This is a genomic window from Aquimarina sp. U1-2, assembly GCF_017897595.1.
In the GTDB taxonomy this organism is placed as follows: Bacteria; Bacteroidota; Bacteroidia; order Flavobacteriales; family Flavobacteriaceae; genus Aquimarina.
This window is the reverse complement of record NZ_JAGKIK010000008.1, coordinates 1-57,671: the sequence shown is the minus strand read 5'-3', so window position 1 is coordinate 57,671 and position 57,671 is coordinate 1. Positions and strand designations below refer to the sequence as shown.

The 57,671-nt window shown below is 35.2% G+C and carries 30 protein-coding genes (1 of these 30 running past the window's edge); 29 read left to right on the top strand and 1 reads right to left on the bottom strand.

Annotated elements, in window-relative coordinates:
- The 23 genes from ccsA to J8281_RS11580 all read left to right on the top strand — a co-directional run.
- Nucleotides 1–1,373, top strand: partial view of a cytochrome c biogenesis protein gene (gene ccsA, locus J8281_RS11690; RefSeq protein ID WP_210197814.1) — the end only. Its footprint begins 1,783 nt before the window's first position; the window shows 1,373 of its 3,156 coding nt (coding positions 1,784–3,156); its start codon lies beyond the left edge, outside the window; the stop codon is at nt 1,371–1,373.
- 877 nt (nt 1,374–2,250) lie between these two features.
- A complete protein-coding gene (locus J8281_RS11685; protein ID WP_210197813.1) occupies nt 2,251–5,685 on the top strand; it encodes a hypothetical protein in 3,435 nt (1,144 codons plus the stop codon).
- Nucleotides 5,686–5,724: 39 nt separating this feature from the next.
- Entirely contained in the window at nt 5,725–6,276 is a 552-nt protein-coding gene (locus J8281_RS11680; protein WP_210197812.1) for an OmpH family outer membrane protein, read from the top strand.
- Complete coding sequence (locus J8281_RS11675) at nt 6,254–6,877, top strand: hypothetical protein (protein ID WP_210197811.1); 624 nt, start codon at nt 6,254–6,256, stop codon at nt 6,875–6,877. Before J8281_RS11680 ends, J8281_RS11675 begins: the two co-directional genes overlap by 23 nt.
- Before the next feature lie 8 nt (nt 6,878–6,885).
- Complete coding sequence (locus tag J8281_RS11670; RefSeq protein WP_210197810.1) at nt 6,886–12,591, top strand: hypothetical protein; 5,706 nt, start codon at nt 6,886–6,888, stop codon at nt 12,589–12,591.
- Nucleotides 12,578–13,306: a hypothetical protein gene (locus J8281_RS11665; protein ID WP_210197809.1), complete on the top strand. Its 729-nt coding sequence runs from the start codon at nt 12,578–12,580 to the stop codon at nt 13,304–13,306. Before J8281_RS11670 ends, J8281_RS11665 begins: the two co-directional genes overlap by 14 nt.
- Nucleotides 13,307–13,395: 89 nt before the next feature.
- The gene (locus J8281_RS11660) at nt 13,396–18,474 is read left to right on the top strand and encodes a hypothetical protein (RefSeq protein WP_210197808.1); all 5,079 of its coding nucleotides are present in this window, start codon (nt 13,396–13,398) and stop codon (nt 18,472–18,474) included.
- A 17-nt stretch (nt 18,475–18,491) separates the two neighbouring features.
- The gene (locus tag J8281_RS11655; protein ID WP_210197807.1) at nt 18,492–18,893 is read left to right on the top strand and encodes a hypothetical protein; all 402 of its coding nucleotides are present in this window, start codon (nt 18,492–18,494) and stop codon (nt 18,891–18,893) included.
- Between the two features lie 26 nt (nt 18,894–18,919).
- Nucleotides 18,920–29,794, top strand: a complete 10,875-nt coding sequence (locus J8281_RS11650) for an RHS repeat-associated core domain-containing protein (RefSeq protein WP_210197806.1) — start codon at nt 18,920–18,922, stop codon at nt 29,792–29,794.
- 3 nt (nt 29,795–29,797) lie between these two features.
- Nucleotides 29,798–30,235 (top strand): hypothetical protein, encoded by a 438-nt coding sequence (locus J8281_RS11645; RefSeq protein WP_210197805.1) that lies wholly within the window; start codon nt 29,798–29,800, stop codon nt 30,233–30,235.
- Nucleotides 30,236–31,127: 892 nt separating this feature from the next.
- Nucleotides 31,128–32,063, top strand: a complete 936-nt coding sequence (locus J8281_RS11640) for a hypothetical protein (RefSeq protein ID WP_210197804.1) — start codon at nt 31,128–31,130, stop codon at nt 32,061–32,063.
- The gene (locus J8281_RS11635; RefSeq protein WP_210197803.1) at nt 32,053–32,886 is read left to right on the top strand and encodes a toxin-antitoxin system YwqK family antitoxin; all 834 of its coding nucleotides are present in this window, start codon (nt 32,053–32,055) and stop codon (nt 32,884–32,886) included. The genes J8281_RS11640 and J8281_RS11635 overlap by 11 nt, the downstream gene beginning before the upstream one ends.
- Nucleotides 32,883–34,103: a polymer-forming cytoskeletal protein gene (locus tag J8281_RS11630; protein WP_210197802.1), complete on the top strand. Its 1,221-nt coding sequence runs from the start codon at nt 32,883–32,885 to the stop codon at nt 34,101–34,103. Before J8281_RS11635 ends, J8281_RS11630 begins: the two co-directional genes overlap by 4 nt.
- Complete coding sequence (locus tag J8281_RS11625; RefSeq protein WP_210197801.1) at nt 34,081–34,422, top strand: type II secretion system protein; 342 nt, start codon at nt 34,081–34,083, stop codon at nt 34,420–34,422. The genes J8281_RS11630 and J8281_RS11625 overlap by 23 nt, the downstream gene beginning before the upstream one ends.
- The gene (locus J8281_RS11620; protein WP_210197800.1) at nt 34,409–34,903 is read left to right on the top strand and encodes a type II secretion system protein J; all 495 of its coding nucleotides are present in this window, start codon (nt 34,409–34,411) and stop codon (nt 34,901–34,903) included. Before J8281_RS11625 ends, J8281_RS11620 begins: the two co-directional genes overlap by 14 nt.
- Nucleotides 34,893–36,026 (top strand): type II secretion system F family protein, encoded by a 1,134-nt coding sequence (locus tag J8281_RS11615; RefSeq protein WP_210197799.1) that lies wholly within the window; start codon nt 34,893–34,895, stop codon nt 36,024–36,026. Before J8281_RS11620 ends, J8281_RS11615 begins: the two co-directional genes overlap by 11 nt.
- 9 nt (nt 36,027–36,035) lie before the next feature.
- Nucleotides 36,036–36,458 (top strand): type II secretion system protein, encoded by a 423-nt coding sequence (locus J8281_RS11610; RefSeq protein WP_210197798.1) that lies wholly within the window; start codon nt 36,036–36,038, stop codon nt 36,456–36,458.
- A 481-nt stretch (nt 36,459–36,939) separates the two neighbouring features.
- Entirely contained in the window at nt 36,940–38,358 is a 1,419-nt protein-coding gene (locus J8281_RS11605; RefSeq protein WP_210197797.1) for a GspE/PulE family protein, read from the top strand.
- A 2-nt stretch (nt 38,359–38,360) separates the two neighbouring features.
- A complete protein-coding gene (locus J8281_RS11600; RefSeq protein WP_246849100.1) occupies nt 38,361–40,259 on the top strand; it encodes a type II secretion system protein GspD in 1,899 nt (632 codons plus the stop codon).
- Nucleotides 40,259–41,446 carry a PilN domain-containing protein gene (locus J8281_RS11595; RefSeq protein ID WP_210197796.1) on the top strand — a complete coding sequence of 396 codons (1,188 nt, stop codon included), beginning with the start codon at nt 40,259–40,261 and terminating at the stop codon, nt 41,444–41,446. The genes J8281_RS11600 and J8281_RS11595 overlap by 1 nt, the downstream gene beginning before the upstream one ends.
- Nucleotides 41,446–41,970 (top strand): hypothetical protein, encoded by a 525-nt coding sequence (locus J8281_RS11590; protein WP_210197795.1) that lies wholly within the window; start codon nt 41,446–41,448, stop codon nt 41,968–41,970. The genes J8281_RS11595 and J8281_RS11590 overlap by 1 nt, the downstream gene beginning before the upstream one ends.
- Nucleotides 41,954–42,916 (top strand): hypothetical protein, encoded by a 963-nt coding sequence (locus tag J8281_RS11585; protein WP_210197794.1) that lies wholly within the window; start codon nt 41,954–41,956, stop codon nt 42,914–42,916. Before J8281_RS11590 ends, J8281_RS11585 begins: the two co-directional genes overlap by 17 nt.
- A gap of 16 nt (nt 42,917–42,932) precedes the next feature.
- The gene (locus tag J8281_RS11580; RefSeq protein ID WP_210197793.1) at nt 42,933–43,445 is read left to right on the top strand and encodes a hypothetical protein; all 513 of its coding nucleotides are present in this window, start codon (nt 42,933–42,935) and stop codon (nt 43,443–43,445) included.
- A gap of 263 nt (nt 43,446–43,708) precedes the next feature.
- On the opposite strand, the gene J8281_RS11575 is transcribed toward J8281_RS11580, so the two are convergent.
- The gene (locus J8281_RS11575; RefSeq protein WP_210197792.1) at nt 43,709–44,254 is read right to left on the bottom strand and encodes a hypothetical protein; all 546 of its coding nucleotides are present in this window, start codon (nt 44,252–44,254) and stop codon (nt 43,709–43,711) included.
- A gap of 474 nt (nt 44,255–44,728) precedes the next feature.
- Between J8281_RS11575 and J8281_RS11570 the strand changes: the two genes are divergently transcribed.
- The 6 genes from J8281_RS11570 to J8281_RS11545 all read left to right on the top strand — a co-directional run.
- The gene (locus J8281_RS11570) at nt 44,729–46,558 is read left to right on the top strand and encodes an AraC family transcriptional regulator (RefSeq protein WP_210197791.1); all 1,830 of its coding nucleotides are present in this window, start codon (nt 44,729–44,731) and stop codon (nt 46,556–46,558) included.
- 518 nt (nt 46,559–47,076) lie between these two features.
- Complete coding sequence (locus J8281_RS11565) at nt 47,077–47,316, top strand: hypothetical protein (protein ID WP_210197790.1); 240 nt, start codon at nt 47,077–47,079, stop codon at nt 47,314–47,316.
- A 529-nt stretch (nt 47,317–47,845) separates the two neighbouring features.
- Nucleotides 47,846–48,337 carry a hypothetical protein gene (locus J8281_RS11560; RefSeq protein ID WP_210197789.1) on the top strand — a complete coding sequence of 164 codons (492 nt, stop codon included), beginning with the start codon at nt 47,846–47,848 and terminating at the stop codon, nt 48,335–48,337.
- Nucleotides 48,338–48,672: 335 nt separating this feature from the next.
- Nucleotides 48,673–48,936 (top strand): HTH domain-containing protein, encoded by a 264-nt coding sequence (locus J8281_RS11555; RefSeq protein WP_210197788.1) that lies wholly within the window; start codon nt 48,673–48,675, stop codon nt 48,934–48,936.
- A gap of 563 nt (nt 48,937–49,499) precedes the next feature.
- Nucleotides 49,500–54,350: a hypothetical protein gene (locus J8281_RS11550; RefSeq protein ID WP_210197787.1), complete on the top strand. Its 4,851-nt coding sequence runs from the start codon at nt 49,500–49,502 to the stop codon at nt 54,348–54,350.
- Nucleotides 54,351–54,376: 26 nt separating this feature from the next.
- On the top strand, nt 54,377–57,671 hold a 3,295-nt coding region (locus J8281_RS11545; RefSeq protein WP_246849099.1), incomplete at its 3' end, for a DUF6443 domain-containing protein.

Below are 57,671 nucleotides of genomic sequence, written 5' to 3'. Positions count from 1 at the left end.
AAACTGAAAGAAGAGTATCGTTAATTGATCTTGTAGAGCCAGACGGATCTTACAAGCTAGCACCGTATTTAGAGCGAGCGAGCAGTACCAACACACCATCTAGTTTTGAAAAAGATTTTTTGAAAACGCATGAGAAATTTTACTTACTTAATCAAGCATTAGGAGGGGGGATACTGAAGATTTTTCCTGTACCCGGTGATGAAGGAAACAAATGGGTTGCCACTCCAGAACTAAATGAATTTAAATTTAGCGGTATGGATTCTGTATACACACGCCAGATTATTCCTATTTATCGTCAGTCGCTTAAAGATGCCAGAAAAACCGGAGATTATAGTAAGCCAGATCAATATGTAGAAAGTATTAAAAGCTTTCAGAAAAAATTTGGAAGTGAAGTATTACCTACAGAAAAGAAAATCAAAGCAGAAATAGCATTAAATAAATATGACATTTTTAGAACACTGTATCGATATTATTTGCTGATCGGATTGTTGCTAATGATTTTTGTGATTTTTAGAATATTTAAAGATTCAAAAATAATTAGAGCATTAATCTATGGTACAATCGGTTTGGTCATTGTATTGTTTCTAGCACATACGGCAGGATTAATTACACGATGGTATGTGTCTGGCCATGCACCTTGGAGCGATGCGTATGAATCTATGATCTATGTTGCCTGGGCTACAGTGGCATTAGGTTTAGCTTTTGGAAAAAAAAGTAATCTTACTATTGCAGCAACCGCGTTTGTGGCAGCTATTATATTATTTTTTGCACACGAAAACTGGACCGATCCGGCTATTGCTAATTTACAACCTGTTTTGGACTCGTATTGGGTACTTATTCACGTGTCTATTATTGTAGGTAGTTATGGTCCTTTCTTTGTAGGTGCGATTTTAGGGATTTTGGCGTTACTATTAATAATTTTAACTACCAAATCTAATAAAAAGAGAATGGATCTTAATATTAAAGAAATTACCATAATAAATGAAATGGCGCTTACTATAGGTTTGGTTATGCTTACCATAGGTAATTTTTTAGGTGGCATGTGGGCCAACGAAAGCTGGGGTCGTTACTGGGGTTGGGATCCTAAAGAAACTTGGGCATTGGTAAGTATAATGGTGTATGCATTTGTGATACATATGCGAATGGTGCCAGGCTTACGAAGTAGATGGTGGTATAACTTAGCCTCTGTAATAGCTATTTACAGTGTACTCATGACCTACTTTGGAGTGAATTTTTATTTAAAAGGGTTACATTCTTATGCTAGTGGTGATAAAGTGATTACGCCCAATGCAGTGTATTATTCTATTGCTTTTTTAGTACTTTTAGGAACGCTATCATACTGGCGATATAGTATCCATTACAAAAAGAGATAGAAACGCATTCATTTTCAGTTTTTCTATTTTAAATCATTGTTGTTCGATAAAAAAGTTGATACGCTCTGAAAATCGCTATTACCATTAAGAATTTATGAGTTTATAGAAAAGACACCTTAATTTTCTAAAATTTAGACAACTTATTTTGAAACTGAATCGCCTTTACTTCAGAAACCATAATAGACAAGTATTTACAAATAAGTCTTTGTTCTATCTTCTAGCAGCGTAGCGGTCTATTTTCTTTAACCGAACAATACTGATTTTAAATTATCTACTTCGTAGTAATTCTACAAATATCATACTGGCCATATATAATAAACGGCAGAGTATTCTATTCTTATTTTTATTAACATACGAATATCCGTAATTCAACCTAAACGGTTTGCGTCAAGCTGAATACTGAAACGAGCCTGTGCTGAACTCATTTCAGTATTCAGGATGACTTCTCAGTTAAATTTTAGATATAAAAACAGATAATCAAATTAATATTTTTATAAGTTTACGTTAAATTTTAAAATTAAAAATTTAACATAAACTCCTGAAATCTATATCTCTGATAAATAGAGGTTTAATAGTATCCAAATCGCGATAGTGTCAATTTAACATTTTTATTGAGTCAAAATAGTTTAAATGATAAATATATTAATTATGTTTGTGCCCTAGTTAAATTAACTTAATCTTATGTTAATTTAACATAGCAGCCCCTAGATTACTATTTTCTTATTCTTACTTCAATTCCTAAGGATTCAAGCTTGATTTGATTCCTAGATTATTACTGTTTTGGCAAATAAAACATATGCTAATTTTTGCAGTATCTATTTTCATGAAGATACCAAAAAACAGCATGAAGACCAAACCAATTATTAAGTAAACCTAGATGGAGTATCTTAAACCAAAAGAGAATGGGTTATTTTCACTCGCCCGTACTTTATTAATCATAGTGGCATTTTTTACCAGCGTTGTTTCAATTGCTCAAATTTCTCAAAATGAACGTCAGGCATTAATTGATTTCTATACTGCAACAAACGGTACTAATTGGAAGAATACACAAGAAGGAAACCAACCATGGCAAATCGATGATCCTAATTCACTAGTTACAGATTGGTACGGAGTAGAAGTAAGAGACGGTAGGGTTACCAAGCTAGCCTTGAATAAAAACAATCTTACAGGATCGCTGCCATCATCGATTGGTGTATTAGACAGAATGATTCAATTAGTACTTAGTAGTAATAAAATAGGAGGAGATTTACCCAATAGTTTAGTTCAACTTACAGAGCTTCGAAGTCTTCATATAAGTAAAAATGAGTTTACAGGACCGTTACCTATTCAAAAGATAGTAAATGCTACCAAAATATCTCATTTATATTTTGATGGTAATAATTTTTCAGGACCCATTCCGCCAGAAATAGTTCAATTATCGAATCTAAGTTTTGCCAATTTTAGTTACAATCAATTATCGGGAAGCATTCCTTTAGAAATTACACAATTACCAAAATTAGCTTCGCTTTATCTTTCAGGAAATGAACTTAGTGGTACTATTCCTTCAGCATTTGGTCAAATGACAAAACTGTCGAGATTATCGTTAGGTGAAAATAATCTAACAGGAACAATACCTGCAGAACTTGGTAATTTAACTACGCTAGGATCATTATCCTTAAGCGGCAATGAACTTACTGGTACTATACCGCCAGAACTAGGTCAATTAACAAATTTATTTGCGCTAAGTTTTAATGGAAATCAACTGACAGGTAATATCCCTCCAGAGTTTGGACAGTTGATAAATATTGTGCGTCTTTATTTTCATGGAAATCAACTGACCGGTACTATTCCCTCAGAATTAGGACAACTTGTAAAACTTGAAAACTTACAACTTGGTGATAACCAATTCACAGGAAGCATTCCTTCGTCATTCGGTAATTTATCGAATTTGAAGTCGCTGAGTATAAGAAATAATCGACTTAGTGGAAATATTCCATCCGAATTAGGACAAATAACTACTCTAGAACATCTACATCTTCACAATAATGACTTTTCTGGACCTATACCTTCTTCATTAACTCAGTTAGTAAATTTGAAGGCGTTATATTTATACTCAAACAATCTTTCAGGCATCATACCTCAAGGTTTTAGTTCGATGCCCAACCTTAAAAATTTCGGAATTTCAGGAAATAAATTTGTGTTTTCAGATTTTGAAGCTGATTTTACTGCATTAAATACCAATATATCTAGTTTCACCTATAATCAACAACAAAAAACTGATGCTGAAAAGAATTTAAATGTCTCGATTGGAGGAAGTATTACATTAACTTCAGATGCTTTCAATAGTCCGAACAATTCCTATCAATGGTATAAAAATAATTCAGCAATATCAGGAGCAACCAATAAAGACTTTGTAATCTCAGACATCACTGAAGCTGAAGCAGGTAGCTACAAGATATTAGTTACTAATTCGATCATCGATAGACTAAGAATTTATCGAAATAATATACATCTAACAGTATCTGAAGCTGTGGATGGATGTGTGGTATCTGATTCTGAAAAACAAGCGCTTATTGATTTGTATAATGCAACGGGTGGAGCGAATTGGGCGAATAATACGAATTGGTTGACCGATGCTCCGGTATGTGATTGGTTTGGAGTAAATGTTGATGATCTGGGCGTTGTTAATCTTAATTTGGCTAGAAATAATTTAGTGGGGCAACTTCCTTCGTCAATACAGAATTTAAGTAATTTAAAATTTTTGTATTTAAATAATAATGCTATTAATGGTCAGCTTCCTGAGAGCATAGGGCTTCTTAGTAAACTAAAAGTACTTTACTTAAGTAAAAATAATGTAGAAGGTAACTTTCCTAATCAACTATTTAATCTGAACAATTTGTCTGAATTGAGATTGGATATTAACCAATTTACCGGAAATATACCCGATAGTGGTTGGAATAACCTCGTAAACTTACAGCGGTTAAATTTATACCAAAACAATTTTGTAGGTGCAATACCAAGGGAATTTGGTCTGTTAACAAAAATGAGAGATTTAAATGTTGCGAGTAATCAATTAAATGGTACAATTCCAAATGAACTATCGTTATTAACGAACCTTGAATATTTGGCGTTAAGTAACAATGAAATGCTATCAGGAGAAATTCCAGATGCTTTCGGCGAGTTAATAAATTTGGAAAACTTCTACATTTCTGAAACGAGTGTAAAGGGGGGGATACCGACTAGTTTGGGTAATCTATCAAAATTAGAGGTGATTTGGCTACATCAAACTGGACTTAAAGGAAAAATTCCTCAGCAATGGAGTTTGTTACCCAACTTAAAGGATTTCCGAATACAAGATAGCAATTTTGTCTTTTCAGATTTTGAATCAGAATTTTCGCTATACCTCTCAAAATTAGGGTCAAATTTTAGTTATCAGACTCAATTGAAAGTTGATGAAGCAAATAACCTCTCTGTTGAACAGGGTAACTCAATCACTCTTACCAGTACTACACTAACCAGTGCAAACAATGCTTACCAATGGTATAAGGATGGTGTTGCCATTGTAGATGCTACCAATAAAGAGTATGTGATTGAAAATGCGTCAGATGCTGATGCCGGGGTTTATAATTTTACCGCTACGAATAGTGTAGTAACCGGTTTAACTCTCGAGCGTAATCCTATTACCTTATCGGTAACATCTGCTGGTAATGAGCTAAACATCACTATAAATACTAAAGAACTGCCAACTACGAATTTTGATTTGGTTTCTGGTGACATTTCGGTATCAGATTTAGTAAGTGGTAGTCCCGATAGTGAGACTTCCATCAACCTAGGAGTAGATGATGGAGGCGATAGAATAGTACAGGTTAATGTAAAACCTTCTGAAGGAGCCTCTCCTTTATATTTACGATTTACAGCCAATAGTAACGGAATATCAAATGTGCAGGTTCAAAATGACAACAATTGGTTGGATTTTTCTCCAGAATTCTATCAGATTGATGAAAACACTATCTATTTCTTCAATAAAAAGAAAGTTCAGACCATACCATTTACCTTGAATTTGATCAACGGGGTGCAATATGATTTTGATTCAGGTCCGTTAATGTTAACCGTAAAAGATGGCATAGACCTTACTGGTGCTACGCTTCAAATAAGCATTCCTAGCTATGAGGGACCTCCAAATCTTGAAATTGTTCAACCAAGTACAAGGATTAACGGGTTTGAGGTAGAAAGAGATTTCTGGGATGCTGGTTCTTACAAATTTGTCTTGACCATTCAAGAAAAAACATTCAAAGGTAATTTTATTGTTGCTGGATTTCAAGGCGAAGAGTAAAAGTTAACATCAATCAACATCAACATAATTGTAAGCAACGTGAAGATCATTAATACAGCACATTTTCTCATAACCATTGTAGTGCTTTTGCTTTTGGGATATCTCATTTTTCAACAAAAGCAAACTAAAAGAATTGCTGTAGTAAATGCGCAAGTAGTACTAGAAAAATATGATGGTTTTAAAGAAGCTCAAGATCTATATGAGACTGAAACCAAAGAAATGAATGAAATATTCGAGAAACAAAAAAAGTTGTACGAATCTAAGTCTAATGAACTAAAGATTATTTCTGAGCGATTATCTAACAATGAGCGTAAAGTTAAAGAAGGAGAATTAGAAATACTTAAAGCAAAAATCGTTCAATTAGGAAAATCAATTGAAGAAAAGGCGAAAACCAAAGAAGAAGATCTGTTACAGGGTGTATATAATAAGGTAAACGATTTCGTCGAAAGATATGCCAAAGCAAATGATCTCGACTTAATAGAAGGAACTACAGCCTCAGGAAATATAATGTATGCATCTGATGCAATTAATATAACCAATGATATAATTAACGGATTAAATAAAGAGTATGTTGAAGGGGTTAAAGAGTAGTGTGCTGTTACTATTGATAATACTGTCAGGATGCTCTTCTTCTGTTACCACAGAAAAAGAATTTCTCAAATGGTTGGGAGATGCGAACAATGGTTTTGTGAAAAAAAATAGTGCCAATGGATTTTTGTTGGCTATGAAATATTTGCCAGCCGAGTACTTAGCACTAAACGAAATGGGAAAAGATGAGAAAACAGAGGGTACATATTTTGAAGAATATGTTGCTAAATTCAAGAATTCAAGAACATTTTTATTAACCATTAGTAATGAAAATGCTAATGTAGATGCAAGTAATTATAATGTTGCTAATCTTAGGGAATATAATCAAAGGATAAAGGATTTGAGCTTCGCCATCAAAAAATCATTAGTTCTAAAAACGAGTTCAGGAAAAAAATATGAACCTGTCTTAACGACAATGGAAAATCTTTATGAGATCGCGAATAAAAAAGCAATTTATATGGTTTTTACTGATGATCAAAAGGAAATAGTAAACTCAGATCGACTTGATATTGTATTTCATGATGAGTTTTTAGATACAGGGATCAACCATTTTGTATTTCAGAAAGAAAAAATAGACAATCTACCAAATTTAAATTTTAATTAAGAATACTTATGATTTCAATAAGCAAAAGAAACATTAAAGTCATCACCTATTTTTTATTGTGTGATATGTTAATTGGGATTTTTATACCATCTGTAGGTTCATTATATGCGTTAACCTCGGGACCGAGTTCGCCTGAGTTTTCAAGTTTTGAGCCTGTAGCTACAACAAACTTGGTAGATCCACTTTCAGGCAATTTTACGTATAACTTACCTGTTATTCAAATTCCCGGTCCCGATGGAGGTGGGTATGCCATGTCACTTTCGTACCACAGTGGTGCTTCTTCTGAGGAAGAATCTTCGTGGGTAGGCCATGGTTGGACCCTCAATCCGGGAGCGATTAATAAAAGCGTTCGAGGTTACCCTGATGAATATAATAACTCACAAATAGATGTTTATAACAAAACACGTCCTAACTGGACTATGACGGGTATTAAAAAGACCAATTTAGAATTTTTTAGTAAATCACCAGATGAAGGAGGTAGTGGAGGTAAATCAGGGAAAAGAAATCCTCAAAGCACTTCAGAATCTGGTTCTGTATACGATAAAAGAGAATTTGGTTTAAGTTTTAGTAAATACATTCGTTATAATAATTACCAGGGCATAGGAAAAACAGTTTCTATTGGTTTGTCAAAAGGATTTGGTAGTCTTTCTATGAACCGTTCTGCTACAGGGGTAACCTTTGATGCATCGATTAATCCACTTTCTTTACTAAGTAAGGTAGCGTCAAAATCGAAAAAGAAAAAGGAAAAGAAGGCAAAGAAACATGATCCTATCGAGAAGGAAAACAAACAAAGAAAAGAACAAAAAGATAAAAAAGTAGTTTTTAAATTTAATACGAGTTTGAAGGGTTTAATCCCTAAACCTGGTTCCTATTTCGGGCTACGAACTTTTACCGATGTTGGTCAATCTGTGACATTAACCAAAGTAAAAGGAATTAATGTGAATTTAAGTTATGGAGGCGAAGTAAATCCAGCTGTAGCTCCTGTTGGTGTAGAACAAGGATATTTGGGATCTTTTAGTCTCAACCATTCAGAGCCTTTTCAGCGTTTAACCGCTTCTGGGTACATGATGGGATCTTCGACAAGTAACAGGTCTGACCACTTTACCGAAAAAGCACAACCTTTTGATAGAAGAGATTTTTTTATTGGTATTCCTTTTAGCAGCCCCGATAATTATTCTTTATCCGGAGAAGGATTATCTGGAGGATTTAGGCCATTTGCCGATGGTCCAAGGGCATTCTCTAATAATGAAACAGAAGAGAATAGAGTAAATACCTACGGAGTTGGTATCGAAGGAATGATAGGAACCAATGTCGGGGTAGGCGTTAACTTGTCTTTTGGAAGTAACACTTCGAGAATGAAATCTAGAGCAGATTTAGGCGGCGCTAACTTTAGTAATATTAAGTATCGTTTTTACGGTGATTTAGGAGGCAAAATTGCATATGCTAATAATGAAATTCCATATGTAAGATTGAAAGCAAGCACAGATTTTCCTGGAATAAAACAAGTAAGTAAAACTGTTAATGAAGCTGCTGCTTTTTATGATGCAACCTTAGACACTCAAATAAATACTTCGTCACATATAGAAAAATTAAATGACGGAGGTTTCAATATTCATAACGAGACAGGGTTACAGTATAGTTATTCAGAACCTGTTATGGTACGAAATACAACAAGTCTTTCTTTTGGAATTGATCCCAATGCTGATCGAATTGAAAATAACTATCTTGCCTATGCAGATAGTTATCTAGGAGATGATTATTTGGTTGACATTACCAAGCAAGATAGAGTTACAGGGGAGGTTAGAGCAGAAGCATATGAGAATACATCGTTATTAAAATTAATTACTACCCCAGATTATATAGACCTGGGTGATCCAGGTCCGGATGATAGCGATTTTGGAGGATGGACATCTTTTGAATATCATAAGAAATATGGAGAGAATAGTGAAACCAATAAATGGTATCGCTGGAGAATACCTTATACTGGCTTATTGTATAGTAAAAACTCAACTTCTGACATAAAAGATGATACTGGATATGTAAATACAGGAGAAAAAGAAATATCGTATTTGAAAAAAGTTGAAACTAAGACTCATGTTGCTTATTTTGTGACAAATACATCAAATGCGGTTAGGTTTGGAGTTACAGGTGCAGGCTCATCTTATTTAGAGGGTTCACAAAACGGGAGATTAGATGGTTTGGGAGCCCCAGATTTAACAACTTTAGATCCTGCCTCTAAGAATAAAGCAGCAAAAGGAATAGATGAACTAGAATATTTAGAAAAAATAGTATTGTTCTCTAAAGCAAGACCTGAAATTCCTTTACAAGTTACCAACTTTCAGTACGATTATTCGTTGGTACAAAACCTTCCTAATAACACTAATGGAAAATATCCTGATAATAATGAAGACGCCACCAATAGTGGTAAACTTACTCTAAAAAAAGTGTGGTCTGAGTTTGAAGGGGTAGTCGATGCTAGAATTAGTTCATACAAGTTTGGATATCAGTATACTAATACTCATAATACTAGTGTTAACTATTCTATTTCTGCTCAAAATCCTGATTACGAACCGCATATCCTCGACGGTTGGGGGAATAATCAATTTAATATCAATGGGCATCCTAATAGCGCCGAAAATAGACATTTGAATTTAATTACATGGCCTTATCAAGGAGATATCTCACCACGATTTTTTGATCCAGCTGCATGGCAACTTAAACAGATAGTATTGCCATCTGGAGGTGAAATTTTGGTAGAATATGAGAGTAAAGATTATTTATACGTACAAGATAGAGATGTGATGGCTCTTGTGAGCTTAACAAATGCTGAAAATACATATACCGATCCTACATATACTTTAAATCTATCAGACATAGGTGGATATTCTGATGGTCTTTGCGAAAAAATAACAGCGCATTTTTTAAATGATTCAAAGGATGATATTCGAAAAAGAATTTATTTTAAATTATTATATGCTCTTGAAAATAATGAAGCTAGTCTTACAAACTGTAAATCTGAGTACATTACTGGATACGCCAAAGTAAAAGATGTCGTATGTGATGGAGAATCAGTTTCGATCACCTTAAAAGGAATTCCAGAAGGTAGTGCTCAAAACGAAGTAGGAGTAGGTTTCACACGAAGCCCAAAAGTAGACAACAACTACAGATTAACGCCGCGTCAAGCTTGTTATGACTATTATGTAACCCAACGCTGGGGAAAATATACAGCGGGATGCGAAGGAGATTTTGAAAGAAAATATGAAGATGCTATTGAAAGACGTTTGCTTAATGCTGCAGGCGACATTGGATCTCCAGATCTAGAGTTGGCAATCAACTCACTAAAATATGCACAAAGAGGGATGAATGCACTTGGAGACGAGGATGTAGATGCGTCGTTCCCTGAAAAACAAGACGTTTGCTTACGACTTAACCCTAAACTCTCTTTTCTTAAAATCCCAATGAATAAAGCCAAGAGAGGTGGTGGAGTACGAGTGAAAAAAGTAATGATGTATGACAAAGGAATTGAATCCGGTGACGAAGCCATCTACGGACAACAATATCGTTACGAATTAGAGAATGGTTTATCTAGTGGGGTTGCTACCAATGAACCCCAAGAAATGAGAGAAGAAAATCCATTAGTAGCATTTATGCCAAAGAAAAGTCAATCCTGGTTGAATAGGCTGGTTGTAGGAAAAGATAAAGAGCAATCTGAGGGGCCTATCGGAGAATCATTATTGGCAGCACCATCTGTAAGTCACTCTAGGGTAGTAGTAGAGAATATTCATACGGGAGATACGGGAACCGGTTATACTGTGCATGAGTTTTACACCTGTAAAGATTATCCTTATGATAAACTTTATGACTATCAATTGGTTGACGGAGCTGATAGAAAGTTCGATTTTGCTACCGGAAAGCCAGAAAGAGGAGTCGCCTATTCATTGTTACAGGATAATGTAGAAAATGATAAACTAAACTTACCTACTGCTTATTTTAGTTATGGTTTCGATAAATCATGGGCATCTCAAGGATTTAGATTTGTGCAAAACAGTATGCATGGGGTTCCTAAATCAGTACGAACTTATGGAGGTACATATGCTTCGGGTAATACGAGTTATATATCTTCTGGTCAGGATTTCTATTACTATGAACCCGGAGAAAAAGTAAGACTATTTAATTCTTTTAATGGGCAAAGTGCCGGAACCTATGTTTGGGATGTACCAGGTAAAGAAATGGATATTACTCAAGAAGGATATAGAATAGAAAACAAAGGACTAGATTTCAATTTTGAAATCGACGTTAGTGTTGGATTGACAATATTTCCTCCAATATTTGTTACCTTTTCATTAGTCTTTAGTTATAATGAACAATACTTAACAAAATATGCCACTTCAAAAGTTATAAAATATCCGGTTATTCAAAAAAAGACGGTTTCTTATACCGATAACATCGCGTCAACCACAGAAAATTTAGCATTTGATTATGCAACGGGAAGACCAATTCTAACCAAAACTTATGATGCCTATCATGGTATAGCATTAGTAAATTCTGATCAAAAACACGACGGATCTATTTATAATTTTAATATCCCGGCGCATTGGAATTATAATGGTATGGGTCAAAAATCCAGAGCTATTAATAATACCAATCAGCTTACAGCAAGTGCAGGTCAATTTGTTACGTACGGTACCGATGCGAATCCAATAAATGATGATGGAACCTGGAACGTGAAATCTGATAAGGTGATTTCTGCCGGCGCTAATACCTACAGTACTTTAGCAAATGTTTCGTCATGGATCAATAATCAAAGCGTAAACGATATTTACGGATCTCTAGGAAATTCAAATGTTTTTAGAATGCATGAAAGTTATGCTTTCAAAGGAAATGTAAAAAAGTCTTCTGATCGTGATACAGATACGGGCAAAATTTATGAAGGCGGAGTTGTAGAAAATTTTACTCCATTTAATTATAATGCAAATAGTCAAGATGAGAGATGGGTGAAATTAAACGAAGTAACAAAGTATTCACCTAATGGATCTGTTTTGGAAGAAAAAGATGTGCTTGGTATTTATAGTGCTTCAAAATATGGGTATAACTTCACCTTACCAACCATGGTAGCCAAAAATTCATCCTATGATGAAATGTATTTTGAACATTTTGAAGATAAAACCGGAGTAGAAACGAATTTGGCGAGTGGAATTGCGCATTCAGGACAATATTCAAAACAAATAAGTACGGGTGAGAGTATTGTCAAAAATGTAGTGGCTGGAGATCTATTATCTACCACAGGCGGATGGCTTAAATTCTGGACAAAGTCAGTAGATGATTTGATAAACCCTCAAGTGAATGTAAATGGAAATATAGTTGTTCCAGAACTCATGGCAAAAACAGGAGCGTGGACCTTGTATAGAGTGTTTATAACTCCTGGTTCATTTATTTCAGGTCAACAGGTTTCAATGAATTTAAGTTTTGAAAATCCGCAAGTATATATTGATGATATAAAACTTAACCCAAAAGAAGCACAAACCACTTGTTATGTGTATGATATAAAATCTCTCCGATTATTGACATTATTCGATGATCAGCATTTTGGATTGTTTTATCAATACAACGGTGAGGGGCAATTGGTGCGAAAATTAATTGAAACAGAAAAAGGATTGAAGATAATTACAGAAACTCAATACAATTTACCTAAAGAAGATCGTGATAGAATTTAACATAAAAATAATAGTTGCAATAGTCATTTGCTCCTTTCATTTGGGATACGCTCAAAATGAAAAGAATAACTGCAAAAATGATATTCTGGCATATCTAGATAGTATGGAAAGGATGTTGTCGCCAAAAGAAAATCAGGTGTATTATATGAAATATAGCACTAAAACAGATTTTCATGATTCACAAAATATACCTTCATCGGCAACTACTTCAGAAATGTTGCTTTCTGAAAATAAAATCCTATTAGATGATGAGAACATGAAGATATTTGGCGACAACACAGATGTTTTTGTTGTACTACCTAAAATCGGTAAAATATACTGGAATAACTCTGATCCTAGGTTGTTTTTAGAAAGTAATTCACAAAAAAAATTCCTAGAAATCGAAAGAACACTTTTGTCTACTGCAATACAAATTAACTGTAGTACCAAAAAGGAAACACAGTACATTTCAATCGTACCTAGTGAAGGTTTTAAAACTAAATCTGGACTTAAAAGACAAGTATTGAAATATAATCTCGCATCTAAACAAATCATAAGTGTAGAAAATCTTTTTACCGATAAAAGTAAGATTAAAAAGCAAGTAGTGCTTTATGAAGTTATTGATTACAAGAGTAATAAGCGTGTAAAAAAACCTTTGGAATATATTTTTGATAGAACAGCGTTAAAAGTAGCTTACAAGAATTTTGAAATAATAGATAACAGGAAAATTAAATGATGATTTTGTAAAAATAAACGATTATTTCTCATAGAGATATAAGCTTTACTATATAAAATCTATCGGACAACTTTAAAATAAAATCACTGATGAAAATCAATTGGTCACTTACAAAAATCATCTTTCTTTTTTGCCTAACCCTAAGTAGCTTATTTGCTCAGGATAAAGGGATATATCTCGACAATACTATGATAAGTATTCCGGCGTCAGGAGAATCTTCGACAGGTACTTTAAATTTCATTACACCATGTTCTGACTTTAACGTTAATTCGGGTAAAGTATGGGTTAAAATTGATATGGGTGAAAACTATGAATTGGGATATGATAATTTTGGTGTCCCATTCGAAATTACCATGGATCTAGATATTAAATTAGATACGAATTCTTCTCGTTTTGATCCCGAAATATCTTTTACAGTAGCATTGAACAATAATAAACCAGAAAGTGTTGTTTTTCTTGATCTTAGTCAGTATATCGATAATGATAATAATGCAAGTGGTTTATCATACCTGGGATATCGAATAAATACTGTCGAGGCAACCCTACGAAATATTAGTAATACATCTGTAACTTTTGATGCATCTACAGCATTAAATGTAACGTTAAATTACGAAGTGGCTTATGGCATTGACGTAAGCTCAAATGTAGTAACAAATCTATCTGCAACACCCATTACTAATTCAAAATCTTATATTTTTAGTTGGGACGACAGTTGCGATGCTCCGGGATATGAGTTTCAGATCATCAGATTATATAATACAGATCCATCAACTTCAAATAACCAACAGATAATAACTACTGCTATAGACTGGGAGAAAGCTTTGTCTCTTCATATCGATAGCTCAACTACATCTATAGATCTTACTATGGCAGAAGGTCAGGGCTACTATGCCTGGCGGGTAAGGCCTATAGGTACTTTATATAAAAACGGAATTGGAAATAGTAAGAACTGGGGAAGTTGGAATGCTTTGGATTACACGCAATGTAACTCCTGTACTTTTACACCTGATACAAATTCGACTCAAGTTTTTTTCTTTACCGATTGGGATGATCAGAAAAACTATCAATTTAGCCGAGTTTTTACAGAAAATAATAAAATTAGCGAACAGATTACCTATGCAACTTCTCTAAATCAAGTAAAACAAACACAGCGTTATTTACCGTCAAAAGATTATAAAGTAATTACACAAACCATTTTAGATTATTCAGGAAGACCAACTTTAAGTACGTTACCAATTCCAATAAACGGAGAAAAATTAAATAATTATAAGGAGGAATTTGTTACTAATGAAGGGCGATTGTACAAGGCAGAGGATTTTGATCGCAGTGGTAATTATAAAAACCCAAAAGTAATCGATGCCACTGGAGCCTTTACGTATTACAGTAGTGTTAATATTGATAAGAGAATTCCGGATGCTGAAGGCTATCCTTTTACAAGAACAATATTCAGTAATGACGGAACCGATAGAGTGGTAGAACAATCTGGAGTTGGTAAAACGCATATGATCGGGGATCAGGGCAACGGGTCAGGAAGAACAACAAGAACACTATATTCGACTCCAACCGAGGATGAACTTGTAAAACTGTTTGGAGATGAAGCTCCTAATCATCAAGATGTAGCCAAAATCATTACAATCGATCCAAATAATACAAAATCTGTTTCATTTATAACCAAAGAAGGAAACACTATAGCTACAGGCTTGACCTTTAGCGAAGACGATGATGTATTAGATAGTGTAAAGGGATCAGATCCGAACAACATAATCAACGGTATTAAAGATAGAATTACCAATAATATCAAAACCTCTGATGGTTTTATGGCAGCAAAGCGTATTACTATTTTAGAAGATGGAACGGATATCAATATTAGCTATACAATAGCCCGAAAAAAATTAGAGGGTCTATGTCATAATTTTGATGTAGACATAGACTATAGTCTAAAAATAGAAATTTTTGATGTAAATACAGGGGCAGTAATTCACACGTTTGAACAACCTACTTTAAGTGTACTTGCAGATACTACTGATGATAGTATTGATAATGTTACTAAAGATTTTGGAACAGTTACGCTCGATACAGGTACTTACTATGTACAAAAAACTTTGCTCCCTAGTGATGATGTAAAATTAAGGATTGTCGATGCTGGTGATGCGATGAAAAGATTGATTGAGCCATTTTTTAATTGGATATTAGACTTTTCATCCAGAGTAGATTGCAAAGAGGAAATGGACTTTTTGTATCATGATATTTTTCATTTCGGACAGTTAGTATATAATAGGCAATTGGCATCTAATATTTCTGTAAGTCCTGAAGGTATTAGAGAATCTATTATTAGTTTTAACTGTGTAGACTGTTCTCAAGAAACAACAAAGTTTATTGCAAAAGATCCAAATGATCCTGAAGCCGATGATGAATTCCTTGATTATTACATTGGTAGAGAAGATCAGTATATAATTACGGTCTATTATGTTGATGAAGCCGGTACTCTATCTCCTATTAATTATGCAGAAACTACCAGTTTAGGTAATAAAGTACCTGTACGAGTTAAATTTAATACACCGTGTTGCGAATTCGAAGTGCCAGTAACTTTTACACCTCCCTTTAGGTCACCTACTCCAGAAGCGGTCATACTTTTTAAAGAAAATCCAGAGTACCAAAAACAGGTAGATGAGTCTACTTCATATTATGCAGGCGGTGGCACTCCATTAACAACACCTAATGATAATAATTGGATTAACCCTAACCCTAATTATTTACTAGATGTAGATAAGAATTTCGATTATGAAGAGCTTGCAGATGGTTCAACACAATTGATTAATCCAAATGCTTATCCCTTAGATTTTGAAGGTTACGCCATATCTATGCTATACGAGTGCAAAAGTACTCAAAACCCTGGGTATTCAAGAGAAGAAGCTGCACAAGAAATTTACGGAAAGCTTAGAGGTTGGCACAGACCGGGATTATTTAATCAAATGGTATACCATATGGCAACCGACAACTACGGTAATAAAGATTGTGAACGTAATTCTTTTGGAACTCCTCCAGATAATCCAGTAAATGGTAACTATGCCACATGTGATTTTGGAAAGGTTCCAGAAAAAATTCCGGGAGCACAATATGCGATGCAAGAACTAGCCGATTGCTGGGAACCCTTGGTAATCGAACTGGTAAATCAATTATGTGTAGAACAATATGAATTGAATGAAAATGCAGATGACACTGTCGCTGAGAATTATGATACCCGTGGAGGGAATAGTAAAAAACATCTTAAAGATAATATAGGATGGTTATTACGTTGGAGAGCAAAAAAGGTCATTAGAAAAATGAGAAGAATGCGAGTAAGTGGTAATGGTGGTACTGCTACAGAAGAGGCAATCGATCAAAAAAGTCTTGCTACTCAATTCCTTAATTGCACAGGGTATGCATTTGCAGATATTATTGATATACCTAACGAAACTCTTGGAGAGGTGAGAGAAGCCAACTTTCCAGATTTTCAAAGTGATTTTGATCGTAGAGTGAATTCTAAAAATGATCAAGAATACACGGCTTATGATGTCAATAGATTGGGAACTGATTGGAGCCTGTTTACATTAAGACCTGAAAATGATGGAGAAACCGCAGCTTCAATCGAACAAGCAGATGATCAAAATATAGGAATACTACACAAATTGTTTCCTTTTATTAAAGATCCAGTATATGCATTTAAGTATTATGAATACCAAGAAGGGTTGTTCCCAATTCTTGAAGCAGAAACCTGCTACCGGGATCCTAATATTTGTATTAATATAGTTGTTGATTCAGATACTGGAGAAATTACGGAGGAAGAATTCGCCTGCTGCCAGGATGCCCAAGGAAACCCAATTCCGTGTAATTTTTGCGATGTAGGATACATTCAATGTCCAGAAACAAAAGATGATTGGAGTTGTGATCAACGTTTTACATTTCATGATATGCTTAAAGGATATCGAGAGACCGAGGTAGCGAAGCAAATACCTATAAACTGCGAAAATTATTACGAAGCAACAAGTTACGTGCATAATCCCGATTACGATAAAGATCCTGAAACAGATACGATGGTATTACAGTTTCGAGATACTTCAATCGAGTCGGGGGCCCTTACCGGATTAGAATACTTATCTGTTAACCTTTTTACTGAATACGACTCAGCGAATGGTTATATTGAAACGAGTTTATCAGGGTTAACACCAGTAACACACTTTAAAAATTTGCTTGGTGAAGCTCCAGGCGATGGTGTGAGCATTGTAGAAAACGAAGCTAGAGAATTATTTGAAGACTGTGATACGAATTGTGATCAAAGAAGAAAAGAGTTTAAGGATACCCTTATTCAGCTCTTTGAAGATCGTTGTTATGTAATTGGTGATTGTAAAATTGATCCAAATGATAATGTAGTTCCAGAAGAGGATATTGATACATTAGTTGATGAAATTGTCGCGCAATGTAAAAATCAGTGTTGGATAGACACTTATGCCTGTATCGATCAGAGTTGTCGAATCTTGGGAGCTCCTACCAGAGTAGATCGGTCTGATCCAACTTCTACAAGCGCATATACTATTAATGTCACGTCTGTAGATCATGGGGTTTCAGGACCTATCGTTGATGGTTTTTCTAATCGTCAGGATCAAAAGCTAGTATATTTTGATCCATTAACTCAGTCAACAACGCAGACTAACGAAGATCCAATTATTGTTGATCTTCCAGGGTCTCAAGGATTAAAGAAGTATTACTACAATACAGCGAATTATGAATTTATTTCCATTTGGGATATAAGACAATCTTTGACGTATGCCCAATCTACAAGGCATAAACAAGCAACCGAATGGAAAGTTGAGCTGGATTTACCAAGTAAATGTGATGCCAATGGTAATTACAATCCGAACCTGACATATACTAGTAATAACCTACCTATTGAACCTGTATATATATTAGACGAAACTGCGAATGTTTGGGTACAACAGTCCTTCGAAATTTGTACAGATCAAGCTGATTATGTTAGTAGAGATAACCCAGATGGTCCCGGAGATACGTTTGTAGAAAGAGATCAATATATTAATCCAACTCGAGCACCGTTTGATCCTAATGATCCTAATACCGAGGGTGTAGCATCTCCCAAAACAGGTATCAATGTATCAATAAATCCTAATAACTAATACATAGATAGTAAGTCATGAAAAACAAAATCACATATATAATTACTTTGGTTATTGGAATGTTTATTGCTAACGTCAATGCGCAAAACGAAGATGTACTAGAATTCGAAGTATACGATCAAATCGAAGATTCCTTTAAAATTGCTTTAAGAATCAATAGTGAAGCTGTTCAATTTATTCAATTCGACTTTTATGAAGAAAATCATTTGGTGTTTAATCAAGAAGCGATTTTAAACAAAAAATTAGATGGTAACTATTATTTCTCATTTAACGGATCTGAAAAAGAAGTTTTTTTAGATGATATAAGAATTGAGACTCAAGTGAGGAGTGTTAAAGCTAAGCCGAAGTCTAAATCCTTAGAAGTGAAAGTTTTAGACAAAAACTTCAATATAATTGCCAAGAATCGCAAACAAATTTGATAACCAACAATCTGAATACTATCAAAATGAAAAATATATATATTGCACTTCTTTTGCTATTTACTATAATAAGCCATGCACAATCAAATGATGATTTAGTAATTGAAACTTCTACAGATCAGGCTTTGGTTGTTTGCAGTGATGCCGTTACTTTTACTATTAAAATTACAAATACCAGTAGCGGTATATTGTCTGACATCGTTTATAATTCAACTCTGCCAGACGGAATTACACTTGTAAATTCACAATATACTAATGAGAATACCCCAGGACAGATTCGTTTTTCTATTCCTGATATTCCTAATAATGAAGTGCGTACGTTTACCTATACAGCCAAAGGTGATTGTACATTACTTACAGAATTCGATGCTGCTGTTGATACAAATGCTACGTTTACGGTTATAAATGACAATACTGTTGCATATCATGTAGACGGAGTAGCACAGCCTACTTTATCTGGGTCTTCAGAATCTTATAATGTTAATTTTCCAGAGCTTTTCGTCAAGGTTAAGGATCAGGATGTTAATATCCAAGTTGGTATATTAGAAAAAGATGCTGATGGATCAATTTTTAATAGGGAGATCGAAGTGAGTAACAGTGGGCTGGGTCAAATCGATCAATTTAGAATATTTGTTGACTATGATGACAAAATTGATTTTAATGAATTACGATTATCAACAGGTCAAATTTTAACGCCTGTTGGACCAGCAGAAAATTCACCTGAGCCATTTATTGGGCTTAAACGTCTTGAATATGTAATTACGGATTTTTCAGTAATTGGTAACGGTAATGCCTTATTTGAACAAAATGAAAAATTTACGTTAGTTGATGAAGTATCCTTGGGTGCCGGAGATTGTTACGCGTCATTGGCTACCAATTATACTGCAGTATATGGTTGTGGTACGAATACAGTAGATAGTACTCCTATTTTCTGTGAAGCTATCGATGATAAAGATGCGACTTCTGTAAATTATTTGAGTTTTATAGAAGGTGCTCCTAAGTTCGGCATATTTACAAGTTATGAAGTTATACAACCAGGAAATTTATGCGGCGATCCTATCAAATTCAAATTGAAGTATACTAATTCTGGTACAGGTTCTTCAATTCCTTCAGCAGATGTGGCTTACGACTTATTTATAGACAATCTTTCTCGGATTTTTAGAGTGTCGGGAGTAAATAAATTATACATAGGAGGTAGAGAACTTTTGTTACAAGACAACGAAAATTTCAATTTCTCGGATAATCCAAATGGTATCTTTAGTACAGATCCAGATGGTACAGGTATTGGTCTTGAGGATGTTGATAAAGACGGAGTTTATGATGATCTTCCTGTGGGAGCAACCTTTGAAATTGATGTTGATATGAGCATAGCCTGGGATCCAGTATACTTTGATGATCTTTTCATAGTGGATATGTTAAGAATATCTTTAAAATCGTATTCCAACAGTTGCTCTGGAAACGTTGTAGCAGCTGCTAATGCTGGATTAGGTTTAGATTCAAGAGAAAGATATGCTCCATTTGATGAACTTCCTGCAAATTTAAATACAGGAGATTCAGAAATTTTAAAATTCAATGTCTTTATGAATTATTTGTTGTTTACACAACATCAATTGAATCGACAAAATCCAAATAATAGTGGAGCTATAACTATTACTCAGAACTTTCTTTCTAGATTTAAACTTCCGGAGGCGTATAGTATAACCTCTGTGACTTGGCTTGATGTTGATTTTGATGGCTCGGTAACAGGTTCTAGAGATGTTTCATGGACAGAGATTGGATCCAACGAATATGAAGTAAGAGATGGAGGAAGTCGTGGGCGTTATGAGGTGGCTGTAACTGTTGAGTGTCTTAACACAGCAGCATCAAACGATAGCGATATACAATGGAAACATTATATAGATGTATGTAATGACTATAATAGTCTTGAGCTAATAAAAATAGCAGAAACCAATTCTTCGATAATAACAAACTATTTTAGTTGTGACTCTGGACCAGGTGGGGGCTGTGATTTTACAACAACTGAGTTTGACTTAACAAGAAATACTTTTGGTTATTCGCATTCAAGAAGTTCTGTTATTTTTTCAGAAGGTGAGTTGTTAACTCAACCTGTGGTTACAGCAAATACTCCTGATATAGAGTTAGATGCTGCATATCCAATAGATAAAGTTTTGGTAAAATCATTAGGAGAGCTTAACACAGATACAGACGAAATATATAATGAGATTTCTTTTGAATTTTCTTTTGAACTTCCTACGGGTACTAATGAAAGCTTATTGATACATAGTGATAATGGGATTTTGACAGTAGGAGAGAATAGCTACCCTCTCACTGTTCCTCAAATTAGTATTGATCCAGAAACGAATATCATAAAATATAGATATACTGTACCTATAGGGTCTGTATCTGGAACCAATATAAGATTAGAAGTTAATAATTTGCAGATGCAATTTGCAAAAAAATCAGAAATTCCATTAACTAGAGGTGTTCATGAATTATCATCTCTTAAAGCATTTTTTGCTGGAAAAAAAACAGATGGATCAGCAGGTTGTGGAATTTCGAAGGCGACTAGATTTGATTTATACATACCACAATTTACTCAAGATGTAAAAGGTGCCGTTTTCTTAGAATGCTTTGGTAAAATCGAATTGGCCAATGTATTAGTATATTCTGCGACTGGGAATGATGATTTTCCTAATGAGTATAGACCCATAACAACATTCGAAGAAATTGGATTTGTATTGCCAGAAGGATATCAATTAAAACCAGAAACATCATCATCTTTCAGTTATTCTAGTTTTTATGAATTATTTCCTTCAAGGTTTTCCATGGATGAACAAGTTGTGGTAAATAAAGTGAATCTCCTAAAACCTTCAATGCCTGCTCCCAGTGCAGACAGGTCTTCTAGATGGTTTCGCATATACAGTACAGTAGAACCTATTTGCGAAGATGATATATGGGAAGGAAGTAAAGAAATAATTAGTAATATGTCTTATAGGGATATAATCGAAGATCCAGAGACGGTTATTAATTTTTTCGATTCACCGAATGAAAATCCTAATAGGCGAGTTTATAATAATTATAACCTTCCTCGTTTTAATACAGTGCCAAATCAGGTACAAGAAGGTTTTGAACGTGTAACTGATTGGCCAGTACAATTTTGTAACGTTTCGACTACTTCCAGTTCAAACAATGTAATTCGAAACGCATGGATGGCTTTTGAGCTCAAACCAGGTGACAACAGCACAATTTTGGTTGGGGCAAATGATCAAAACGGAAATCCTATCACTGGAGATAACATTGTATTTTATGGTCCTGTAAATCCTAGATCAGGACTTCCTCAAAATATGATGGTTAGGGTAAGTGGCAGAATAAACAAAAATGTCTGTACAACAGTTTATCCAATAGCAGAATATAGAGTGTGCGAGAATGATGTAGAACAAGATATAAATATGTTTTCTGGTTGGGCTTGTGATGTTTATCCTTTTTCAGAAGGAAATATCGATTTGACAAGCGTTAATTCGATACTAGATCCAGGGATTTTACAGTGCCAATTTAGAGTAGAAGAAGATGTTATCACTTTACGATACAAAACAGGAGATCTAGACTGGGAGGTAGATCGAGCAGGAGATAATGTTGATCTATGTGAAGATATAGCTTATGATATAAAAGTGGTGAGCTCTAAGTTTGCGAATGTATATGATACAAATGTAACTATTGACCTTCCAGAAGGAGTTTTTGCTTCAAGCACCAATAGTATTACATATACGTTTAATGGAGCGTCTGCTACTGTTCCTTCGTCTTTTATTCAACAAAATGTTACGGCTTCAGAAGATTTAATCATTAATGCGTCAGATTTAGTAACTTCTTTGTTAGTGGCTTCGGGTGACCTGGCTAACGCAGATGAAAGTACAATTCCTGGAATTCGGTTACCCGGTAAAAATGAAATTACATTTAGAGTTAATTTTAACTCTGATTGCAACTATAATCCAGGAAAGCCTATACAATTTTTCCTTAAAGGAACAACAAACTGCTCAGAGAATGTTAGTCTAAAATTTGATAGACTCATCCCCCTTAATGGGTTAACATTACCAGGTTTAGATGTTGATATTACGGCAAATAACTTTTTAGTATGTAACGATCTTAATGAAATAACGGTAACTATTGATAATACTAGTGCGAATACAATTGCGCAGCAACAATTAGTAATAACATTGCCAACAGGAGTTTCGTTTGCGAATGTTCCTAATGGGTATCCAACACCCACCAGTACCGTCGATGGTAAAGTGATTTGGGATTTAGCGGATTTAAATACCACAAGAAGTCAGGTATTTAAACTTAACTCACGACTTAATAATTTATCTCTTACAAATTTGATATATGAAGCAGAGACTATACAAAATGGTCAAGCTACGTGTATTACAGATAATCAAGTTTGTGATCTTGAGGTAACTACTGGGAGTGATACTATTGAGGTATTGAGCACACCATTTCCGGGGATATCCATAAATCCTTTGAGCAGTCTACCTGCGTGCGAAGGTGAAAATGTAGTTGTCGAAGTTGTCTTTAATGATGGTACTATAGGGGGGGCATATACCTATAGCTGGAATGTACAACCCATAGCATCTAATGGTAATCAATTTACATTTAGACCTCTCAATTCTACTAATTTACAAGTTACATTGCAATCTACAGTTAATCCGGATCCAAGTTGTAGTGCTTCAGCAAGTTATAATGTAGAAATATACCCGGGCGCAAATCTCAATTTACAATTGGTAGAAGGAGTGAGTTGTGCTGATCAAGCTGACGGAACTGCAACGATAACCATAACCGGCGAATCGGGTACAGGATATCTCGAGCAGGCACCTTTTGAAATTGTAGGCTCAACAAATCCTGCAGTTGTTACTATTGGTCAACAATTAGCTAGTGGAGAACAATTAACCATTAACAATCTGCCAGAAGGTAATTTTGGTATTACGTTAAAAGATCAGTATGGATGTGAATTCGAACAGAATATCAATGTACCTATCGTAAGTGGTAATAGAATTTATGGTGTATGCGTTTCGCGATTAAACTGTGGGGTAGAGGGAGGCGATGTAGAGCTGTCATTTAACACATTAGATTTTCATTCAAATATCACCGGGACTAATTATACAGGAAGAGTTTACAATGCTTCATCTGGAACTAACGGAGATATCATAACGTTTAACGGAGTATTTGGAGATACACAAACATTTATACTTAACGATGTTTTAGCTTACAACAACTATCTAATTGAACTTACAGCAGTAAATGGATGTGTTTTTTCAAGCGGATTTCAACCACAACCACTAAGTGTAAATGCATTTATTTTACCAGATGGTAATCCTAACCTAACCATATGTTTTGAAAACCAGAAAACAGATGTAGATTTCCGTATAGGAAATAATATAAACGATTGTACCGATTATCTAATCCCCAATTATACCATTTTATTTGGAGAAGTTTCAGGGTCTGGAGATTTTATTGCAGAGCCACAAATATTCGATAATGTTGTTGATGGTCCCTTTACATTACAAGATGTTGGTCCAGGTGAATTTAAAATTGTTCTACAACCAAATACGATAACCGGATATGCACAACCATTAGAAGTATGTGAGAATGAAACTTTTTTCAATATAAAAACACAATCTCCATTTTCTGTAGATGCTATAAGTGTTGATCCCAAATGTTATGGCGAAGCTACTGGCGAGGCAGAGGCTGTAGTTTACGGTAATTACGGAGAAATATCCTATGAATGGACAGATGTAGCAACCAATCAAATCGTCTCTCGAGGATATAAAGCAGAAGGACTGCCTGCGGGGGTTTACAGGCTTGTTGTTATCGATGAAACAGGTTGCGGACCTGTTGATCCTATTATCGTAACCTTAGAAGATCCAGAACAATTACAACCGTTAACTCTAGAGGATATTCAAACCAGTTGTGATGCAGTAGCAGGATCTGAAACTTCAGAGGGTACCGCAGATCCATACAATTCTGGAGTATTTCCATTGACGTTCTCCTGGTATGAAGTAACTGAAAGAGAAATCACTATCGAGGATGGTAATACAGTGATCGAGCAAGTTGAAGAATTAGTCTATGAAGAAACCATATCCTCTCCAGGAACTTCTACGTATCCTGGTATAACACCGGGAAATTATAAAGTAGTATTAACCGATGCCAATGGTTGTTCTGTAGCCACCGAAGTCACTGCAATAACACAGCCTCCCGTTGCACGAAATTATAATATTTGTTTACGTTGGAAATCTAAAGAAGAGACTGAACGTAAATCTCCAACTCCACCTAGAAGAGATAATAATATCAATGGATCAAATATTCGAGAGGCTATTTCTGAAGAAGTAGAAAGATGTGTAAACGATGCCAAGGATCAATTGGCGGCAAATGCAGAGACAGCTCTAAATGATGTCGAAGGATTAGATGATGAAGTGGTATTAGATTATGAGCAGGGAACTAGCGATGTATACCATTTTACATTATACTATTACGATAGAGCCGGAAACCTGGTTAGAACCGTACCACCAGAAGGAGTTCGTACTGTAGACGAGCGTGTTTCTACGGCGCACACTTATGTTACGGGTTACGACTATAACAGTATTGCTCAATTATCAAGTCAAAATACACCAGACGGAGGGACTTCTCAGTTTGTATATAATGATATAGGACAATTATGGTACTCGCAAAACGAGCGTCAGGCGCGAGAAGGCGTATTTTCCTACGTAGTTTATGATGAACTTGGTCGAGTACGTGAAGGAGGAGAGGCTTTACTAAGCGGAAAAGTATTTCCAGATGACTTCTTGGTTAATAATCAGGCAGATCCACAAATTGCGATAGCGCTTCCGGTAGATGATAAAATAGAGTATATACAAACGACCTATAATGATCGAATTGAAGACATTACCTATCAAGATCAACCGCAAAGATTCTTAAGAAATAATGTAAGTTTTATCAATAATAAAGATAAAAACGAAAAAGTTACCAAGACGTATTATAGTTATGATCCACATGGTAATGTAGAATGGTGCGTACAAGAGCTTCCAGGTATTGGAAGAACCACAGTGGCGTACACGTATGATCTTGTTTCGGGTAATGTAAACGAGGTACACTTCAACAAAGGAAGAGTAGACGAATATCGACATAAATACACCTATGACGAAGACAATAGGATTGTTTCCGTAAAAACATCAAAAGACGGGTACATTTGGGATGAAGATGCTCGTTACGATTACTACTTGCATGGCCCATTAGCCAGAACAGAGCTTGGGGAAGATAAAGTGCAAGGATTAGATTTTACGTATACCATTCATGGATGGTTAAAGGGAATCAATACCCCCGATCTAGCTCAAAATGCATATAATCCAGACGGGAATAATACACGTGGTGATGATGCTTCTAAACACGCCAAAGATGAATTTGGTATGGCATTAGGATATTATCAGGGAGATTTTACTCGAGATGGAGTGTTAAATTCGGGGTTAACCGCAGCAAACCCATTTAATTTAGAACATGCCGTAAATGGAGTGCAACAGAATTTATATAATGGTAATATTAGCACCTGGACTTCTCAGATAGCTGAAGAAGCTAAAGAAAAAAACAGAGCTAGTTATCTCGTAGGTAATGCATATCGCTATGATCAGTTGAATCGAATCAAAGAAGCAACGTCTCAGTTGTATAGCGATACCAATCAAACATATGGTGCTATTGGCGGAGCTTCAAATGCGTTCAAAACATCTTATCTATACGATAGAAACGGTAACTTACAAAGATTACAACGCCATAAAGATGATGGTCAGTTGATGGATGACCTTACCTATCATTACGATTTGGAAAATCCTAATTTATCGAATCGTTTGACACATGTTGATGATGCTGTCGGACAAATTAGTGCAGAAATTAATGATTTGCCTGACCAAAATTTAGGAAACTACGAATATGATGAAACCGGACAACTCATTCGTGACAATAGTGAGGGATTAACTTATGTCTGGACGACCGCTGGTAAAGTATCAGAGATTATTCCTGATCATACAGGAAATCCGGATACCCAAAAAGTACACATGTCTTTTACCTACGATGGTATGGGTATGCGTGCTATGAAGCAAGTAAATCGTTTGCCATATAATGAAGCAGGAGAAGGGCCATACATTCATAATCCGGCTGCTGTAGAAACTACGTACTACACTTGTGATGCATCGGGTAACGTGATGGGGATTTACAAGCGGGAAGATGTAAAAGTAAATCCTGATGATCCCGATGATAATTCATATACAGCAAACTTTAGCATCTCTGAGCGTCCTATATACGGTAGTGATCGCGTAGGTCAAGATGTATTTGAAGAATTGATATACACACGTATTTATGGTTTCAATACACCAGCAGATTATCAGGAAATCGCTGTACGTTTTATGAGCAACATCACCAATGCATCAAATACTATATTCTTGGTGCAAAATGATACTCAAGAGCTTACAGATGCCAATGGCGATATACTACAGATTACTGGAACAAAAATGGCTAATGCGAAGGCAGATAGAGCTTTTAATGCATTACAATACGAAGCGTTACAACCAGATAATGAGGCTTTATTACCGGTAGAAACCGATAATAATATTTTCACGATAGAGGATGATCAAGGTGAAATGTTATTGTACGGAGTAGTAGCAAATACGTATTTTAGTGAAAGTCCTAATAGACCTGTAGTGTTAATCTACAACAAAGAAGGTAACCTTATAGAGGGACTAGAAAGTTTGAATGACGATTCTAGAGCTCCTCTTGATCCAAAAGCGAAGGCAATCGTACTAAAGCATCCTTCGTATGCAGGACAATATTTATTGTTCTACAGAGATATAGATTCTGGCATGCACTGCACCACCATTTATGCAGAACGAGGGTACGCCTATATAGACAACTATAATCATCAGGAGTTTGCGTATAGTAATTATGGGCGTCACATGGCTGTAATTCAAGATAGGCAAAATAAAACTTCGTATCTTTATACGACCATGCATACCGAAGGTACGGTTGATGAAAATGGTACTATAACATCGCCCCCGGGTACCAATTTAGTTCGATTTACCATTAATCGATTTGGTCAAACAACATTCGACGGTACGTTATTACCAGAATACTTTGACAGTTTTGATACCGAAGGTAATGGTGAAATCCAAATTGCTACCGATGGTAGTGCGATTAGTTTGTATCACAATACGTCGCTACCATCACAATGGACGGCTGCTACCGATGCTGAAATACGTACCTGGCAACTGGATACAGAAACCAAACTGCCCATTGCAGAAAGTGTAGCAACTATTGTAGTAACCAACGGTAACATTGGTAAAGGTTCTTTGATAAACACGGGAGATGATATCTATTATACCCAGTATACTCAGGATGTAACTACTAATTCTGATACACAGGTAGTAAAACGAGCCTCAGACAATCAGGTGGTTGCAAATACGTTAGGAGATTTACGTATCAATAAAGACGATAAGCTGTATCAGTTTGCTACTGGAACCGACAGTGGTCAAGAATGGAATTTGGATACGCAAACCAGTACAGCACTAAACAATCTACCAGTCACAAGTAATGGTGCTACAGGATATCAGCCTTATCAGGCATATACTATTTTGACTGATCAAGGTGATGCCACTGATGGTTTAGTCTATCGCGATTTGGGTAATAAATACTACGAGATTAAAGATCACTTGGGCAATGTAAGAGTAGTTGTAAATGATCGTAAAAATTTGGATCCTGCAACAGGTGATCTTACAGCTAAAGTTGAAAGCTATAATAATTATTACGCTTTTGGAATGTTGCAGCCCGGAAGGCATAAGGATAGTAAGTCGTATAGGTATGGTTTCCAGGGACAAGAAAGCGATGATGAATTGAAAGGCGAGGGGAATTCTGTAAACTATAAATACAGAATGCACGATCCTAGATTGGGGAGGTTTTTTGCTGTGGATCCGTTGGCAGCCGATTATCCATGGAATTCTACATACGCTTTCAGTGAAAATAATGTTATAGATCATGTTGAACTGGAAGGTCTTGAGAAAGCTCCCGTTAATGAAACGTGGAATATGACTAACGATGAGGCAACAGCTACAGACCTCGGTAAAGAACATGTAGATTTTTCGAATGAATATAAAGGTCATATCGATGGATCAAGCGTATCAGCATGGAAATTGACAAGTGGAGCAAATGCAGGAAATTATGTAGCTCTTTTATTCGGTGATAATTATCCTGGATCTTCTCATTATTTAATAGGAGCGGATGAGATGACTGGAAATGGATTTGATATTTCTTCTACATCAGGCGGATACTATGGTTTCATGATAGATTGGAATACCGATTTTAGAAGACATGTTATGTCTGGTTATTATGATACTACTGTTGCTACAGACGCTTTATGGGGATTAATAAAAAATGAAGGTCAAATAAGTTATCAAGTATCTTTTGATACATATCTTATTACAGGTTGGTCAGATAATGGTTCACCTACCGCAGTATTTGATTATGAAATAACGAGTGTTGATCGTCAATGGTCATCACATACTTTAAATATTGGTGTGTATACAACAGCATTTACGGAGTTGGCTGCATTAAGATTATTAAGGGGCACAGAAGTTGTTCATGGTAATTCTTTAGCAAGTAAAAGGCCGACTTGGGGATATAAATTATATTTGAATGATGGTACATTCTTAAAAAATGGAATTACGTCAGCAGCAAAAGCTGAAGCAAGATATACAAAATCATTCATGTCTGATAAATACATGAAGAAGGTTTTGTTTCCTAATAGAAAAAAGGCCTATGATTGGGAATTTCTTCAAAATACAATAGATAGAGGTCCGTGGAATAAAAATATGCATTAAGATATGAGTGATGAAAGTAATATAATAGGGTGTTTTGTTTCTTTAAACATGGAAGATGAACAAGGGGATTCGTTTCGGAAGTATCTGTGGGGAGACGAAGGTTTAGACCAAAATTTGAAAAGATTGAATTATGAAGATTATGGAAAAGATATAAAACGAATTTTGTTTCAGTTTTATGTTAATCCTATACCCTATGAATTAAACAATTTAAATGATATTGAAAACTATAGAAAAAGAGAGAAATCAATTGGGATACCAATAATTATTAATAATGAAAATTTTTTTAGTAAATCAGAGTCTGATCGTTATAACTACATAATTTTTTCTATTCTTCAAAAGTTAGATTTACTCGCTGAAACAATTGCAAAGAAGAAGTTAGATACAAAAATTGAGTTTTTAAAAAAGGACTTCCAAAACTTATTTAAAATCGGGGATGATTAAAAAATCAGAGAACTCAAATTTTTGTAGCTTACAATTCAAATAATTATATGATTTTCTAAACTTAAAAGCATTACTAATAAACTATGTCTTGTCCTAAAAAAAGTTTACATATTTTACATTAAATATAAAATAGATTTACAACTTATTTTTAGTCCTATTATTGGGATAATTAAGAAAAAACGACCAGAAGTAATTTCTTTGAGAAACATAGAACGTATAAATTCCATAATATATCAGTTCTACATTTTATAAGTTTTGCTACTGTTGATTGGATAAATAAGTTTACAACATAAGACTTCTCATACTGGCACCTAAATTCTCTAGGTTGCCTTAGAATAGGAAGTTATTAATTATATAGATGTATATGCTATATGATTAAGAATTTTTAAGTAGGATAATACAATTATAGTAGCTTTTAACTAATTCTTTCAATACGAAAAACGTTAAAAATTAGGAATAAGATAAAAAGAAAACCCCCAGTTTCATTTTTTGAAACTGGGGTTTTGTATTCTTGCACTATAAATCGTATAAAACGATGGTTTGCGAGCAAATGTGTTCTTAATAAAAAGTTAAATCTTAACAGTTTAACAACATAAAAAAGAATATATTTGCCTTCAGAATTTTAGAAAATTCTATGAGTTTTTGTGAAATAAACCTTAACCATTAGTTTGTTAATCACTAATAAGATGATGTGATTCTATTCCCATGCTAAGCGCAGTCAAAGCGTAATCGCTAAAAAGTAATAGGTATAAACCAATGCTGTGAATAGTAACAAATTTTAATAAAAACATCGCTTTAAGAATACGAAAAGATAATGTTTAAAAGTTATGTTAAGGATGTTAGAAAGAATAGTATGAAGGTAAGTATACAAATACATAAACTCTATATCTTAATGAAGTGTAAATTCCTACTTGTATTAGTAATGATATGTGCAAATTCGTTTGCACAATATACATATCCAAAAACAAGTTTAGCTAAAAATGTGCTAGCCTCTACCTTGGTCGTACAATTGCTAGATGGTGATAATGAGGTCGTGTCTAGAAGAAACGATGATATTATTGCTGTATTTAGAGATCATTGGAAGCATACCGATCTACTTTTTCTTACACAATCACAAATTGATAGTCTTGCAGAAAAACATAAAAATGGATATTCGTATGTTTTTCAGGATGATTTTGAGTACAACGAAACGCGAAATAGACATATCAATAGCGATGGTTCTATTCATCCTTTTGGTGATGGTATGGGAGGGAGATTATCATATAATGCATTTACTTTTGGGTATTATAGCTGCTACCTCAATGCTCGTATCGACGGAGATTATGAATTTATAACTAGTATTGGTTTTGCAAATGATAATTTACGTAAAACAGACTACCTCTTTCTATATCAACAACTCTCAAGGTTATTAGATGCTGCCGCCCAAGAAAAACCAACTAAAGAATATTTCAACGTTAATAGAAATATAGAAACGCTACCATCAAAAACCCTGGTCTTGCCTAAACACTTTTTTAAAGAAAAGGATTACGGTAAAATATCTAAATACTACGATCATTCGTATGAATTAGTTGATATTGAAGTGTATGAACAAACAATTTTAAATAGAGAGGTAGAGAAAGCATACGTTAAAATTATATGGTCCCACCAGCATAAATTGTACATGTGGGTGGTCGTTAATGCAGAAGACGGTGCAATTCTGGCAATTACTGGTTTTGGTGGTGTTAGCTTTGGCTCATATCATACAGCCAATGAAATTATCAAAGCAAAGCATCTAAAATATACAACCAGCAAGTTTGCACAAAAAATCAATAATCGATATGGCGGGTAAGTATTTCAAATGTATACATAAGTCAAGATATCTGGGGATAATGCTGATGGTTTTAGCGGGGTGTACAACTGCCATCGAACCTTTCAATAAAAAGAATGTAAGTGACCAGGAGTATAAAGAAAAATTTCAGATTACCGATAAGAAACCCAAACCGAATTCAAAGATTAAATACTATTGGTATAAGTCTAGAAAGGTTCATTCATCTCAAGGAGATTTTGCCGGAGAGTTGCTAGACGGCTTATATACCAAACACTTCTATACTAATGCATTAGCTGAAAAAGGAAATTTCAATGCCGGTAAAAAAGTGGGCACTTGGAAAACATGGTATAAAAATGGTGAGCTTGCGACCGTATCTCATTATAAAAGCGGACAATTATCTGGTAGAAATATTTTTTTTGATAGTCTCGGTCATATACTTGCTATCGGTAAGTATGCACGTGGTAAGCGTACCGGAAAATGGGTGTTTCCACAGATAAATGACACTATTCGATATCGAAAAGGAGAGGTAGTGGTAGTTAAGGCAAAGGATACGACCAGTCCTGGTTTTTTCGGTAGTATTTTTAAGAAAAAGGGTAGAGATTCTATTGTAGAAAAGCGACCGTCTAGTTTCTTTAAAAAGTTATTTTCTAAAAAGGATAATAATCCGGTTTCACAAAAAAGTAAAGGCAGTAATAAAGGTTCTTCTCCTAATCCTAAAAAGAAGAAATCTTCCAATTCAAAAAAGGGAAAAACGATGAATAGTCAACAAAAAAATACAGATAATAAGAAAAAACCGAATTTTTTTCAGCGTCTATTTACCAAAAAGCAAAAGGAAAATACATGATTAAAGCAGGTTCTATAGCATATGCAATACTCATTTGTATTGTAGTAGGGATATTCTGTTATTCACTTTTGGCAATGAGTGGATATTCTAGAGTATACACAACTATGCTTGATACCTACACTGAAGTTTTCTCTACCAATGCGTCGGCTCAAGCATATTTTTTGAGTAAGGTAGAAGATATTGAAGAAAAACAGCATACCGTAGATATTTTTGAAGACGGTATTTCTTCATCTGGGATAGTAAAACCCTGGGGTTTTTATAAAGTGCTGCTTACTTCATCAATTTTTAAGAAAGACACCATACAGCGAGCAGTTCTTATTGGGCAGCGGCTCAAAGAAGAAAATCAGGCCTTGTATTTATCAGATGCTTCAAAACCATTATTTATGGTAGGTAAGGCAAAGATTACAGGTACGGCTTATCTTCCAAAGTCAGGAATAAAAGCAGGATATATTAGTTCGAATGCTTACAGGGATTCAAAATACTTAGTGGGATCAAAAAGGGTTTCAAAAACCAGTTTACCCAAAATTGATAATGTGAACTTTGGTTATGATCAGGAAGTTAAAACCATTCAATTACAAGAGCTAAAAGATGACGTTTTGATGTATAATGATTTCTTTCAAAAAACAGTAGTCGTTATAAGTGACACTACCATTTTAGAACGTAAAAAACTATCTGGAAACATTATTATTACGTCAAAAGATTCAATTTATGTAAAAAAGAATAACGAATTAGAAGATATTATCATAAAAGCACCTAAAGTGGCTTTCGAATCGGGTTTTAAGGGTACTGTACAGGTGTTGGCACAAAAAGTTGTGGGTTTAGAGGATAAAGTACTTCTGCGTTATCCGTCGGGAATCTTTATGAGTACAGGCAATGTAGATGAACGAAAAGTAAGGATTGGCGAACAAAGTAAGGTATTGGGTGGCATAGTGCTAAGCGATGATAACCGCGGTATCGATAAAATGATAACCATAGAAGAAAATGCTGAAGTAATAGGAGATATTTATTGCAGTGGAAAATTACAATTAAAAGGAAAGGTTACCGGAGCGGTCTATGCGAGTAGCTTCTATTTACGTACCGAAGCTTCGGCATATGATAATTATATTTTGGATGGAGCTATAAATAGGCAAAATCTTCCAAAAGAATTTGTGAGAATACCGTTATTTAAAAACAAAAGCGATTACAATACGCCTTATGCCATCATCAAGCAAATATAGAGTTAAAGCAGGTTCTATAATAGAATCTGTAATTGCGATGACAATTATTGCTATTTGTTTGTCGATGGCCTTGATCATTTATGCAAGAGTACTTGATGCCGATCATAATATTGCAAACTACCAGGCGCGACAAAAAGTGAAAGAGTTGCTTTTGGAGACTAAAACTGAAAAATCGTTTGTTGACGAAAATTATGATTATGAAACGTTTTCAATACAGAAAAAAGTAGAAGAATTGATTAAAAATAGTGGGTATACTATAGAGTTTACCATAAACGTGCAATCAAAAAAAGAAATACATACATATATTGTTAGCTTATAAAAAACATACCCGTCTATCGGCTTTTACCATACTAGAACTAGTCATTGGTATTACCATATCTTCTTTGGTAATTACTATGGTGTATGTGATATATGACAATTTATCAAGACAGGTAATAACTTATTCGCGACAACAGGATGAACTCATGATATACCACCAGTTCGAGGGGCTGTTTTCTAAGGATATCCAGCTAAGTAAAAAATTATCAGTTATCGATAAAGCGCATATAGTGCTCGATATGCACGATAAAGAAATACACTATTTTTTCAAAAACGATGAAATTATAAGAAAAGAAGAGACTTTAGACACTTTTCGTTTAAAGGTGATGGATGTGAATTTTAAAAGTGAAGAAAAGATAGAAGAAAAATGTACGCGAGTGCGATTAAAAACCAAGCTTTTAGGTGCTGATTTTGAGATTTTTGAATCCAAAGAAATCTCTCTGGCTCAACGAATGAATGATTATCTATTAGATGAGTATTAATATATCGACATATAAAGCGAGTAAAGAAGCGAAGACGAGCAAAAGAAGTGAAAACTTTTTTTCTAAAGACATTAGTCTGGGCAATCGTTTTTCTGATAAAGACAAAATGGAATTTTATAAAGAACTGTCTGTTTTGTTAAGTTCTGGAGTAGATTTTAGAAAAGCACTAGAGATATTAAAAGATCAACAAAAAAAAGAGAAGCATAAAAACTTAATAGCTGCCATTACAAAAGAAGTGGTGCAAGGAAAAGCGTTATTCGAGGCGTTAAGAGATTCTGAAAAGTTTTCTCCCTATGAATACTTTAGTGTAAAAATTGGAGAGGAAACCAGAAAGCTAGACGAAGTACTTTTAGAACTCAATCAATATTTTGATAGAAAAGTGAAAATGAGACGGCAACTATTATCTGTTTTTACCTATCCGTTTTTTGTTCTTTTATTAACTTTTGGAGTGCTGTATTTTATGATGAAGTATGTCGTACCCATGTTTGCTTCTGTATTTAAACAATTTGGAAAGGAGTTGCCCGGTTTAACCAAAAAGATCATTTACGTATCAGAGCATTTTTCAACGATCAGTTTGCTGTTTATGGGAATCGTATTTTTTATGATCGGTTTTCACTTTTACTTTAAAAACCAGGTTTTTTATAGAAGAATCATGTCTCAACTGGTAGTTAAAATACCATTTTTCGGAAAATTAATAAAGAAAATATACATCACCCGTTTTTGTCAGTCACTTAGTTTATTGCTTTCGGCAAAAACACCTTTGGTGACTTCCTTGGATTTAGTGCAACGCATGATATCGTTTTATCCTTTGGAAACGAGTCTAAATGTTATTAAAAAGGAAATTACAAAAGGAACACTTTTTTCTAAGGCATTAGCAAAACATTCTATTTATGATTTTAAACTGATCTCATTGGTTGGAGTGGCAGAACAGGTTAATAAATTAGATGAAATGTTTGAAAGATTAGCAAAGCAATATGATGATGAAGTGCAACATCAAACCAAAATGATAGGGGTGGTTATGGAACCGTTAATTATAGTAATCATTGGATTGGTCGTAGGAACGGTTTTGATTGCAATGTATTCACCAATGTTTGATTTAAGTAAAATTATTCAACCTTCTTAAAAAAGGAAAATGAAAGACAATAGATATAACCGTAAAAAAATGTATGTAAAGGCGTATTCCATGTCAGAGCTAGTCATTGTATTGTGTATCATCGGTATTTTAATACTGCTGGTCTTACCTAATCAAACGTCTGTGGTTTCACAAGCAAAAGCCATAGAAGCTCAAAGCATGTTAAATCATTTATACGGACTGCAAAAAAGTTATTTCTACAGGCACTCGAAGTATACTACAGATTTTGAAGAATTAGGATTCGAACCTGCAGCTTCAATAAGCGAAGGTGGTCAGGCGGTATATAAAGTAGAAATTATAGAAGCTTCTACGAATTCATTTAAAGCAAAGGCAGTATCCTTATCAGATTTTGATGGAGATGGTAGCTTCAACACCTGGGAAATAGATCATAACAAATTATTAAAAGAAACAATTAAGGACTAATGCCAGATTTTTTGATTTTTCTTTTATTTCCTGTTTTTGGGATGATGTTGTATCAAGATGTGAAGTTTAGGCAAATACATGTACTATTGCCTATAGTCGTTCTTGTGATTGTCACATATATTAATATGAGCAACTTAAATTTTCAGGAAATGATCAAGTCTTTAGTCTTTATTAGTATTAATTTTTTAGTCATTGCGGGTTACTTCTCCATAAAGAGAAAAGAAATACTAAATCCGTTCAAAAATTATGTAGGAATAGGAGATTTAATTTTTCTAATTGCCGTAATTCCCATGTTTTCCTTCAGGAATTTCATGTTATTCTTTATTTCAGGAATGATCTTTTCACTATTAATTCATCTCATATGTCAACCCAGAAATGTACAAACAACAATTCCGCTGGCGGGGTATCTTTCTTTATATGTAATGGCCCTGATCGTATTTGATTTTTTTCTACCAACAAATATATTTTTCGATTTTATCATTTGAGCACAACCACCAACATACAAATCTCTGTAGAATTACAGCAGCTTATCAATGCAGATTTGGCGCATCACTATGGTATCATTCCTAAAAACGATTCTGATGATGTATTAGAGCTGTACATAGATGAACAAAAGATGAGTTCTGAAATTAAAGAAGAACTCGAACTATACTTAGGAAGAACAGTAGCGTTTGATAAAATTGCTTCAGAGCGATTAAATAAAGCACTTTTCATTTATTACAGAAAAAAGCAAGACAATCCAGCGACAAATACGAAGAGTTTATCATCGGTAGAAAACAGCTTTTTAGATAATTTAATATTCGAGGCAAAATCGATAGGAAGTAGTGATATTCATTTTGAAGTATATGAGGATGAGGCCAGAGCCAGACTTCGTATTGATGGTGTTTTGGTTGAAAAATATAAAGTTCCTAAAGACAGCTACCTAGAGCTTGTCAATAAAATTAAAATTGAATCCAATCTGGATATTACCGAAAAGCGATTACCCCAGGATGGAAGAATAAACTATAAAGATTTTGATATTCGGGTTTCTATACTTCCTACATTACATGGTGAAAAAGTGGTGATGCGTCTATTGGGTAAAGATGCTTCAAACATAAAATTAGAAGATTTGGGGCTACAGGCAGATGAAAAAGAAATATATCTGGAAGCAGTAAAGAAAAGCAACGGGATTGTTCTCATTAGTGGACCTACCGGATCGGGTAAGACGACTACGCTCTACGCTACCTTAAAACTTCTCAACGATGTTAAAAGAAACATAGTTACCGTTGAAGATCCCATCGAATATACATTAAAAGGAATTAATCAGGTACAGCTTAAAGAGGATATCGGACTCACTTTTTCTTCGGCCTTACGATCTTTTTTACGACAAGATCCAGACATCATTATGCTCGGGGAAATACGGGATGCCGAAACTGCAAAAATGGCGATAAGAGCCTCTTTAACCGGGCATTTGGTACTATCGACTATACATACGAATTCAGCATTAGGAACCATTTCACGCTTAGTAGATATGGGAGTTCCTGCTTTTTATATCGCAGAGACCTTAAATCTATCGGTAGCACAACGACTGGTTAGAAAACTTTGCGCTGATTGTAAGAAAGAAACAACTTTTAATCCCAAAGAATTACCCAGAAACTATAAGCTTCCAAAAGTATTGAAATCACATTTCGTACCCAATGGATGTGAAAGTTGCTATTATACTGGTTACAAAGGACGAACAGCCATTTATGAAATAGTATCGGTTACAGATGAGGTTATGGATGCAATTAAGAATACGAGTAACAATTTAGAACAAAATATAAAGTATAAGTACGAGAGTCTTGCAGATAAGGCATTCGCTCTTTTAGAAAATGGAGAAACATCGCTAGAAGAAATTTACTCGCTACTTATAAATGCTTGATTATGAAAAAACATGTGTATTTTATCATAGTATTGTTTACCATCTCTATATATGGTCAACAAAATATTCAAAAAATAGAAGAGCAGATTAATGCATTTGCTGAAGAAACCCCAGAACTTAATGAAACTATTCAAATCGATGTTTCGGGACTGACCTTATATGACTTTTTGAATTCTATCGCCATAGAACATAAACTAAATATTAGTGCAGATCCTGACCTTAACCAGATTGTTGCCAGTAGTTTTTTTGATGTTCCTGTTAAAGATGTTTTTCTTTTTGTGGTAAAAAAGTATAATTTAAGTATAGAAATCATTAACGGTATTCTTGTTTTCAAAAAAGCAGCTGTTAAAAAAGAGCTTCCCAAACCATTTATTCCTAAAGAAATTGATATTTCATATAACAGTTCTAACGATTTTCTGTCTGTAAAACTCAAAAATGATTCGTTACCGGCAGTCGCTAAGAAAATAATTGATGTTTCTGATAAAAATGTCATTTTGGGACCTAATGTTAAAAATGAAAAAGTCTCGGCCTATATTCTTAACCGACCTTTTGACCAGGTATTAGAGATGATGGCAAAATCAAATAAATTGATAGTTACCAAAGATGAAAACGGTTTTTATTATCTGGAGAAAGACCAAGAGGTATCACCATCTGGATCCAGAACTGCTTCATCTAGAAAAGGAAAGAAGGGAAATGAATCAAATTCTGAAGCAGAGATAACGGTGCAACCTAATGGATATTTAAGTATACAGGCATTCGATACCGATGTTGCTTCGTTGATCACGGACGCTGCCGAAAAATTGAAAGTAAATTACTTCATGTATGAGAAGCCAGAAGGAGCAACTACCACACTAGTTGTCAATGAAATTACTTTCGACGAACTTCTGGATCACGCTTTTAAAGGGAAGAACAGCACGTATAAAAAAACCGATGATTTTTATTTGATCGGAAATCAAAATGCCGAAGGTTTAAGAACTACAGAGTTAATACAGTTAGAAAACAGAACCATTGAAACCGTTTTAGAAACATTGCCTGCAGATTTAATAGAAAATGTTGAACTAAAAGAGTTCGTAGAGCTAAACGGATTTATGGTTTCAGGATCAAGGCCCAGAATACTAGAGCTTAAAGAATACGTGAGAAAAATAGATAAGGTGGTTCCTATGATTTTGATCGAGGTGCTCATCGTGCAATATCAAAAAGGATACGACATTCAAACAGGAATAAAAGCAGGAATAGATCCACAACAGCAAAGAGTAACCAATGGTGTTCTTTTTCCGAATTCGGATGTAAATTTAAATGCGAGCTCGGTCAATAATTTGATAGATGCGTTTAATGGATTTGGTATTTTCAATTTGGGTAAAGTTGCAAAAGACTTTTATTTAAATCTGAAGGCACTAGAAAATAATTCGATCATCAGATTACAATCGACCCCAAAAATTTCAACCCTTAGCGGTCATGAAGCTAAACTTTCTATTGGCGAAACCAACTATTATTTTGAGCAGAACAATAGACTAATCAATAGTGGTTTGGGTAACGATATCCTTCAATCTGGTCAATGGAAAGCTACCGATGCCAATTTAAGTGTTAATATAAAACCTTTTGTTTCTAAAGATGAACAAATCACATTAACTATTGTAGTCGAAAAAAGTTCATTTTTGGGCAGGGCAGGAGAGAATGCCCCACCGGGTAAATCTACCCAACAATTCGAATCCCTGGTTAGAGTAAGAAACGGAGAAATGATATTGTTGGGGGGGTTAGACGAATTAGAGAGAGAAAACTCTGGAACAGGTACCCCGGTATTGTCTAGAATCCCGGTTCTAAAATGGTTTTTCAGTAGTAAAACCAAAAGAAAAAACAAATCGAAGCTACATGTTTTTATTAAACCTACAGTAGTATATTAATGTTAGATACTATCAAAAATATAAGTAGTACCTTCTTTCAGGAAAAAAAATATGCTGTTATTGGCATCATTCTGGGGGATATTCCTACGTATAATGTACTTATCATTGATAAGAAGTCAGAAGATATTGCGATCAATACCTTTTTTTCTACTCAGGATTTTGAAGTAATCAAAGCTAAAGTCAATACGTCATTACCCGTTCTCATTAATTTTTTTGGTAAAGGAGTTATCAATAAAAAAGTATCATCGCAGGGAAATTATTTAAAGGAAGTATTATTTAATGCATCTGTAGACGACTTTTATATATACGAATTAACACAACTTGACCAAAAGTTTATTTCTATTGCGAGAAAAGCAGTAATCCAACCTTATTTTGACAACTTTAAAGCAGATCGATACTTAATTGTAGATTATAGTATCGGGCCATTTGTAGGCGCAATACTTCAAAATCTGGTAAGCGAACCTACGATTACTTCTTACGACTATGAGCTTGTTTTTGAGCAAGAGTCTGTAGTAGATTATACTAAAGACGAAAAGAACAATGTAACGTATACTATGGGAGAGGAACAGATCGATACTATACAGGTTCCTTTGTTTTCTACCTTAATTCAGTATCTGTATCCCTCGGATAACTTAGAATATACCAAAGATTTTTTAGGGCATAGCAAACAAGAACATTCCTTAAAAAAAATAGTGAATACGGTAGGGATATTTTTGGGCATCTTTTTTCTTTCTACTTTATTGATTAGTTACTTTTTGTTGACTTACTATAACGATAAGTATGTAGCGTACGAATCGCAATTATACAATCTTAATGATACCTATTCTCAGGTTAAAAAATTGGAAGAAGAAAAACAGAATAAAACCAAGATTATTAACGAATCGGGTATTCTTAATCAAAACTTTCTATCATTTTATATGTATCGCATGGCAAGTTCTGTGCCCAATAAAGTGAGTTTGGATATAGTACGGGTAAATCCAACATTGAAAAAAGTAAAGAATTTTGAAAAAATAGAGTTTGAAACTAATGCAATTATCATTCTAGGTAGTGCAGATTCAAGTACATCAATAAATAATTGGGTAAAACAATTGAAAAAGGAAGACTGGGTCGCTAAAATAGAAATTTTAGATTTTAGTACCAGTAGAGAGCGGAAGAATGAGTTTACATTAAAAATTATGGTAAAGTAGTGTTTGCAAATCTTACAAATAAACAGAAACTATTGGGTATTTTGGTTCTAGGAGTCTTATTATTTCTAGCGGCTAATAAACGATCCTACCAAGTAACCAGGCAAGCTTACCACCAGGTTAAAGAGTTGGAAAATAAGCTTAGTTACGTAAACTCTACTACTACCGATATAAGTAGAACCCAGGCAGAACTTGAGTTCTATGATAAAATTATTGGTAAGCAAGGAGTAACCCCTGAAGAAATACAACAAGAGATACTCGATTTTGCAACGATTTATGATCAGGTAACGGTTTCGAATCTAGACGAAATTCATTTGGCCGAAAGTAATGGTTTTAGCATCATAAGTAATCAACTTATTCTAGAAGGTGATTTTTATTCGTTGCTAGAAGTAGTATATGAGTTTGAAAAGAAGTTTAAATTTTCAAACATAGTTAGTATTTCGTTTGTAAAGGAGAAAGAATATAGAACTCGTAAAAATAAATTAACAGTAAAGATAATATTCCAGAATTATGAGAAGAGTAATTAACATACTATTCGTATTAGTAAGTTTGCTGCTATACGTGGCATGTGACGATGTTTTAGAAGACGACATTACCGATGATTTGGTTAACCCTATATTACCGAATGATGACGCCAATTTGGAAGGGAATGCAGTTCAGTTTGTGTGGGACGCCATAGCAGGTGCAGAGGAGTATAGAATTCAGGTCATAGAAAACGAAAGCCAAAGAAGAGTACTCGACTCTTTAGTTTCTGGAGATAACTTTACGTATGCACTTAATCCAGGGTCATATGACTGGAGGGTACGAGGAGAAAATTTTGCCTATGTTACGGCATTTAGTTTTCCGTTATCTTTTACGCTCAATTCATCGAATGATTTATCTAATCAAATAGTGTTTCAAACATCGCCTTCAGATAATTTATTTACGAATACGAATAGCCAGATTATTTTAACCTGGGATCGATTGCTCGCCGCTACATCTTATACTGTTGTTGTCGAAAAAACAATCCAGGGAAATACATCTACAGAAATTCAAACATCTGATCTTACCGATACTAGTTTTACCCTTACTACTACAACCTTGAGTGAAGATGCCGTATATACCTGGAAAGTAAAAGCTTCGAATGATACGAGTGAAACCGCGTTTTCAACAAGAACCATACGTTTAGATACCCAAGATCCTAATCAACCTACCCAAACCGCTCCTACCAACGATGAAAGAGTAACTACAACAGTTACTTTTACATGGACCCTTGGCAGTGACACGGGAGAGGTACAATCTCCGGTTACCAGTATTTTAGAAATAGCATCAGATGAAGGCTTTTCGACTATACTCGAGACCATCGAAACAGATCAAGCATCTCTAGAGATAGATTTTACCGATACAGGAGACTATTTTTGGAGAATACGAGCTCGTGACCAGGCAAATAACGAAAGTCCTGTGAGTGAGATTAGAAAATTTACGGTAGAGTAATTTTAACCATTACGATGTGAACAAAAAGATCTTAAATCGAGTATTGCTGGTTTTTCTTGTTGTGATTTGGGGAATTGTATTTCAAAAAATCTTTAAATTTTTTGGTAATTCTTCAGATCAAGAAGACCTGGCATTTAAAATTCAGCCAATCGTACCTCCTAAAAATAATTTCTCAAAAGATACCTTTAATATGAGCAGGATTTCCAGAGATCCTTTTCTGGGAAAAGTTTCTTTTTCTAAAAGGAAGCAAGTAGCATCAACAAAAGTGAAGGTTCCACCTACTCATCAACGCACTAACCGGTCGAAAAGTAAAATTGCAAGTGTAGCATCCTGGCCAAAGATTAGTTATCATGGATATGTAAAAGGAGTAAAGAGTACGTCTGAACTCATCCTAGTTAGAGTCAATAATACATTTAAAAAATTACATGAAGGAGAGTATTGGGAAGACTTAAAAATACAAAAGGTGTATAGAGATTCTATTATTGTAAAAAGAAATAAAGTATATAAAACCATCTATAAAAGCCGATAGCTTTTATACATCCCTACTCATGTGAGAATATAATGGTTGCACAATTGTTTTTTTACTATCAAATAATTATAAAAGTTTTTTAAGTGTACGAAATAAGCCATAACAATAATGATGATACCTACCGATATGATTATATGGCGATTCCATCTGACCATTGAAAACAATAAAAATAAACAGATGAAATAAAGAATAATAGTAGTGAGCCCCTAAATTAATTTTGTTGATTATGTATATTTTTAAAATACCTACTGTAAAAAATAGTGCTATAGCGATACTATAGTTGTAATTTTTAATGTAGGATTAATTTGTGATATAATAGTAATACTTTTATTATTCTCTTGTATCACTTGTGTTTCAGGTACATTATGTAGTGTGCCACCTTCATTTACATGTAACAACTGCTGTCTTTGATTCGAGTATTTTTGTGCAATTTCTTCCTGTGGGGTTATAGACCCAAGATATACAGATAGTGGTCTGGGTTTAAAATCAATAAGCCAGCTTATCAGTTCAAGATTAGCGTGTGTAGTCGATTTTGTTTCTCCCGTTAAAAAATTAACGATGGGTTTAAACTTATCTCCAGGAGTACGTTCTATAGCCCGTATTTTATTTTCGCCTTCTTTAAATTTAAAAAACCGATCAAGAATGCGATCGTCATACTTTTCGTTTCGCTTATCTATCAGCCATAGACAGGCTTCTTTAATTTGTTTTCGAGTAGGCGCGGTTAAGTAACTACTCATTGCTCCTCCCTTTTCTTTTTTATACTTCTCAAGAATTTCATTCTGATACGTACTACTTGTTTTAAGTCCCATAGATTTTTTTGAATTATTTGGAATCTTACAGCTTTTTCTGGAACCTCAGGAATCTTTTAAGTTGATGATCAGGCAACTCCTAAAGCCTCCTTATATTCACAGTATAACTAGTTCCGGTTAAACAATGCTAACATAATAAATGTATTAGCGAAGTTTTTACGGAAATCCGTAATAGGAGGGTTACAGACCAATTGGAAAGTAGTCTTACATCCTCTTTCTGGGTCCCGCTGTACATATATAAAACAATGAGTGTTCTTAATTGTAAGTTACAGCTATGGCTTGCAGGATTTTCTAAGAAAATTCGGGAAAGTATTTGGTATGTCAAATTCAAAAAAAGTAAAGATGATGAAAACTCTATGTTACCTGGTAATAGTATTTTCTGAGAAACTATAATTAAGAATGCGAAGTAAGCAAATCTGTTATGTTTAATAATTTAACTACTTACAGGCGAGATTTAATTTATATTTTTGGGAAATGAAATCTCGGCAGATCATTTCTCTTTTTTTGTATGTATGTATTAGTAGCTTTGGTTGTACTTACCAGGTATTTAGTCAGATCAATACACCAGTCATTGCTTCCCGGGAACTTGATAGCATCTCTAGGTATTATAAATTAAGTAAATCTGATGAGCTTACCTATGAACGGCGATTGAGCTACATCGACTCCTTTTTAGAAAAAGCGGAATTGTATAAAAGTGATTCGTTAGTATACTTAGGTTTAATGAGAAAAACGAAGTTACTTGGGGAAATTAGGAAATATGATGAAGCCGTTCTCTATTCTAAACAACTTTTAAGAGTAGCAGTAAATAACAAAGACACTTTATATATAAGTAAAGCCCTCACAAAATTAGGAATCTATCATAAAAGAGATAGAAAGTTTCATGAAGCTTTTCGATACTTAAATAATTCATATAGGATATCGAGAATTATTGGTGATAGTTTAACTATGGGTAAAAATCTGCTACAAATGGCGAATATTCAAACATTTTTAGGAGATTATCTTGGTAGTAGAACTTCTGCTTTAGAAGGTGTTAAATATATAAAGGAATCAAATGATATTAGAAGTCTTTCCGGTTTATATCATATAATTTCAGTTTCTAATAGACATCAAAAAAGATATGAGGAAGCAAAAAAATACAATAGTAAAGCTATTGATCTTGCTAGAGATAGTGCGACTATTGATAAAATAGGCTTAAAGAATATTTTGATATTCAAAAATACAAAAGCACTTATACATGCTAATGAAGGCAATTACGATGATGCAATTGTAAATTTAAAAAAAATGATCTCTAACCCAGTAATTAAAAATGATCTTAGAGAATATTCCAGAATTCTAGGAAATTTGGGATATGTCAAATGGTTACAAAATAATGAAAATGTCGAAAGTAAGAACATACTTCTTACATCTTTAGAAATTAGAGAGAAGATAAGTGATGCCGAAGGATTAAATACTGTGAATATCTATTTAACTAAATACTACCTAAACAATAATAATTCAAAAGCACTAAAATATGCAGAATCCGCTTATCAAAATGCTTTACAATTAGGGAGTCTTACTTCTATCATAGAGTCTCTTGGCTATATCTTCCAACTAAAAGACAACGTAACCGAAGAGGCCAAAGTATACCATGAAACCTATCAAAAGCTTAATGAGATTAACCAAAGCAATCGTGAGATCTATGCAGTTACCAAGTATGAAAATGAACAACTAGAACAGCAAAATATACAATTAGCCAAAAAAAATAATACGATGACCGGCTATATGAATGTAGCAGCAGTACTATTGGTACTTAGCATGATAGGTATAGGCTATTATGCTTACCAGCGACACCAATATAAAAAACGGTTTAACGCAGTATTGGCGAGGCAGCAGAACCATACTACCAACACTATAGCTACAAAACCCAACCCTAACCCTGGTATTAAAGAACTCCCTGCATCGATGAGCCAGGAAACTTTGGATCATTTACGTAACGCACTAGAACAGTTTGAAGCGCAGGAACACTATCTGGCTCCAGATATTAATGTACATACCCTGGCTCAAAAGTTTAACTCTAACACAAGCTATGTCTCTATGGTGATCAATGCCGATAAGCAAAAAACGATGAATCAATATATCAATGATTTACGAATTGATTATGCCATTACCCGCTTACAACAAGATAAGGTGTTTAGAAAATACACCGTTAAAGCCATTGCCCAGGACATCGGATTCAATTCTGCTGAAAATTTTGCTAAAAAATTCTACAAAAAGACCGGTATTTACCCATCCTACTACATCAAAAAACTGAATGAGGACGTATAATACACCATGAAGAGGAGCATCATGTAACCGTCATCCTGAACCTGATTCAGGATCACATCAATTTTGTGATTAGAACGTAAACTAAGAAATAAAAACAAGCCCGTGCTGAATACTGAAACAAGTTCAGCACAGGCTCGTTTCAGCATTCCAAGTAAGGTGTAAATTACCAGTTTTAATGAGTATTTGGATTATTTTATAGACAACTATAAAATTTGCCTACGTTTGGCATAAATCTAATACTAAGTATGCTATACAAGCCGGTTAAGGGAAAGTTATCGTGCTCCCGATTATACAAATCGGCACCCCTCATTTTATAAAACAAGACGTACTTACCTTGTTTCTCTCAACTATTATCGGCTAGTTTTGTGATCATGAAACAACTACCAAATCATATTTTCGTTGGTCCTAGCTCGCGGTCGAGAGGTCAGTACGAAATAGTACCCGAATTGATATTTTTCTTTACAATTACCTTCCTGATGTACAACTACTAAGTGAACTTTATTTAAAACAGAATATAAATGACCAGCCACGGATATACTACCAAAAATCAGTTTCTAGTAAAAACCATACAAGACCTGCATATACCTCTTGATCAATTTATGTACAATCTGGTGCATTGCAGTCATTATGAAGTTATTATTTATATCTGGATTCATAAACTGTATGATAAGCAGAAAACAAGTGAAGAAGCAGTGCAGCTTATCTATAAAGCGAGGAACTTGTTTTTATTGGGTAAGTGTGGGGCTGGAGCGGAGTAGTTGAGGAGTTGAGTAATTGAGTAGTTGAGTGGTCGAGTGGCGAGTTTGTAGTATTGGATTCTCTCCGTTAGGAAGTGTTTCTTAATTCAGAATGTAGAATTCAGAATTACGAAATGTAAAATTTAAAAGGAAAAATGTAAAATTTTAAAGTAAAAAACACTGATTACTTAATACTCATTACTTAATACTATATAAAATCACAAGGGTATTCCCTCCTTGAGGAGGGCAAGGGAGGTGTTTTTTAATTCAGAATTCAGAATTCAGAATTATGAAATGTAAAATTTAAAATGTAAAAGTTTAAAGTAAAAAATACTCAATACTGAGTACTTAGTACTCCGTACTTAATACTATATAAAATCACAAGGGTATTCCCTCCTTGAGGAAGTGTTTTTGAATTCAGAATGTAGAATTCAGAATTATGGAATCTAAAATTTGAAATGAAAAATGTAAAAGTTTAAAGTAAAAAATACTCAGTACTCAATACTCTGTATTACAACAAATACACAATAACCATAAAACATATAAACAAATGAACGAGAACAACAGGATTAGTAAAGTATTAACTTCAGAAGAAGTTAGTACCATCCAGCAATGTGTCACCACCCTTAAAGAAAACCTTGGTTTTTTACAAAGTCTAACCCCCAACGAGCGTAGAAACTTACCTAAGATTAATAGTGCTAACAAAATATTTGCAGAGGATAGTTTGCATATTCTTGAAGGAAAACCTCAATGGATTCCATCAGTGCTAACTGGTGAAGAAGCTAGAAAAGACCTTACCCTTTTCGAACAACTCGATCCCTTAATCTTAGAATTAGAAAGCTTGTTACGCCATCTTAAAGATACCCAGACTATTGTAGGGAGTGAAGTGTATCGGGTTGCGCTATCGGTATATAGTCTTGCAGATGCTGCTAGAAAAATGCCTATGGAAGGAGCACAAAGCGCTCATGAACTTCTTAAAACCCGATTTTCACAAAGTGTAAATACCAAACCTACTACCCCTACTGAGGATCCTATGCAATAAAACAGAGGAATAGGTAAGCGCATTGTCAAAATCTATAGACTGGATCATAAAAACCTAGCTCAAGCATACCCAATTGTTACGTTAACATGCTATTAATTAGGGACAACTAATGTATTGAAGTAGTCATCCTGACAAAGTTACCGCGAGCTTCTGGAAATGAAGTACCCCACCTTCATAATTCAAGTAGAAGAACTGACAAAGTTACAGGGTTCTTTAACAATTGAAGTACCTAGGAGTACTTCTATAAGTGGGAAGGGGTACATAGGTAAGTGGGTAGTATTTGAAATACATCATCAAAAGGGAATAAAAATCAAAACATCAAAACGCTATCAATTATGAAAACCATCAACAATCAAATAGAAACCATAGCCCGTATCGATCGGCTGATCAGGATGCAGGCAACTGGTACACCCGAAGCCCTGGCCAGCAGGTTAGGGATCTCGAAAACCACCTTATACCGAACACTCAATGTAATGAAAGACCTAAATGCCCCAATCACCTACGAGCACGATCTAAAAAGTTTTGTATACGAAAAAGCAGTAGGCTTTCGGTTTGGGTTTTATGTGGATTCGGGATTAGTGTCTGGTACTAAGTATTAAGTAGTGAGTATTAAGTACAAAGTACGGTGTACGGAGTAATTATGACAGTATTTCCTCCTTGAGGAGGTGTTTTTGAATTCAGAATGTAGAATTCAGAATCATGAAATGTAAAATTTTACATGAAAAATGTAAAAGTTAAAAGTATAAATATTCATTACTCTGTACCTAATACTTAATACTATATCAGATCACAAAAGTATTCCCTCCTTGAGGAAGGCGAGGAAGTTGTTTTTTAATTCAGATTGTAGAATTATGAAATGTAAAATTTAAAATGAAAAATATAAAATTTTAAAGTAAAAAACACCAATTACTTAATACTCTGTACTGAATACCATATAAAATCACAAAAGTATTCCCTCCTTGAGGAGGTGTTTTTTAATTCAGAATGTAGAATTCAGAATGATGAAATGTAAAAGCTTAATACTCTGTACTTAATACTACCTGCTAACAAAAACCAAAATTTTAACATTTAAAAATACCTGAGTTTCAGAAAATGAAACTGGCAGGGTTTATTATTGCAAAAATAAACAACAAAACAATACCATCATTTAAAACTAAACAACATGAGAATACAGCTATTACCCATAGCATTGATCTTTTTTAGTGTCTGTATTTTTGCGCAGTCGCCCGAAGAAGAGGGGTCATTTGTTGATCAGTCATTACCCGTTTTACCAGTAACTCCAGAGGCAGCCTCTTTGGGGCGATATGGAAACGTACCGGTAAACCTTGCTGTTGGAAAAATTAACCACACTGTTCCTTTATATACGATTAAAGTAGGGGATTTTGAATGGCCTATCTATTTATCTTACGATTACAATGGGTTGATTACAGAACAAGATCATCCCATGACAGGTATGGGGTGGAATCTTATTGCTAACGGAATGATAAACAGACAAGTACGAGGCAGGCCAGACGAGTTGTCGAACAGTAATTATAAAGCCACTACAATAGCACCTTACATTGAAGGGGCATTTAATCATCTAACGGGTGAGGCTTATAAGAGAAAGCACTATGAAATAGTAAGCAATTTAGCACACTATAATTTTGATGGTGAATCAGATAAATACACTATAGGAGTACCTGGTCTTGGGGGCAGTTTTACTTATGATGAAAATGGAGGTTTGGTTTATATAGATTATAAAAATTATAAGATTGAAAAAGAGAGAAACAAATTCAGGATCATAGATGATAGAGGTATCACCTATTATTTTGATAAAAATACCTGGGGAACGCATTCTTTTGGAGGTCAGGGTGAATCAGCACAGTCATCTGTAATAGTTGGATACTTACTCACAGAAATACGATTACCTAACCGTAAAGGGAGTATATACTTCGATTACGGAGAAGAAGAACCCTATGGGAAAATTGTATTTACAGAGTTAAAAACAGTAATCACAAAAAATGGTCCTGGTCAAACTATTATCAATCCTGAAGTTGCGTCGCATTCTTCATTGACCAGAAGGAAATTAAAAAAAATAAGATTTCCAGAAGGTGAGGTGATTTTTGATATTACAAACGGTACTGATCAGGCTATAGCAACCCAATCATTGAATTATATCATTATTCGAAACACGCATAAACAAATTGCTAGATATGATTTTACATATAGCGACAAGACCAAAAATAGAAAAACTCTAGATCGTATTACTAAAAGTAATGGTTCAATACGTTCTCCGTGGTATGATTTTGAATACCATCAGTTCCCATTAAATATTGCAGCAGAACAAAATTTTAAATATCAAGATTATTGGGGCTATTATAATTCTTCTTCCAGGTCTTTACTTGAAAGTGAAAATAAAGAGATAAAATTTGAAAATACGGTCTCAGGAGCTTTAAAAAAGATCAAATATCCTACCAAAGGAACTACAGAAATTCGCTATGAGCAAAATCAAATATTGAGTCAGACCGAGCCTTCTCCTTGCGATACATCAAACTTCTCTTCATCTAAAGGTCAAACCGTAAACTTTAGAGAAGGATTATCAAATTCAATTATTGATGAAGTTATTAATGTACCAAAAAATAGACTGGTCAAGGTATCAGTTAATCTACATGCCGGGGATGCAAGCGAAAATACAAGTTATTGGGGATTAGAGATTTATGAATTTAATATTACTACTGATGGGGGCGGGTGTGGTGAAAAAGTTAATATACCCATAGATTTTTCAGGAGAGTCTATATCTTGTCGAAATGTAGTAGACTGTCCCAAAACTTGGTCAAGCACTCAAATTTCTGATAGGGGATTCACCACAGAAGGTAAAATAAGAATTCGAGGAAGGGTATCAACTCCAACAGGTACAAGTGGAAGGTTAATAATTACATATTCGTATAATACCCCTCAATCTGATTATTATATAACCAACTATGGGGGTGTTAGAGTACAATCTACGAAAGATTGCGATGCTTACGGAAATTGTACTTTAAAATCATATAAATACTCTTCTCTTTCATTAGCTGTTAATACGTTTCGCTCTAAATATACAATATATCAGAATAGAGCAAGCGGAAATGGAAGTTGGACATATACATCAGCGAAAAGTATGTTTGACTACTTGAGCTATCAGGGTTCTCCTGTTTTTTATAAAGAAGTCAAAGTTATAGAAAATGGCAATAGAAATGGTCATACTATTAACCGGTACTCCTTTATGGGGCCTTCCGGAAGTGGATTTCCTTTTGTTACCCCACCTAATAATAATTGGATTAATGGTAAACTAAAAGAACAAGAAATATATGGTACTAAAGGTTTACTACAAAAGACGGTTAATGAATACGCACAATACTATCCTTATGGTTTCGGTGGAAGAAGTACAAAAAGAGCATATGGATTAAATGCCGCAAAATATAGATATAGATATGCCATCTTTGGTACCGACGAATTATTAATTAACGGTGATCCCAAGGACTATTTAGAGAATCAATACACAGATTATCCTAAGGCATTACAGTTAAAGAAAACGACTATTACTAATTACAAAAAGGAGGGAGACATAATTCAAGAAACCAATTACCGTTATGACGCTCCTCGCGGTCAACTAAAAACCCAGACGGTTATCGATAGTAAATCAGGCACCCAGGAAACCAATTACTATTATCCTTATGATAAACGAAGTACTGTTAATAACAAACTGGTCGCTCAAAACCGAATAGCAAACCCGATTGAAACAAAGTATAAAATAAATGGGGCACAACAATCAAACCAGGTTACAGAATATAAAGATTGGGGCAATACTATCGTAATGCCAGGGATCACTAAAACTGCTAAAGGTAATACCACACCCGAACCTCGCCTTACCTACCATGATTATGATTCTTATGGCAACCCGCTAGAAGTATCCCAGGCCGATGGAAAGTCTATTATGTATGTATGGGGGTATAACTATACCCAACCCATTGTAAAGATTGAAAATGCAAGTTATACAGGTATTCCATCTGATGCAAGGACTATACTTAATCAGCTACAAACGGCTTCAAATACAGAGAACAATACCGCTCAAGAAGAACACATGCGCAATTTAATTGGAAACATAAGAAGGCATGCGTACTTTAAAGAGGCGCAGGTTACGGGGTATACCTACGATCCGCTTATAGGTGTCACTAGTATCACTGATCCCAAAGGGGAAACTACCTATTACAAATACGATGATTTTAACCGATTAGCTTATGTTTTAGATCAGGATGGGCATGTGACCCAGCAGCTGCGTTACAATTATGAAGGACAGGGTACCGAAGCTTTGGGATCGGTGAACATTATCCCATCGGTATCAGGGACAATTTTTGCTAGGGATAGGATCACTTTTAGTGCTGGAGCAAGCTCATCAGCTTCGATTGTATATTCATGGAGTGTTAACGGGGTTCAGGAGCAATGTGATGCAAGTGCAAGTTTCGTTAAAATATTTAGTACAGAAGGAAATTATACGATCTCTGTAGTAGCCTATGATCCACAAACACAGTTAAGTGCGAGCAGTAGCCTTCAGGTTTATGTTGCCTACCCAGAATTAAAGAGACCATTAGTTGATGAGAGTCATGAAAATGTTTTATATGGTACAAAGGTCACCTACACCGCAAGCCGTATAGGCGGGGGTTCTGGATCGTACCGGTACGAATGGTATATGAATGACGTAAAGCAATCTGCCACAGGTAAGAAGCTTGAATTTACTGGTCATACCACCGCTACCCACCACATCTATTTCAAAGTCATAGACTTGATCACAGGGAAGACTACAAAGAGTAGTACGCAAAGACTAGAAGTTTATGACAGGATAGGGGTTCCCTCCATAGCTATAAATACAGCTGCCCATGTACTCTCTGGAACCACCATTACGTTTACGGGGAGCAGAGGTACGGGAGGTCCTCCTGAAGGGGATACAGAATATATGTGGTATATCAACGATATAAGGCAAGATGATAATACGGTATTAAGAAAGCTATTTTCAACATCAGGAACTTATGTCGTACGTTTTAGAGTGATAGATGATGAAATAACAGGGCATTACAATGAGAAAAGTGTCACAGTACATGTACATCCGAACCTTAACACTCCTAATTTATCAACTCAATATACTCACTTCGTCAAAGGCTCTACAGTTACTTTTACTGCTTCAAACATAGGAGGGGGATCTGGCAATAGGCGCTATGAATGGTATGTGAATAATACAAGACAGGCGTATACAGGAACACAGTTGCGGTATACGTTTAACGCAAAATCTACTTATACCATCAAATTTAGAGTGATTGACAATACTATTCCAAACCATACACGAGAAAAAAGTATCACGGTCTATGCTTATGATCCATTAAGAACACCAAATATAAATAACAATATTAGTAATAGAGTACATATTGTAAAAGGGACTACGGTAATCTTTACTGCAAGTGGAATTGGTGGAGGATCAGGAGCACGTAGGTATGAGTGGTACCTTAATGGAGTAAAACAAAGTGCTACGGGTACGAGTTTAACGTATCAGCATAATACAAAAGGAAGTTACCAGGTCAAATTTAAAGTTATTGATACCCGAATTACCTCACCGGGATATTCTGTTGAGAAATCTTTAACGATGTATGTCTATAATCCTATGACAGTGACTTCCAGTCCAGGAGCAGGAGTTATGGGTAATGGAGTTTGGAGTTTACGATTGAGAGCGAATACTCCAAAAGAAGGATCTGGTCATTTTACGCGTTCGAAATGGACGATAACTAGAAAAGCTAACCCTTATTGGAGTAGTGTTTTAAACACCTCAGCATCAATATATACTTTTCATAGCAATAGTAATGGAGAGTTTGAATTGTCTGCAGATTTTACAGACACGAAAACTAAGCAGACGTACAAGTTAATAATTCCAATCACTGTAAACCGAACTACTGGCGGTGGCGGTGGTGGTGGCGGAGATGATTGTCCAAACTGCGGGGATCAATGGTAAGAAGTGTCAACCAAAAAACAAACAAGATGAAAACAATCCTATATAGCATAGTACTTTTAGTCGTGGGCTTGCAACTACATGCCCAGACCTCTTTATCCGATAAGAATTATATCCATACAATCATCCCACAGGGACCAATAACTATAGATGCAATCGAGAATGTGAATTGTTCTACAATAGGGCAATCGAGCCATACCATAGAAAGTGTCACCTACTTCGATGGTTTGGGAAGACCAATGCAACAACGCGCCATCAAGGCATCGGGTGCAGGGGCTCCCATAGTCAATCTGCTCCCGGAAGACTGGAGCGAAGGTCAGGGGAGTACACCCTTTTATAATCAAAACGGATCTACTGCAGAGAACAACCGGGTTATGGGTATAGACCCGGCAGGGGAACGCTCTTTGTTATGGCGATGTGGTAGCGATGCAGATAGTAATGCCGACGGGGGTTGGAACACAGCTTATTTTGAGATTGATAATACGGCAAGTTACCGATATACCGTTTGGGTCAAACGAACAGGTTCTCAAGATGGTTCTACCTATCATGGTATCCAAAATGTCAATAACCTAAACGGATCAGAAAATGGGAATCCATACTTCTGGCATGGAGATCTTCCAAAGCTGGATACCTGGTATTTATTGGTGGGAGTGGTTCACCCGCATCAATATACAGGTGGAAACTCTGGGATTAGCGGGGTGTATGATAGCTATGGAAATAAAGTGATTACCGGTACCGATTTTAAATGGAGAAGCACCATGACCAGTACCCGGTTTAGAAGTTATTTGTATTACAGTACAGATTTGAATACCAAACAATTCTTCTGGAACCCTGTAGTTCAAAAACTAAATGGTAACGAGAGGTCAATCATCGCAATTGCTTTGGGGGCGCAACAGGAAATAGGTGATATTGTTACCCATATCACCTATGATGATTATGGGCGGCAAGACAAGCAATACCTTCCTTTCGTATCAGGAGATAACGGGGCGTTTAAAACCGTAAATGTTATCGATGACATCAATAGCTATTACCTAAACAAACACAGAGAAGACTTCCCTGGGATCACAAACCCCTCAGAAGTGAATGCCTATAGTGAAAGTGTATTTGAACAATCCCCACTTAACCGCGTGCTGGAACAAGGTGCCCCGGGGGCAGCCTGGAAAGCCAATCCAGGTAGCGATACCGATCATACCATCAAGTTCGATTGGGCTACCAATACTACAGGGGAAGTGATTCGATTTGATGTAGATTTTCCTAAACCCAACAATACCGAAGCTCCTGCACTACAACAAAATGGCCATTACCTTGCCAATGAACTCTATGTCACCATCACCAAAGATGAAAACTGGAAGCCCGGGGATGAAGATCTAAGAACAACTAAGGAGTATAAAGATAAACTAGGGCGTGTGATTCTTAAAAGAACGTACAACAATAGCTCCTCCCCCTCTACAGGGGGAGGTGGCGAAGCCGGAGGGGGTGCACATGATACCTACTATGTCTATGACGATTTCGGAAACCTAACCTATGTCATCCCCCCAAAAGTAGATACCAGCGACGGTGTATCAAACATTGAGCTTGACCAGCTTTGCTACCAATACCGCTACGACTATAGAAACCGACTCATCGAAAAGAAGATCCCTGGCAAAGGAGATCAAAACAATTGGGAATCGATTGTTTATAACAAACTGGACCAACCCGTACTTACCCAGGATCCTAACCAAAAAGCAAAAAACGAATGGCTCTTTACCAAATACGATGCCTTTGGTAGGGTAGCTTATACCGGTAAGATCACCATACCCAACAAAACAAGAAAACAATTACAAACTGAAGCTACAGCATATAACAATAAGTTATGGGTACAACGAGGTAGTGCAGTGATGATTGGGGGTACCACTATGCATTACAATAATGGAGGATATCCAAACGTACAAAATGCAGAAGTGCTTACGATTACTTATTATGATGATTATGATTTTGACAGGGCAGGGATCAATGATCCGGGTACGGTCTACGGGGTAGGTACCAGTGATCGTACCAAATCCCTGTCTACAGGTAGTAAAGTAAAAGTACTAGGCACCTCTTTTTGGACTACTACAGTCACCTACTATGATAATAAAGCAAGGGTGATATACAATGAAAGTAAGAATGAATACCTGGATACCCATAATATTGTAAAAAGCAAGCTTGATTTTATAGGAAAAGTAGAAAAAACCCATACCTACCATAAAAAAGGCAGCCAAGAAGCGATCGTTACCGAAGATGTCTTCGAATATGACCATATGGGCAGGCTTACCTCTCAAACCCAAAAGATCAACAATCAGGAGGCAGAACAAATCGTTGCCAATTCCTACGATGAGTTAGGGCAGTTAGTTCAAAAGAACGTAGGAGGAATAGCTTCCTCCCCTGTAGGGGGAGGTGCCGCAGGCGGAGGGGGCACTTCGACTACGCTCAGCACAGGCTTGCAGACTATAAATTATCACTACAACATCCGTGGTTGGTTAAAAGGAATTAATGATGTTGATAATTTAGGAGACGATGTATTTGCTTTTGGAATAAACTATAACACCATTACCGAAGGTCTACACGCACATGCTTTGTACAACGGTAATATTAGCGAAACCCTTTGGAAAACAGCTAACGATAACCAGAAAAGAGCGTATGGATATCGCTATGATGAATTGAATCGATTTACAGCAGCCAATGATCATGAGAACAGATATGTAGTATCTAGCATTACGTACGACAAGGTTGGAAACATCCTATCCCTGGCAAGAAACGGCTGGCAAAACAATACTAACTATGGGAATATGGATGTTTTAAGTTACCAGTATGATGCAGGAAACAAACTAAAAAAAGTGACCGATACGGGTAACAAAACCTATGGTTTTAAAGATGGAACAAATACTAATGATGATTTTGAATACGATGCAAACGGGAATATGATCATCGACCGTAACAAGGGTATTGCTAGTATCACCTACAATCATTTGAATTTACCTGAGACCGTTTCGATAAGCAACAGCGAAGGTACGGGAACAATTTCGTACATTTACGACGCTACTGGAGCGAAACAACAGAAAATCGTTACAGAGGGAAGTTCTAATACAAGTACGGAATATGCACAAGGATATGTTTATAAAAATGATAATCTAGAATTCTTTAACCAACCGGAAGGAATTGTAGAAAAAGAGGATGATGGGTATAAATATGTCTATCAATTTAAAGACCACTTAGGCAATATCCGACTCTCCTACTCAGACCGCGATAATGACGGGGTGGTGGACATTCTTAGAAATAATACTGATATCGATGGTGACGGGGATT

What these genes read in the sequence shown, in the direction of transcription:
- J8281_RS11650 (WP_210197806.1), top strand. Translation starts at nt 18,920, where the DNA reads ATGAAAAATATATATATTGCACTTCTTTTGCTATTTACTATAATAAGC.
- J8281_RS11575 (WP_210197792.1), bottom strand. Translation starts at nt 44,254, where the DNA reads ATGGGACTTAAAACAAGTAGTACGTATCAGAATGAAATTCTTGAGAAG.
- J8281_RS11550 (WP_210197787.1), top strand. Translation starts at nt 49,500, where the DNA reads ATGAGAATACAGCTATTACCCATAGCATTGATCTTTTTTAGTGTCTGT.
- J8281_RS11655 (WP_210197807.1), top strand. Translation starts at nt 18,492, where the DNA reads ATGAAAAACAAAATCACATATATAATTACTTTGGTTATTGGAATGTTT.
- J8281_RS11670 (WP_210197810.1), top strand. Translation starts at nt 6,886, where the DNA reads ATGATTTCAATAAGCAAAAGAAACATTAAAGTCATCACCTATTTTTTA.
- J8281_RS11685 (WP_210197813.1), top strand. Translation starts at nt 2,251, where the DNA reads ATGGAGTATCTTAAACCAAAAGAGAATGGGTTATTTTCACTCGCCCGT.
- J8281_RS11660 (WP_210197808.1), top strand. Translation starts at nt 13,396, where the DNA reads ATGAAAATCAATTGGTCACTTACAAAAATCATCTTTCTTTTTTGCCTA.
- J8281_RS11675 (WP_210197811.1), top strand. Translation starts at nt 6,254, where the DNA reads ATGTTGAAGGGGTTAAAGAGTAGTGTGCTGTTACTATTGATAATACTG.
- J8281_RS11625 (WP_210197801.1), top strand. Translation starts at nt 34,081, where the DNA reads ATGCCATCATCAAGCAAATATAGAGTTAAAGCAGGTTCTATAATAGAA.
- J8281_RS11640 (WP_210197804.1), top strand. Translation starts at nt 31,128, where the DNA reads ATGAAGTGTAAATTCCTACTTGTATTAGTAATGATATGTGCAAATTCG.
- J8281_RS11635 (WP_210197803.1), top strand. Translation starts at nt 32,053, where the DNA reads ATGGCGGGTAAGTATTTCAAATGTATACATAAGTCAAGATATCTGGGG.
- J8281_RS11615 (WP_210197799.1), top strand. Translation starts at nt 34,893, where the DNA reads ATGAGTATTAATATATCGACATATAAAGCGAGTAAAGAAGCGAAGACG.
- J8281_RS11585 (WP_210197794.1), top strand. Translation starts at nt 41,954, where the DNA reads ATGAGAAGAGTAATTAACATACTATTCGTATTAGTAAGTTTGCTGCTA.
- J8281_RS11610 (WP_210197798.1), top strand. Translation starts at nt 36,036, where the DNA reads ATGAAAGACAATAGATATAACCGTAAAAAAATGTATGTAAAGGCGTAT.
- J8281_RS11630 (WP_210197802.1), top strand. Translation starts at nt 32,883, where the DNA reads ATGATTAAAGCAGGTTCTATAGCATATGCAATACTCATTTGTATTGTA.
- J8281_RS11565 (WP_210197790.1), top strand. Translation starts at nt 47,077, where the DNA reads ATGACCAGCCACGGATATACTACCAAAAATCAGTTTCTAGTAAAAACC.
- J8281_RS11600 (WP_246849100.1), top strand. Translation starts at nt 38,361, where the DNA reads ATGAAAAAACATGTGTATTTTATCATAGTATTGTTTACCATCTCTATA.
- J8281_RS11555 (WP_210197788.1), top strand. Translation starts at nt 48,673, where the DNA reads ATGAAAACCATCAACAATCAAATAGAAACCATAGCCCGTATCGATCGG.
- J8281_RS11560 (WP_210197789.1), top strand. Translation starts at nt 47,846, where the DNA reads ATGAACGAGAACAACAGGATTAGTAAAGTATTAACTTCAGAAGAAGTT.
- J8281_RS11570 (WP_210197791.1), top strand. Translation starts at nt 44,729, where the DNA reads ATGAAATCTCGGCAGATCATTTCTCTTTTTTTGTATGTATGTATTAGT.
- J8281_RS11645 (WP_210197805.1), top strand. Translation starts at nt 29,798, where the DNA reads ATGAGTGATGAAAGTAATATAATAGGGTGTTTTGTTTCTTTAAACATG.
- J8281_RS11595 (WP_210197796.1), top strand. Translation starts at nt 40,259, where the DNA reads ATGTTAGATACTATCAAAAATATAAGTAGTACCTTCTTTCAGGAAAAA.